We start from the raw sequence: 56,750 nt of genomic DNA on the forward strand, positions 1-56,750 counted from the left end.
ATGTAGGCGTCAGCGCCCTGGATGATGGCGAGTGCTTCTCCGATCACCGGCTCGGACCACTGTGGATTGTTCCGCGCCACGTGGGTGTGCAGGGCGCCGTGTTCGCCGCCCGAGGGGTCGAAAACGAACGGCAGCAGCGTGGCGAGCAGGCCCTGCCGGGTCATGGTGACCAGGTTGGCTGCGGCCGGCCGGGTCAGGAGCTCGCGCACCGAATCGGGTCCGGCGGCGAAGTGGGCTGGAGTGTACATGGCGCTAGTCCTTTGCAGGCTGGAGGGATCTTGCGGCGTGCGGACCGGCGTTCAGGCCGGCGGCCGGGCCGGCGGCCGGCCGGAGCCGGACGGCCGCGCCGGCGCAGAGGATGACGGCGAGGCCGCCAATGATGGTGGTCCAGGTCAGGGCCTCCCCCAGCAGGAGGGCGGCCCAGACGATGCTCAACACAGGCTGGATGAGCTGGATCTGGCTGACCTGGGCCATGGGGCCGATGGCCAGTCCGCGGTACCAGGCGAAGAATCCCAGGAACATGCTCACCAGGCCGAGGTAGGCGAACGACGCCCACTGGGCGGGAGTGGCTGACGGGGGCTGCTCGGCCAGGGACAGCATCGTCAGGAATCCCATCAGCGGCGACGCCAGCACCAGCGCCCAGGACACGGTCTGCCAGGCGCCGAGCTCACGCGCCAACAGGCCGCCCTCCGCGTAGCCGATGGCCGCTGCCACCACTGCGCCAAGGAGGAGCAGGTCAGCCGAGTGCAGCTGTCCGAATCCGCCGGACTGCATGGACGCGAAGGCTATGGCCGCCAGGGCGCCCACGCCGGTGATAATCCAGAACGCTGCGCGTGGGCGTTCGTGCCCCCTCAGGACAGCGGCGGTCGCCGTCGCGGCCGGAAGCAGTGCGATGACCACCGCGCCATGGCTGGCCGGCGTGCTGGTGAGCGCGAAAGACGTCAGCAGGGGAAAACCGATGACGACGCCGGCGGCCACCACCGCGAGGCGCGCCCACTGGACGCCGCGGGGAAGCCGCTGCCGTGCGAGCGCCAAAGCCGAGGCGGCAAAGACCGCGGCAACCACCGCGCGGCCGGACCCGATGAACAGTGGTGAGAGCCCCGCGACGGCGACCTTGGTGAACGGAACCGTGAACGAGAAGGCCGCTACTCCGAGGAGTCCCCACAACAGTCCGGAGGGGGTGCTGGGCGGTATCACTGGGCGAATCACTACAGTAGCGCTATTATTAGGTCTCATGAACAACGATAGCAGTTCGAAGATTGCCACGCGACTGCGCGATTGGATCGCCCAGGCCGCGCCGGGATCAAGGCTGCCGTCCACGCGGTCGCTGGTCGCTGAGTTCCAGGCAAGCCCGGTCACGGTGCAGAAGGCACTGCAGGCCCTCACCGCACAGGGCCTCATTGAAAGCCGGCCCGGCGTCGGGACATTCGTCCGTGCCGTCCGGACCGCGCGCCCGTCGGACTACGGCTGGCAGACGGCCGCCTTGAGGTCACCGCTGGCGCCGCTTCCGTCGGCCTCCACCACCATGCGTGACGTGGCAAATGATGCCATCGCTTTCCATTCCGGCTACCCGGACCGCGAGCTTCTGCCTGAACGGCTGGTGCGGGCAGCCCTTACCCGCGCAGCCCGCGGTGAAGCGGCGTTATCCCGTCCCCCCGCAGCAGGCCTGCCGGAACTTCAATCGTGGTTCGCGCACGAACTCGGCGCATCGACACCGGCCGGGACCACGCCGCCGAACCCGAGCGACGTCGTCGTCCTTCCGGGAAGCCAGAGCGGGCTCAGCTCGATCTTCAGCGCCCTCGCCGGCCGCGGACAGCCGCTGCTGATGGAATCCCCCACCTACTGGGGCGCCATCCTGGCGGCGGCGCAGGCCGGCGTCCGCGTTGTCCCGGTACCCACCGGACCTGACGGTCCGGACCCTACCGAACTGGCGCGGGCGTTCGACGAAACCGGAGCGCGCCTGTTCTACGCGCAACCCAACTACGCGAACCCCACGGGGGCGCAGTGGGCGGCCGGGCGGGGCGAAGAGGTCCTGCAGGTGGTGCGCGACAAGGGCGCGTTCCTGGTGGAGGACGACTGGGCACACGACTTCGGGATCACCACCAATCCTGTGCCCGTCGCCTCCCGCGACGACTCCGGCCATGTGGTGTACCTTCGTTCGCTGACCAAGAGCGTATCCCCGGCCATCCGCATTGCCGCGGTCATCGCACGCGGCCCGGCACGTGAGCGCATCCTGGCGGACCGGGCAGCCGAGTCGATGTATGTCAGCGGGCTACTCCAGGCAGCAGCGCTGGACGTCGTCACGCAGCCGGGATGGCAGACGCACCTGCGGAGCCTCCGCCACCAGCTCCAGTCGCGCCGGGACCTCCTGGTCGCCAGCATGCGCGAGCACGCCCCTCAGGCGCACATCGAGCACGTCCCCAAGGGAGGGCTGAATCTCTGGGCGCGGGTGCCCGACGGGACTGACCTCGAACGGCTGGCCCGCGACTGCGAAAGCGACGGTGTCATCATTGCCGCCGGACGGGAGTGGTTCCCTGCCGAACCTGCCGGCGCGTTCATCCGCCTCAACTACTCGGGGTCCAACCCGGGAGCGTTTCCGCAGGGTGCGCGCGTCATCGGCCGGGCACTGGAACGCGCCAACCCCTAGCATCAGCCCGCCTGGAATCAGCCGGGCTGACAAAGGCCGCGGCTCCTTCCTTGCGGAGGGAGCCACGGCCTTGTCGCGTGGAATCTTGTGGCGTGGAGTGCAGTCCAGGTGCCGCCGACGCTAGCTGGCGTCCTCCGTGAGGACAAGGTCGCGGCCCACGGTCTCCGGAGTGAAGAACGTGGTGGCGAACGAAATCAGGGCAAGAACCAGCGAGTAGATGGCGAGCACCAGCCAGGAGTGATCCGTTGCCGCCAGGAGCGAGGCACCCACGAGGGGAACAAGCCCGCCGGCCAGGACGGCGGAGAGTTCCCGGCTCATGGCCACCCCGGTGAAGCGGTACTGGGAGCCGAACAGTTCAGGCAGGAGCGGGCACTGCGGGCCCAGCATGGACTGGACGCCGATGGCGATGCCTACCACCATGACCACCCAGACGAGGGTCACGTTGCCCAGCGTCACGAGGTAGAACGCCGGGAGGGCGATGACCGCCTGGAAGAGTGCACCATAGCGGTAGACCGGCACGCGGCCGAAACGGTCGGAGAGCGCGCCGAAGGTGACCACCATGACGGCGGCAAAGCCGGCGGCGATGAGCAGGCCCACGGGTCCGATGAACTTATCGCCCGGGAACACGCCGTCCTTGGCCGCCAGGAAGGCGATCAGGAGCGCGGAATAGATCGAGGAATTGCCGTTCTCGCCCATGCGCAGGCCGATGCCCACCAGCACGTTCTTCTTCGAGTGCTTCCACAGCTGGCCGACGGGGTTCTTGACCACGTTCTTGTGCTTTTCGAGCTCCTGGAACACCGGCGTTTCCTTTAGCCGCAGCCGGATGAAGATTGCCACCGCTATCAGGAGGATGCTGGCCAGGAACGGTACGCGCCACAACCACCCCTCCAGCACGGCCTTGTCCGCCATGGCGATCAGCGCAAACGTGCCTGCACCCAGGAGGGTGCCCAGTTGGATGCCGACGAACGGCAGGGAAGCGAAGAAACCACGACGGCGGCGCGGTGCAACTTCGGAAATCAGGGTGGTGGCACCGGCCTGTTCAGCGCCGGCTCCGAGGCCCTGGAGGATGCGGAGCGTGACCAGCAGGACCGCACCCAGCATGCCCGCCTGCTCGAAGGTCGGCAGCAGGCCGATGGCGAAGCTCGCGGTTCCCATCAGGCCGATCGTGAGGATCAGGACCATTTTGCGGCCGAACCTGTCACCGATATAGCCAAAGATGACTCCGCCGAACGGGCGGGCTGCGAACCCGACGCCGTAGGTGGCGAACGATGCGATCAGGGCACCGTCCTCACCGAGGGGCTTGAAAAAAAGCGGCCCGAAGATCAATGCCGATGCCAGGCCGTAAATGTAGAAATCGTAATACTCCAGAGCGGAGCCCACGGAGCTGGCAAGAGTTGCCCTCCGCAGTTGTTCCGGTTCGACGACGGCGCCGTCCGCATCCGCAAGCGGTGATTCAGTACGAGTTGTCACTAGCACTCCCTTAAGAACACTCCAGACCCCCGTTGGTCTGGTGGGATAGCGACGGCACCGGTGGTGTCGATCACTATATTGAACAGCGTACAGCACCTTGAACGGATCGCCAATGATGTAATCCGATTTTTTTCGGTAGTGAGGGATCTCCCGCCCGGTCCCTCGTTAGCCCATGGGGTTGCCGAGTGAACGTGCCAGTTCCTGCAGCTCCTTGACCATCATGGCGCCCTGCTCCTGGGAATAGGTTGCCTTCAGGGCAGTGACGGACAGTCCCAGGCTCGGTCCGTGGGCTCCCCTGGTGGGGACCGCAACCGCAAGGCACACGACGCCGGTGGTGGACTCTTCATCCTCGAAGGCGTAGCCCTGCTCCCGGATGACCGGCAGTTGCTTTTTGAACTCAGCGCCGGTCCGGAGCGATTTGGGAGTAAGTACCGGCAGTTCGGCATCATCAGGAAACATCTCGTCGATGTCGTGATCGTGCAGCCGGGCAATGAGGGCCTTGCCCACGGCGCACAGCGACACCGGCATCTTGTCGCCGATATTGGACGTGAGCCTGACCGCCGGGTGCCCTTCATAACGGGCCAGGTAGATCACATTGGTGCCGTCCAGCATGGCGATGCGGACAGTTTCGCCGGACAGGGTGGGAGCCTGCTCGCAGAAGCGGTAGAACTCCTGGACCTCGTCCAGCCGGCTGAGGTAGGCGGCGCCGAGTTCCACAAGTTTGCGCCCCAGGGTGAAATCGGCACCCTGCCGGTTGATGAGGCGCGCCTCCTCAAGTGCCAACATCAGATTCGATGTCGACGACTTGGGGATGCCCAGTTCCCGCGAAAGGTCGCTCAGCGTAAGCCTGCCTGTCGCGGAGGCAGCCAGTGCCTCCAGCACGGCAGCAGCCCTCGTCACGGCCGGCGCGGGGGACGCACTCCCCAGTCCGTCGGAGGTGCGGGGAGCCCGGGAATCGGCCATGATTCTCCTTCAGTTAAAAGCGCGTCCGTTAATGCGTTGTTCATCCAGTCTGTTCATTCAGCTGAACAGTAACCATCATAATGTGTGGGCACCGTATTATGGCCCCCGGGGGCCGATCTTCGCAGCGGCGTGGTCCCAACACAGGACCTTTGACCCTTGGAGGGCGCGGTTCGTCACTCCTCAAAAATGTTTCACATTTCGAAAAATTCACTGTATATTCAATTGCAAGCCTTCCACCGCGGCATCCCCCAATAGCCGCGGTGGAAGGCTTTTCCAATGTCCGGCGGAGCCCCCTTCCCGGAATCACGCGGCTCCAGGAATCACGCGGCGTCCGCGACTGCCTCCCTCAGGCGCCAGCCTCCACCTAGTCCGTCGCGGATTAATTCCATGGTGGTCAGTGCCGAGTTTTCGTTCGTGCCAAGCCTCGCCTGGACCTGCCACACTTCGATATCCACCCGCCCCAGGCCCTTGGGCATCCTGCGTTCAGCCTCCCACCAGCTGACACGCTCAAACCAGCGGACCGGCTCCGCCCCGATGGTCCATACGCGTCCGCCGCGGAGAACGGCTAGGGGCCGCCCGTCCGGGGCCATCCTCATCATGACGTGTTCCATGCCGCAAGACTATGGAGGGGGTCCGACAGTTTTTGCCTTGGTACCGGTGACAAAAAACCCCGCCGCAACCGGCCTGTTTGGCCTGCTGCGACGGGGTTTCGTTGGTGGGTCCTACCGGGATCGAACCGATGACATCCACGGTGTAAACGTGGCGCTCTACCAGCTGAGCTAAAGACCCAAACAGTGATCTCGGCGCCTCAGCGCTTCAACCAACGAACAGCAACTCTACCGGATGGAACCGGCGGAACGCCAATCGGCAGGGCCTCCCGACCGCAGTGAGGTGAAGCTCACAGATCCGGCAGTTCGCCTGCCAGCCACGTGAGCGATTCACTGACTCCGGCTTCCAGCTTGATCGTGGCCAGGTCGTCCCCCCGCGTGGCTCCCCTGTTGATGATGACCACCGGCTTCTCCTGCTTGGCGGCATGGCGTACGAAGCGAAGGCCGCTCATGACGGTCAGTGAGGATCCGGCAACAACAAGGGCGCGGGCCTCGTCGACCATGGCGTACGAGCGTTCCACCCGGTCCTTGGGAACATTTTCACCGAAGTACACAAAGTCGGGTTTCAGATTGCCCCCGCAGGCCGGACAGTGCGCCACGACGAAACTGCGGATGAGGGCCGAGTCCTCCACGGTGGCGTCGGCATCGGGCGCCATCTCCACCATGCCGTCAGCCAGGGCCCGTTCCAGGAACCCGGGATTCAGTTCCTCCAGGACCCCCGCCAGCAGGGTCCTGCTATACCGGCGCGCACAGGACAGGCAGGCCACCCGGTCGAAGCGGCCGTGGAGGTCAACCACGTTGACACTGCCGGCATCTTCGTGGAGCCGGTCAACGTTTTGGGTAATGAGGCCGGTCAACAGGCCGCGCTGCTCCAGCCGGGCAGCTGCCGCATGGCCGTCATTGGGGTCCGCCCGCCGGAGGTGGGACCAGCCAATGTGGTTGCGCGCCCAGTACCGCTGGCGGTTACCGGCGTGGCCAATGAACTCCTGGTAAGTCATGGGCGCCCGCGGTGCTGCGTCGGGCCCCCGATAGTCCGGAATGCCCGAGTCCGTACTGAGGCCTGCCCCGGTAAGGAGTGCAAAACGGTTGCCCGCCAGGGCATCCCGGATGCCCCGGAGGACGCCAAGTTCGTCAGGGGCGGGCGCGGCAGCCCCCACCGGCGGCAGGCTGGCGAAACCAGTCATGCCAAGTCCGGGGTGCCGCTGCCTCATGCCGTCAGTTCCCGCCGAGCTCCGAAAGGGCTGCGCGATAACCGGCCAGGTCGCGGGCCTGGCCGCGGGGATTCACCACGACATACCGGATGATGCCGTCGGCGTCGATAATGAACGTTCCCCGCAGTGCCATGCCGCTGCCGGGATCAAACACGCCGTATTGGGAAGCCACGTCCCCATGCGGCCAGAAGTCGGCCAGCAGGTCAAACCCGTAGCCCTCCTTCTCCGCATATGCGCGCAGCGTAAACTTGCTGTCCACGGAAAGCGCAAGGACAGTGGCGTTCTCATCCTCGAACAGTGCAAGGTTGTCCCGGATCTCACAGAGTTCGCCGGTACAAATTCCCGAGAAAGCGAACGGATAAAAAACTACGACGACGTTGCGTCCCCGCAGTTCCGACAGCCTCACAGGTTCACCGTACTGATTGACCAGTTCGAAGTCGGGGGCCGTCTCTCCGACCGCAGGAACACCGGCCGCCGCACCGGCATCCTGCACGGGCTGCAGTTGCTGCAGCGTCACTTGTTCTTCCTGGTGACCAGGCGCGTTGCGCTCCAGTCCTTGGAGACACCCGGTGACGTGGTGAGGTGGAGCCCTGCCGTGGGTGCGGCCTCCTGGATCTCCGCCGGGGACACATAGCCGTGCCGCCCTGACTTCGGCGTGAGCACCCAGACAACACCGTTCTCACTCAGGGTGGTCAGCGAATCCATCAGGGTGTCAACCAGGTCTCCGTCGCCGTCCCGCCACCAGAAAATGACGGCGTCCACCACGTCATGGTCGTCCTCATCAAGGAGCTCGGAACCGGTCAGGTCCTCAATATCATCACGTAAGTCGAAGTCGACGTCGTCGTCGTAACCGAACTCCTGAATCAGATCCCCGTTTTTGAAACCCAATTTTTCCGCCACATTTACCGAAGTGGCGGCGTCGGCCTCGCTCACGTGTTCCTCCAATGCTTAGTCATTTGCATAAATCTAGTGATTTCCATTACTACAAGCCAACACCCTTTGTGCCTGCTCTTCAAGCTGTTGGCCCGCGATCCCACTTATTCTGCGTCACACCCGGGCCTGGCGCCGGTCCGGCGGGGCCGGGTTCCGTCACACAACCAGTATGACGTCAAATACGACAGGGACGTCAGGCAGCGGCTACGCATCGGCTAGCTCTCACAGCTAGAGTGGCTGGTGACGACTATGCCAGCGGGGCGATCGCCCTGGATTTTTAAGGCCATAGACGTGATAGGACCCTGCCCGGCGCACATGACCGGGCTGTTGTAACCGATACGTCGCACACGTCGCGTTCATGCCAGGCAGTTACCCTGCCGGACCTGAGTGCGCCGATGCATGCGCGCAAAGAGAGGTTGGACGTGGCTGCAGGAGAAGATACCTCCCATATCCTCAGCGGGTTGACTAACCAGCTGCCTGATCGTGATCCGGAAGAGACCGCCGAATGGATTGAGTCCCTGGATACGCTGATCAGGGAACAGGGCACCGAGCGTGCCCAGTACATCATGCGCAGTCTCCTGCAGCGTGCCGGCGCCCAGAGCGTCGGGGTTCCGATGGTCACCACCACGGACTATGTGAACACCATCCCGGCGGACCAGGAAGCTGAGTTCCCCGGGAACGAAGAATACGAGCGCCGTTACCGGGCCTACATGCGCTGGAACGCCGCGGTGATGGTGCACCGGTCCCAGCGGCCGAACATCGGCGTGGGCGGGCACATCTCCACCTACGCCGGCGCCGCGACCCTGTACGAGGTCGGCTTCAACCACTTCTTCCGCGGCAAGGATGCCCCCGGCGGCGGGGACCAGGTCTTCTTCCAGGGCCACGCCTCCCCCGGCATGTACGCCCGCGCGTTCATGGAAGGCCGGCTGACCGAGGAGGACCTGGACGGGTTCCGGCAGGAAAAGTCCAAGGCCGGGCACGCCCTGTCCTCCTACCCGCACCCGCGGCTGATGCCGGAGTTCTGGGAATTCCCCACCGTGTCCATGGGCATCGGGCCGATGAACGCGATCTACCAGGCCCAGTCCAACCGGTACCTGCACAACCGCGGCCTGAAAGACACCTCGGACCAGCAGGTCTGGGCGTTCCTGGGCGACGGGGAAATGGACGAGCCCGAGTCCCGCGGCCTGCTCCAGCTCGCCGCGAACGAGAACCTGGACAACCTGAACTTCGTGATCAACTGCAACCTCCAGCGCCTGGACGGGCCGGTGCGCGGCAACGGCAAGATCATGCAGGAACTCGAAGCGTTCTTCCGCGGCGCGGGCTGGAACGTCATCAAGGTCGTCTGGGGCCGGGAATGGGACGCGCTGCTCTCCAAGGACTCCGACGGGTCGCTGGTGAAGATCATGAACGAGACCCCGGACGGGGACTACCAGACCTACAAGGCCGAATCCGGCGGGTTCGTCCGCGAACACTTCTTCGGCAAGACCCCGCAGACCAAGGACATGGTCGCGGACCTGACCGATGACCAGATCTGGAACCTCAAGCGCGGCGGCCACGACTACCGCAAGGTCTACGCCGCGTACAAGGCAGCCACCGAATTCAAGGGCAAACCCACCGTCATCCTGGCCAAAACGGTCAAGGGCTACGGACTCGGGCCGCACTTCGAGGGCCGCAACGCCACCCACCAGATGAAGAAACTCACCCTCGACGACCTCAAGTCGTTCCGTGACCACCTGCGCATCCCGATCACGGATGAGCAGCTCGAGGGCGATCCCTACCAGCCGCCGTACTTCCACCCCGGCAACGATGCACCGGAAATCGCGTACATGATGGAACGCCGGGCCGCCCTGGGCGGTTCCGTTCCGGAACGCCGCAGCAAGCATGACTCGATCACCCTGCCGGACGCGAAGTCCTACGAGGTGGCCAAGCGCGGTTCGGGCAAGCAGCAGGCGGCCACCACCATGGCGTTCGTCCGCCTGCTCAAGGACCTCATGCGGGACAAGGAGTTCGGCAAGCACATCGCGCCGATCATCCCCGATGAGGCCCGTACGTTCGGCATGGATGCGTTCTTCCCGACGGCGAAGATCTACAACCCCAAGGGCCAGAACTACCTGTCCGTGGACCGGGACCTGGTCCTGGCCTACAAGGAATCCGCCCAGGGCCAGCTGATCCACCCCGGCATCAACGAAGCCGGCGCCGTGGCAGCCTTCACCGCCGCCGGCACCGCCTACGCCACCCACGGCGTCCCGCTGATCCCGGTCTACGTCTTCTACTCCATGTTCGGCTTCCAGCGCACCGGCGACGCCTTCTGGGCAGCAGCGGACCAAATGACCCGCGGCTTCATCATCGGCGCCACCGCAGGACGGACCACCCTCACCGGCGAAGGACTCCAGCACGCCGACGGACACTCCCCCATCCTCGCCGCCACCAACCCGGCAGTGGTCACCTACGACCCCGCCTACGGCTACGAAATGGGCCACATCGTCCGCGACGGCATCGAGCGCATGTACGGACCGGACTCAACCGACCGTAACCTGATGTACTACATCACCGTCTACAACGAACCCATCACCCAGCCGGCAGAGCCGGAGGAACTGGATGTTGAAGGCGTACTCAAGGGCATCTACCTGCTTGCACCGGCCACGATTGACGGCCCCCGCACGCAGATCCTTGCCTCGGGCGTCTCCGTCCCCTGGGCCCTCGAAGCCCAGCGGATCCTGGCCGAGGACTGGGGCGTCTCCGCGGACGTCTGGTCCGTCACGTCCTGGAACGAACTGCGCCGCGACGCCATGGCAGCGGAAGAGGACGCGTTCCTCAACCCCGGCCAGCCGGCGCGCGTGCCGTTCGTCACGGCTCAGCTCGAAGGTGCCACCGGTCCCATCGTGGCGGTCTCGGACTACATGAAGGCCGTCCCGGACCAGATCCGCCAGTTCCTCCCGAACGAGTTCGCCTCGCTCGGCGCCGACGGCTTCGGCTTCTCCGACACCCGCGCAGCAGCCCGCCGCTTCTTCAAGAACGACACCCACTCCATCGTGGTCCGTTCCCTGGAGATGCTCGCGCGCCGCAGCGAAGTGGATGCCCAGGCTCCGGTCCAGGCAATCGAAAAGTACCGCCTGCACAACGTCAACGCAGGTTCCACAGGCAACGCCGGAGGCGAATCCTGACGCACCACCCCTGACCCCGGGAGTTTTTGTCCAGATAATCGCCTCTGGCGAGGCCTTTGGGCCGGTTATGTGGACAAAAACTCGCAACTGATGATCACGACGGCGGCCCTCACCACAGGTGGGGGCCGCCGTCGTCGTATCCGGACCGCGCCGCAAGGACTTGGCCGGTCTGTGACGCAGCGCAAACCGCGTTGTAGCCTTTGCACAAATGGAGCTTGGACTTCGCGCACCGTATGCTCGATGCATGGCAGAGCCCACCCCCACTCCCGCAAAGCGCAAGCCCGCCTCGCGCGCCCTGACGCCCGAAAAAGCCCAGACGCTGAAGAAACTCCGGGCAAGCGTGGGCCAGCTGTCCACCACCACCATGCGAGAGCTGGAAAAATCGCTGCCTTGGTACGGCCGGCTCAGTTCCGATGAGCGGTCAGCCCTCGGGATGGTGGCGCAGAACGGCATCGCCGCGTTCGTGACCTGGTACGAGCGGCCCAGCTCGCCGTCGTGGATCCTGACCGACGTATTCGGAACCGCGCCCACCGAACTGACCCGCTCCATCAGCCTGCAGAAGGCCCTCCAGCTCATCAGGATCGTGGTGGAAGTGGTGGAGGACCAGGTTCCCGTGATCGCTCCGGAGGCGGACCAGCCCGCCCTCCGCGAAGCCGTGCTCCGCTACTCCCGCGAAGTGGCCTTCGCCGCCGCCGATGTCTACGCCCGCGCCGCCGAATCGAGGGGCTCATGGGACACCAGGCTGGAAGCCCTGATTGTGGACGCGATCCTGCGGGGTGAGAATACGGATGCCTTGCGGTCCCGCATCGCGGCCCTCGGCTGGAAGGCGCAGGAGCGTTTTACCGTCATGGTGGGCAATTCGCCGTCGGAACCCAGCGCCAGCTACGTGAGCGAACTCCGCCGCACGGCCGGCCGGTTTGCCGAGGACGCGCTGGTGGGAATCCAGGGCGACCGCCTCATCCTGATCCTCGGCGGCGTCCAGGACCGGGAGAGCGCGTACCTGAAGCTCAGCGAGCTGTTCGCCCCCGGGCCCGTGGTTTACGGACCGGAAGCGGGTTCCCTCCTCGAGGCGAGCGGTTCGGCGCAATCCGCCTTCGCGGGGCTGACGGCGGCGCGCGCTTGGCCCTCCGCACCGCGCCCGGTGGCTGCTGACGACCTGCTGCCTGAGCGGGTCATTTCGGGGGACGACGCCGCACGGCGGTCCCTCATCAAGAACATCTACCGGCCGCTGATTGCCGCGTCCAATGGGCTGGTGGAGACGCTGGGTACCTACCTCGAGCTGGGACACTCCCTCGAAGCGACGGCCCGCGAGCTCTTCGTGCACGCCAACACCGTCCGTTACCGGCTCAAGCGCGTTTGTGACGTCACGGGCTGGGATCCGCTCCTTCCCCGGGAGGCGTTTGTGCTTCAGGCGGCACTCGTGGTGGGACGGCTTTCCGTTCCGCCGAAGGCCCCCACGGAGCGCCAGCCGTCCCGGAACGGCAACTGAACCGTTGTAGACTTCCTACAAACTGACCCAGTGAGCTTGGTGCATGAATACACCGAGAATCACGCAGTAATTTGGAAAGCTGGATACGTGCTTGCAATCGTCTGCCCTGGACAGGGCTCCCAGACCCCTGGTTTTCTGGCCCCTTGGCTGGAACTGCCTTCCGTCGCCGGCCATTTGGCCTCCCTCAGTGAAATAGCAGGCATCGACCTCACGGCACATGGCACCACGTCGGATGAGGAAACCATCAAGGACACGGCGGTAGCACAGCCGCTGATCGTGGCGGCCGGACTGGTGGCCGCCAAGTCGTTGTTCGACGTCGAACTGAGCACCCTTCCGGTAGTCCTGGCAGGTCACTCCGTCGGCGAGATCACGGCGTCGGCCCTTGCCGGCGTCCTGACCGAGACCGAAGCCATGACGTTCGTCCGGGAGCGCGCCAACAGCATGGCTGCGGCTGCTGCCGTCACCCCCACAGGCATGAGCGCCGTGGTTGGCGGAGATCCGGCCGAGGTCCTCGCGGCCATCGAGGCCGCCGGCGCCACGCCCGCCAACGTCAACGGTGCCGGCCAGACCGTCGCCGCGGGCACGTTCGAACAGCTCAAGGCCCTCGCCGAGAATCCCCCCGCGAAGGCACGCGTGATCCCGCTGAAGGTGGCCGGAGCCTTCCACACCTCGCACATGTCCCCCGCCGTAGCGGCGCTGGAAGCGCTGAAGCCCACCCTGCACCCCCGGAACCCGCAGGTGCCGCTGTTGTCCAACTTTGACGGCAAGGAAGTGACCGACGGCGGCGCAGCAGTCGGCAGCCTCATCGCCCAGGTCTCCCGTCCGGTCCGCTGGGACCTGTGCATGGAGACGCTGGTCCGGCGCGGCGTCACGGGCGTCATTGAACTCGCACCAGCCGGAACCCTGGCCGGACTCGCCAAGCGGGGCATGCCCGGCGTCAAGACGGTTGCCGTCAAGACTCCGGAGGACCTCAGCGCTGCCTTGGCCCTATTCGCAGAACTGGAGGGACAGGCATGAGCGCCCCCGTACTCAAGCAGGCACCGCTGCGGGAACACACCCGCATCCTTGGACTCGGCGCCTACCGGCCCGACGTCATCGTCACCAACGAAGATGTGTGCCAGTGGATCGATTCGTCTGACGAATGGATCCGGCAGCGCACCGGCATCGTGACGCGCCACCGGGCCCCTGCCGACATCAGTGTCATCGACATGGCCGAGGGTGCCGCCCGCGAAGCCCTGGCCAAGGCAGGCATCGAAGCCAGCCAACTGGGCGCGGTGATCGTCTCCACTGTCACCCACCCTTACGCGACGCCCTCCGCTGCTGCGAGCCTGGCGGACCGACTTGGCGCGACGCCTGCCCCGGCATTCGACATCTCAGCTGCGTGCGCCGGCTATTGCTACGGCATCGCCCAGGGTGACGCGCTGGTCCGCTCCGGGGCTGCCGACTACGTGCTGGTGGTCGGTGCCGAGAAGCTGTCGGACGTCATCGACAACACCGAGCGCACCATCTCGTTCCTGCTTGGCGACGGCGCCGGCGCCGTCGTGATCGGCCCCTCGGACACCCCGGGCATCGGCCCGTCGGTCTGGGGCTCGGACGGCAGCAAGTGGGACGCCATCGGGATGACCCATTCCCTGCTCGATGTCCGGGAGCTGGCCCTGGCCGCCAACAAGGGCGGTTCGCTAAGCACCGCGGAGGCCGACGTCACCGACGCCGCCATCTGGCCGACCCTGCGCCAGGACGGCCAGACCGTCTTCCGCTGGGCCGTCTGGGAAATGGCCAAAGTGGCGCAGCAGGCCCTCGACGCCGCCGGCATCGCGCCGGAGGACCTCGTAGCCTTCATCCCCCACCAGGCCAACATGCGGATCATCGACGAGATGGTCAAGAAGCTCAAGCTTCCCGAGACCGTCAAGGTGGCCAGGGACATCGCCGAGGCCGGAAACACGTCAGCAGCTTCCATTCCGCTTGCGACCCACCGCCTGTTGCAGGAAAACCCCGAACTCAGCGGCGGACTCGCCCTGCAAATCGGTTTCGGCGCCGGCCTGGTGTTTGGCGCCCAGGTGATTGTGCTCCCGTAGCCGGACCCTTTACCCACAACTGAATACGTACTGAACAGCACGGATTCGCGAACCAAGCCGTAACCGCGGTTTGAATCATTTCCGGCAGCACTTGCCGGCAACAACAAGAAAAGGAGCCATCAATGGCTAGCAACGAAGAGATCCTGGCCGGCCTGGCTGAAATCGTCAACGAAGAGACCGGCCTCGCCACCGAAGCCGTCGAGCTGGACAAGTCCTTCACCGAGGACCTGGACATCGACTCCATCTCCATGATGACCATCGTGGTCAACGCTGAGGAAAAGTTCGGCGTGCGTATCCCGGACGAAGAGGTCAAGAACCTCAAGACCGTCGGCGACGCTGTCAGCTTCATCTCAAACGCACAGGCCTAGTCCTGGCTCCTGCCGGCAACAGCCGAATCCGGTAGCCGGTCCGGGGCGCTGACCAAGCGTCCCGGACCGTGCACCGCTGAATGACCTCAAGTTTTCCCCACGCATTCCCGGCCAGGCATCCCCCGGACACGGCATGCGCACCGATAGAGAGTGATCCCATGGCACGCAAAGTAGTCATTACCGGTCTGGGTGCCACCACGCCCATTGGCGGCGATGTCCCCACGATGTGGAATAACGCGCTGAAGGGCGTCTCCGGCGCACGCACGCTCGAGGACGACTGGGTGGCCAAGTATGAACTGCCCGTTCACTTCGCAGCCCGCGCCTCCACCCCCGCGCTGGAAGTCCTGAGCCGCGTCGAAGCGAAGCGGATGGACCCGTCCACGCAGTTCGGCGTCGTGGCCGCCCGCGAAGCCTGGGCCGACTCCGGCATTACCGAAGTGGACCACGACCGCCTTGCAGTGGCCTTTGCCACGGGCATCGGCGGCGTCTGGACCCTGCTGGACGCCTGGGACACCCTGCGCGAAAAAGGTCCGCGTCGCGTCCTGCCCATGACCGTGCCGATGCTGATGCCCAATGGCGTGGCAGCAGCGGTGAGCCTGGACCTGGGTGCCCGGGCCGGTGCCCACACCCCGGTATCCGCCTGCGCATCCGGCACCGAGGCCCTCCACCTCGGCCTGGACCTCATTCGCTCCGGCAAGGCTGACGTCGTGGTCTGCGGTGGAGCCGAAGCTGCGATCCACCCGATGCCCATTGCCGCGTTCGCCTCGATGCAGGCCCTTTCGCGCCGCAACGACGATCCCGAGCACGCGTCACGCCCGTACGACACGGGTCGCGACGGTTTCGTCATGGGTGAAGGCGCCGGCGCCCTGGTCATCGAAGCCGAGGAACACGCACTTGCCCGTGGTGCCCGGATCTACGGCGAGCTCGCGGGAACCTCGGTGACTGCCGACGCCTACCACATCACGGCCCCGGACCCCCAGGGCCTGGGTGCCACCCGCGCCCTGAAAGCGGCGATGTTTGACGGCCGCATCCAGGCTGAGGAAGTGGTCCACGTCAACGCGCACGCGACGTCCACTCCCGTCGGCGACAAGCCTGAGTACACCGCGCTTCGCGCTGCCCTGGGATCGCACGTCGATAATGTGGCGGTTTCCGCGACAAAGTCCCAGATGGGCCACCTGCTGGGTGCCTCAGGTGCCGTTGAAGCAGTCCTTACCGTCCTGGCCGTCTACGAGCGCAAGGCACCGGTGACCATCAACCTGGAAAACCAGGATCCGGAGATCCCGCTCGACGTCGTCACCAAGACGGCCCGCGACCTGCCGTCAGGCAGCATCGTGGCACTGAGCAACTCCTTCGGCTTCGGCGGCCACAACGCCGTGATTGCTGTCCGCAGCATCTAGCGTCCGCTCGGTTGATCCAGCTGCATGAGGCCCCTGCCGTCCGGCGGGGGCCTCATGCGTTATGGAGGTTTTGCGATGCGGCCCGGGTTGGCCCGCGGCGTCAGCCCACCTGGTGCAGCCAGCGCACGGGTGCGCCCTCGGCAGCGTGCCGGAACGGCTCCAGCTCTTCGTCCCAGGCCTCGCCGAGCGCCAAGGAGAGCTCGTGGTAAACGGCGGACGGGTCGCCGGCGCCGGACTCGTAGGCGTAGCGGATCCGGTCTTCCGAAACCATGATGTTTCCGTGTACGTCGGTGACGGCGTGGAAAATTCCGAGTTCAGGGGTGTGGGACCATCTGCCGCCGTCCACGCCCTGGCTGGGTTCCTCGGTGACTTCATAGCGCAGGTGCGCCCAGCCCCTCAGGGCGGATGCCAGCAGGGCGCCGGTACCCGGGCTGCCGGTCCAGGACAATTCCGAACGGAACATTCCGGGCGCAGCAGGCTGAGCAGTCCACTCAAGGTCCGTTCGCTTGTCCACGACAGACCCGATGGCCCACTCTACGTGGGGGCACAGGGCGGTCGGGGCCGAGTGAACGAACAAGACACCGCGGGTCATTGCAACAGACATTCCATCCTCCATAGCTGTAGGTACGTCTTCCCCAACGACCTCTGCCTGAATGTGTGTCTGCCGCGCCGGATCCGCATGCTGCCGGTGGTCCCTGCAAGGCTATGAAATTAGTGCCGGCACCGCCTGAAACTGCTTCAGGGCGAGCTTCAAGTCAGACTTGAAACTTGCCGGACATGACTCTTATTGTGCCGTACCCCGCCTAATTACGCCAGTGCAATTCGGCGCGCCGGAAGTGAATAGAAAACTTGCAAGGCCGGCCGGGCGTATACCCGCCGCGGCTGGCAGCGGGCCCCCGGAGACTCTGTCAGGCGCGCGGATGCGCCTGCTGGTAGCTTCGCCGCAGGCGGTCAACCGAGACGTGGGTGTAGATCTGGGTGGTAGCCAGGCTGCTGTGGCCGAGAATTTCCTGCACGGCCCTGAGGTCGGCTCCGCCGTCCAGCAAATGCGTGGCGGCGGAGTGCCGGAGCGCGTGCGGACCCGTGGCAGCCGTGTCCCCCAGCGCGTCGAGCAGGTCCTTCACCACCGCACGGACCTGCCGCTGGTCCACCCGCCGGCCCCGGGCCCCCAGGAAGAGTGCCGGATCGCTTCCGTCGACTGCCAGCAGTAGCCTTCCGCGGCGCAGCCAGTCGTCGACGGCGACCGCGGCGGGAAGCCCGTACGGCACCGTCCGCTCCTTGTTGCCCTTGCCGACAACCCTGAGCGTCCGGCGGTCGGGGTCGAGGTCGTCCACGTCCATGCCCGCCAGCTCTCCGACCCGGACACCGGTGGCGTAGAGCAACTCCACCATGGCCCGGTTTCGGAGCGCCATCGGGCCGCCGTCTTCCGCGGCGGCCTTCAGCCCGTCCAGGACGCGAACAACCTGTTGCTGGTGCAGGACGCCCGGCAGGGATTTTTCCCGCTTCGGTGCCTTCAGGCGCAGCGCCGGATCGGCCTCGAGAAGTTCTTCCCGCACGGCCCACGCGGTGAAGGACCTGGCCGTGGCTGCGCGCCGGGCCAACGTGGACCGGGACATGCCCGCCTCGCTCTGGACGCCGAGCCAGCGCCGCAGCGTGGAGAGTTCAATCCCGTCGAGGCTGGCGGCGCCGTCTGCTGCCGCAGCCGACAACAGGCTGTGGACGTCGGACAGGTAGGCGCGCACGGTGTGAGGTGACCGGGCGCGTTCGCCTTCGAGGTAACGGCCGAAGCCGTGGGCTGCGCCAGCGAGGGCCGGGGGGAGGTCTGGGGTGTCCACGGTCCAACTTTCCCACCATTCAGCCGCCAATCAAGGAACCACGCAGTCAGGCCGTCCAGTTCACGGAGATCGTACGCAGAACTGCCCGCAGGCCCGCCGGCGGCAGCACTCAGCACGCTTTGCGGGACCTTTTCCAGCCGCCGCGTTCGGATTCGGCAAGCCCCAACAGCCCCAGCCGACCCAGTCCCGCCCTGACCGAATCTGCGCTCAGTCCCGCAACAGACGTCAGCTTTTCGACTGAGCTCGTTGACCGCAACGGCAGCGCGTCGAGAAGGATGAGGTCTTCCAAGGTGAGGCCGTCGTGGTCAGCGCGTTTCCCAGCGGCGAGGTCGGCCAACGATTCGCCGCTGGGTGAGGCGAGTTCGGCGATTTCACCGGCGTCCGTAACGCAGACGGCACCCCCTTCGCGGATCAGCCTGTGGCAACCGGCCGAATTTGCGCTGTGCACGGAGCCTGGGACGGCTCCGACGGCCCGGCCCAGGGTCTCAGCGTGGTGTGCCGTGTTCAGCGCCCCGGAGCGCCAGCGTGCTTCCACCACGACGGTGACTGACGACAGGGCGGCGATGAGTCGGTTCCGCTGAAGGAACCGGTACCGCGTGGGGGCTGAACCGGGCGGGACTTCGGCCAGGACCGCACCCTGGTTCGTGACCGTCCTGAGGAGGTCTTCGTTTCCGGACGGATAAAAGCGGTCCACTCCCCCGGCCATGACGGCGACCGTGGGCATGGCCTCTCCGGCGCCCGCCAGCGCGGCCCGGTGGGCATGCGCATCGATACCGTAGGCCCCGCCCGAGACGATAGTGAAGCCCCGTTGGGCCAGGGAGTAGGCGAGGTCGCCTGTGACGGCAGCGCCGTAGCTTGTGCTGTCGCGGGACCCGACAAGGGCAACGGACTTCGCCGCTGCGGGCAGGGGCTGCTCCACACCGCGCCACCACAGGCAAAGGGGTTCATGAAGGTCCAGGTCAGCCAGCTGCCCGGGCCATAATTCGTCGGACGGGATGATCATGCGGCCGCCCATCCGGTGCATCGTGGCCAGGTCCCGTTCCGGAGCCAGGTCCGGGATGCGCGGAGCCCAGCGCTTGAGTGAGGCGTTAATCCCGGGCCAGCTGCCGGTGCCGTTCTCCGCCAATAGTGCCGTGATCTCCTGTTCGAGCTGCGGACCGGACGCCAGCTGACCGGTGGCGATTCGGAGCCCATCCACGGCACCGGCTGCTCTCACCAGCGCCAGGCCCACAGCGTCCTGCGGCTCCATCAGGCGCGACAGGGCGGCCCGCGCTAAGCGTTCATTGTCAGTCATCGCTTTCCTTTCAGGCCGCAGCCGAGGCAGCTTGCCGGAGTCCGAGCGCCTGCCCGATGTCGTTGGGGTCCGGCGTGTCCCGGCAAGCCAGGTCCGCCAGCGTCCACGCGAGGCGCAGGACGCGGTCGTATCCGCGGGCAGTCAGGACGCCGCGTTCAAGCGAGTGGTCCAGGATGCGCGTTGTGGGTGACGCCAGGCGCAGTGCTCCGCGAAGCACACGGCCCGGAACCTGTGAGTTGGTTTCCAGCCCCAACGGACGGAGTCGTTCCAGCTGCCGCATCCGGGCGTCACGGACCCGGGCAGCAACGGTAGGGGTGTCTTCCTCCGCTCCGGTCCGTCCGAAGTCAGCAAGCGAAACCCGTTCCACCTGCAGTTGGATGTCCACCCTGTCCAGAAGCGGCCCGGACATCCGGGCCAGGTAGCGGCGCCTCATCATGGGAGTACATGTGCAATCCAGCCCTTTCCCCGAAGCTTTCCCGCAAGGACAGGGGTTGGCAGCGAGCACCAGTTGGAACCTTGCCGGATAGGCGGCTGTGCCGGCGGACCGGTGGATCACCAGTTCGCCGCTTTCCAGCGGTTGCCTCAGCGCATCGAGGACCCGCCGTTCGTATTCCGGAGCCTCGTCCAGGAAGAGCACGCCACGGTGGGCCCTGGAGGCCGCGCCGGGCCGCGGCAGCCCTGAGCCGCCCCCGATGATGGCCGCGGCGGTGGCACTGTGGTGGGGATTCTCAAACGGCGGCCGGCGCAGGAGCTGCACAGAGGCGGAAGGCAGCGCACACAAGGAGTGAATGGCCGTCACTTCCATGGCCTCGGTGTCAGCAAGGTCCGGGAGGAGTCCCGGGAGCCGCTCGGCAAGCATTGTCTTCCCGGCCCCGGGCGGACCGGACAACAGCAGGTGGTGGGCGCCGGCGGCAGCAACCTCAAGTGCACGCCGGGCCTCCCCCTGCCCCGAAACATCGCACATATCCGGCGCCACCCCGCCCCAGGCCGCAGCATCGCCGGAGGAGTCCTCGTCTTCGGGTTCGAAGTCCAGGGCGAGCTCCTGCGGATCAGCTCCGAAGTCACAGGCGAGGCGGGCGAGGGTCCTGTACCCGCGGACCCTCGCGCCCGGCACCAGCTCAGCCTCCGCAGCATTTGCCTGCGCCACCACAATGTCGGGGTACCCCGCTTGGACGGCGGCCATGACGGCCGGGAGTATCCCGCGCACCGGCCTGAGCCTGCCGTCCAGGCCCAGCTCGGCGATGAAGACTGTCCGCTCCGTGGAGCGGATGTCATTCGCGGCACGCAGGACGGCCATGGTGATGGCAAGGTCGAACCCGGAACCCCGTTTTGGTAGCGAGGCCGGGATGAGGTTCGCGGTGATCTTGCGCCTGCTCAACGGGATGCCTGAGTTTTGCGCGGCGGACCGGATCCGCTCCTTGGCTTCGTTCAGTGAAGCATCCGGCAGGCCGAGGATAACGAAGGCCGGAAGGGTCTGGCCGATGTCAGCCTCGACTTCCACGATGTACCCGTTGAGTCCGACAAGCGCTACGGAATATGTCCTGCCCAGCGCCACTTACCCCACCCCTTTAAGGTGCTCCACCCGCGGCTGGCCGGCGCCGTCGTCCAGCACGGCAACAACGTCGACACGGCGGAAGGGCATGCGGAGCTCGTGGTCGCGGCACCATGCCGATGCGAGCTTATGCAACCGCGCCAGCTTGGCGACGCCGACGGCTTCAAAAGGATGCCCGTAGGCCAGGGATCTACGCGTTTTCACTTCGGCGATGACGAGCGAATCGCCGTCGAGGGCCACGATGTCGATTTCACCTTCGGAACAACGCCAGTTGCGGTCCACGATCCGCATGCCCTGTGATTCAAGGTATCCGGCAGCCAGTTCTTCCCCGCGCCGGCCAAGCAAGTCTTTGGCTCTCATTTCTTACCTCCGCCACCAGCCTGCGCGACGGGCGGAGGCTGGCATACCGACGGAGGGCGCTATGTGGGAAACCCCGGCGAACGGCCGTTGTGGAGGAGAAGTTGCCGCGTGGCGTTAGCCGCTAGGCGCGGGTTCCGCATCTCATGCAGTGGGCGGACTGGTGCGGCCGCTCATCGTAGAAGCCGGCATGGCTGCTCCAGATGTGCCCCAGGAACCAACAGAGTATTTTCATGATGAGATCTTCTCTGATTTCAGCCGGACAGGCGGTGCCAGTAAAGATCCCGCTGCGCTCGGCTCAAGCACCGCGGGTATTTGTCTGCGGACGCGAGGCTCCTCCGCGTCGCGGCAAGCCATCGGAACAGAACTACGAATACTACGAATCAATCCCTTACAGTAGTCTCGCGCCGTGGACGGCAGGGTGCCAGACCCCGGGCAAAAAACAGGTAGTTCAAACGGCCGATCCCGAGGTCGGACCTCCGGACCGGGTGGCAGGTCGGGTGCCTGCGTCAGTTGCCGAGGTCCACGTCCTTGGGAAGGGCCAGTTCCTCGTTACGGGGCAGTTCTTCCACGTTGACGTCTTTGAAGGTGATCACCCGCACGCTTTTAACGAACCGGGCGGAGCGGTAGACATCCCACACCCAGGCGTCCTGGAGCGTGAGGTCGAAGTAAACTTCGCCATCGGCGCTCCGCGCCTGCAGGTCCACGTGGTTGGCAAGGTAGAAACGCCGCTCGGTCTCGACTACGTAGCTGAACAACCCGACGACGTCACGGTATTCGCGGTAGAGCTGCAGCTCCATGTCGGTTTCATAGTTCTCAAGATCCTCGGCACTCATGGTTCCATCTTGCACTATTCAGCGCCGCACCGCGGCCAGGGCAGGGAACACAGGTCAGAGAATCTGCCAGCTGACCCGGTGGTAGGGCGTGGGCCCCGAGGCCTGGAGGGCCTCCTTGTGCGACGCCGTGCCGTAGCCCTTGTTCTCATTCCAGCCGAAGGAGGGGTACTCCTCGTGCAGCGTCCGCATCAGCCGGTCCCGTTCCACCTTGGCAAGAATGCTGGCGGCGGCCACGCTCAGGCACTGCATATCCGCCTTGACGAGGGTGTGCACCGGCGCGTCGCAGCCCGGACCGGCCGGTGCGTCGTCGAAGAGCGATGCCTGTGCCGCCGGTGAGAGCCAGTTATGGCTCCCGTCGAGCAAGACCACGTCCGGCGTCACGCCTGCCGCCAGGATCTGGAGCCAGGCCCGCGTCCCCGCAGTCCGCAGGGCGGCGATGATGCCCATGGAGTCGATTTCGCCGGCGGAGGCGTGCCCAACCGCCGATGCCACGCTCCAGCTCCGTACCAGTGGCTCCAGCCGCTCACGGTCCGCCTCTTTCAGCAGCTTGCTGTCGCGGACGTCGTCAAGCAGCACCGGCCGGCTCAGGTCCACGACGGCGATGCCGACGGTCACGGGCCCCGCGATGGCTCCCCTGCCGACCTCGTCGATGCCGGCCAGCAGCTTGGCACCGGAACCGAGGAACCGGTGCTCGTAGTCGAGGGTTGGTGCAATGGACATCTATTTTCCAGTCGGTGCAGGTACGTCCCGGAACACGTCCGGATAATTGCCGAGCGCTGTCAGCCGGTTGAGCGGCCAGGCGATCACGGCCGCCTTGCCCTCGATGTCCGGCATATCGATGAAGCCGCCGTTGCTGTCCTGATGCGCCCGGGAATCGGCCGAATGGTTCCGGTTGTCCCCCATGACCCAGATCTTTCCGTCCGGGACGACGACGTCGAAATTGCGGATATCGGGGATCTCGGCAGGGTTGACGTAGGTTTCGTCCACTGCCTTGCCGTTGATGGTGAGTTTGCCTCCGGCGTCGCAGCAAACCACATGGTCACCGGGGAGGCCAACCACACGCTTAACCAGGTGCTGCTCCGAGTTGTCCGGAAGGAGTCCAACGAAAGTCAGGCCGTCCTGGACCCAGGTGAACGGTCCATCCGCTTTCTCGGGCGTGGGCACCAGCCACCCCTTGGTGTCTTTGAAGACCACTACATCGCCGCGCTCGAGGGCGAAGGGCTCCGGCACGAGCAAGTTGACGAATATCCGGTCGTTGACGTCCAGCGTGCTGACCATGGATTCGGAAGGTATATAGAACGCCCGGAACAGGAAAGTCTTAATCAGGAAGGACAGCACCACGGCGATCGCCACCACCGTGGCCACTTCCTTGATCCAGAGGTACAGCGGACCATGGGCCTTGCGGTCTCTTGCCCCTTTGGACGGGCCGGCCTTCGAATGGGCGCCCCTCGAACCGGCGGCCCGGCCGTCGGCCGGGTGAACGCCTTCCGTGGCAGTTGCGGCAGGGTCCTGGAGCCCATGGCCGCGTGCCGCGGAGTCTTCTACCGCGGAGTCCCGTCCCGTGTGCTCGCCTCGGTCGGGGGCATGCTTGAGCGGATCAGGAGTCCGGGGGTCGCTCTCGGGCATCTACTGTCCGTCCTTAGTTGTCGTGCTGGTTTCTGCGGGCCGGGGCACGTCCGCAAATCTATCGAGTGGCCAGATGACCTGGACCGGCCTGCCGATCACCCGGTCCAGGGGCACCATGCCGCCCCCCGGTGCGCCCAGCAGGCTCCGGGAGTCGGCGGACATGGACCGATGGTCTCCAAGCAACCATATCCGTCCAGCGGGAACGATCACATTGAACTTCTGCTTGCTCGCAACGTCTCCGTTATAGAGGTATGGTTCCTCAAGCGCCTGACCGTTCACTCTGAGCCGCTGCCGCTCATCGCAGCAGGCAACATGATCGCCGGGCAACCCGATGACCCGCTTTATGTAGGTTGTATCACTGCCTGTGATACCAAGCCAGCGGCCCGCCGCCGCAGCGGCGTCCTGCAGTGGACCGTTGCCGCTGTTAAGCGGCGCGAACGTCCCGCGGCCGTCAAAGACCACCACGTCGCCGCGCCGGACGGGTTCGGACTGGAAGTCGGTCCGCGAGACCAGGATCCTGTCACCTGCCCCGAAGAGCGGCTCCATCGAGGCGGACGGAATGTAATACACATCCATCCAGAGGGCCCGGACAAGTCCGCTGATGAGAAGGGCCAGCGCCACGGCGAGGAACGCAAAACGCCAGCCCAGTTTCCTGGGCTGGCGTTCTGACTGGTCCATGATCCGTATCCTGTGGCGCTGTTGCGGAAAGCTCCGGCGCGGGCCGGATCCGGGTTCTGGACCCGCCGTGGAAGTCCGGAGGACTTACTTGGCGGTGCTGAAGTCGCGCTTTTCCTTGATCTTCGCAGCCTTACCGCGCAGTGCACGCATGTAGTAAAGCTTGGCGCGGCGGACGTCACCCTTGGTGACGACCTCGATCTTGTCGATGATCGGGGAGTGCACGGGGAAGGTACGCTCCACGCCGACACCGAAGGAGACCTTGCGGACCGTGAAGGTTTCGCGGATGCCGTCGCCCTGGCGGCCCAGGACGAAGCCCTGGAATACCTGGATACGGGAGTTCTTGCCTTCGATGATGTTCACGTGAACCTTGAGGGTGTCACCTGCGCGGAACTCCGGAACATCAGTGCGCAGCGAAGCTGCATCTACGGTATCGAGGATATGCATTGATCCACTCCTGGTGAACGCCACAGGTCATCCACTTTGGGTCACGGCGGCCAAGCCCGGAACACGCCCGGAAATCACCGCCGAAAGTTTCTGATCCGGCACCATCACTGATTGAGGGAACCGGGGTGCCGGGCTGTTGGTGGCGCTCCCCCTGTGGCAGGTGCGCACCCAGCAGGCACAAGGACTAATTTTGCCACATCCGGAGGATTCCGGCTAATCCGGACCGTTCGGCGTCAGCCTCCGGACCGCCCGGCGTCAGCCTGCCGCGGGTGCGCCGTTCCCGTCCGCTTCCGGGCGGAGCCGGAGGCGGCCGTCGACGACGTCGTACCCCAGGTCCCCGAGTGCGGTGCGGTCCGCGCGGGGAAGGGTGCCGGCGTCGAAAACCTCAAGGAGGTCGGGGCGGCGTTCGGCCGTGCGGCGGTACTGCTGGTGCCGGCGCCACTGGGCAATCTTGCCGTGGTTTCCGCTCAACAGCACCGGCGGAACTTCGCGGTCGCGCCAGGTGGAGGGCTTGGTGTAGACCGGGTACTCCAGCAGGCCGTCGGAGTGTGATTCCTCCACGAGGGACTCCGGGTTGCCAACGACGCCCGGCAGGAGCCGGACGATGGCTTCCGTCATGGCCAGCACCGCCACTTCGCCGCCGTTGAGGACATAGTCGCCCAGGCTCATGGGCCGGACGGTGAAATGCTCTTCGGCCCACTCGATGACGCGTTCGTCAATGCCTTCGTAGCGGCCGCAGGCGAAGACCAGCTGATCCTCCGCGGCCAGTTCATGCGCCAGCGCCTGGGTGAAGCGCTCCCCCGCCGGGGACGGGACAATCAGTACCGGCTTGCGCGCAGGAGCGTCGCCTCCGGCCGCGGCCACCGCACCCAGCGCCTGCGCCCAGGGTTCCGCCTTCATCACCATGCCGGCTCCGCCGCCGTACGGGGTGTCGTCCACGGTGCGGTGCTTGTCGGTGGTGAACTCACGGAGGTCGTGGACGAACAGGCCCAGGATGCCGTCCTGGCGCGCTTTCCCGATCAGGGAAAGTTCCAGGGGCGCAAGGTACTCCGGGAAGATGCTGACGACGTCGATCCTCATCTAGGCGTTGTCTCCGGCGTCCTCGACGTTGATGTCAAACAGGCCCGGCGGAGGGGTGACCAGGAGGTACTTTTCGCCGACGTTGACTTCAGGGACGATCTCTTCCACGAAGGGGATCAGGATTTCCTTGCCGTCGGTCGCCTCCACCTCGATGAGGTCCTGGACCGGAAGGGTGCGGAGCCCGGTCACCTTGCCGACGACGGCGTCGCCGACGCGGACGTCGAGGCCGACCAGCTCGTGCTCGTACCAGCCCTCGTCGTCGTCCTCGTCGAGCTCTTCGGTTTCGATGAAGAGTTTGGCGCCGCGGAGGGCTTCGGCCTGGTTGCGCGTCTCCACGCCCTCAAAGCCCAGCAGCAGGATGTCCTTGTTCCAGCGGGCACTGTCCACGGTCAGCGCGCCCACAGACGCAGGCTCAACCACAAACTCCGTGCCCGGTACGAACCTGTCCTCCGGCGCATCGGTCAGGACCTGGACGGTCACCTCGCCGCGGATGCCGTGCGGTTTGCCGATTCGTGCCACCTGAAGCTGCATCTGTTCCTCTGTTCGGGATTGTTTGGCGGAATTGCGGGGAAAACAGTCCGGCCCCTCCACCATTATCTGGTGAAGGGGCCGGACCTAAGGCAGGAATTGCGGGAGCGTTACCGGCGGCGGTCGGTGTCGACGACGTCGACCCTGACCTGTTCGCCGCCGGCCAGCGCCGCGACAACAGTGCGCAGTGCGCGTGCAGTGCGGCCCTGACGTCCGATCACCCGTCCGAGGTCGTCCTGGTGAACGCGCACCTCGAGGGTGTCCCCGCGGCGGTTGTTCTTGGCGCTGACCTTGACGTCCTCGGGACTGTCAACGATCCCGCGGACAAGGTGTTCGAGCGCTTCTGCCAGCAATTTACTCAGCCTCGGTGGTCTCTGCTTCAGCTTCGGTGGAAGCTTCGGCCGCCTCGTCCTTCTTGGCCTTCTTGGTGATGGCTTCCGGGATGATCACAGAACCCTTTTCCGGGGTAACGAAGGCTTCCTTCGGAGCTTTGGTCTTCAGGGTGCCTTCCTGGCCCGGCAGGCCCTTGAACTTCTGCCAGTCACCGGTGATCTTGAGGATCGCGGCAACCTGCTCGGACGGCTGTGCGCCGACGCCGAGCCAGTACTGGGCACGGTCCGTGTCGACCTCGATGTACGAGGGCTCTTCGGTGGGGTGGTACTTGCCGATCTCTTCGATCGCACGGCCGTCACGCTTCGAGCGTGCGTCCATGACAACGATGCGGTAGTACGGTGCGCGCATCTTACCGAAGCGCTTAAGGCGAATCTTTACGGCCACTTTTGTGGTCACTCCTGTTTCTGGAACGAGTTCGAACCCGGCGTTCTGCACCCGTGGGGCGGGCCATACTTGGGGGTTCTAAAAGGACAAGATCCGGACGCGGAGAGAGGGGCCACGCAGATCGAGTACCTGTTCATTGTGCCAGATCAGCGCCCGGATTTCGACTTGACACACGCCGGCCCGGTCAGGAGGACCAGACGTACAGGCCCGTCCGGTCGCCCGGGTCCACGCTGCCGGCCATCCGGGCAAGCCGCTGGACATACCCGAGGGCCTCTTCGGAGCCAAAAGGCATGTCCTCCTCGGCCGCCCACCTGGCCGCCACGTCCTCCAGGACGTTGCCTTCGCCTTCGGTCTCATAGCTCAGGAGTTCCGCGAGCGCCCGCACCATGGCCGCGGGCACACCCAGGAGCGAATCGCTCGCCACATCCACCATGGCCAGTTCGTAATCCGCGCCGGATGCGTGCACCGCCGCTCCCACCAGGTCGCCCAGCTGCTCGATCTCGAAATCGCTGATGTCCGGAATCCGCAGGGCGTCCGGGGCCGCAGGCCCGCCGCCGTCGAGGGCACCCGCGCGCTTGAGTGCCTCATCGTGCGTGGCAACAAAGATTTCGGTGAAACCCATGGAAATCGTCCTCATTCCGTCGGCGGTGTGATGGTCCGGCCGGGCAGCTTCGATGCCACCCCCCGGACTTCAGGCTTCAGCCTAACCCAGAAGGACGCGCAGGTCAGCGGACGGCCACGCGGATCCGGTTGCGCCACGGATCCTCAAACCGCAGCTCGGCTCCGGTGTGGTGCGACGCCACGCCGGCAACCCGCAAACGGTCGGCAAGAGCGCCGACGTCGTCCGTTCCCGGCACTTCGATCAGGACTTCGCCCAGCCCGAGCGTGTCCCGGCGGGGACCGGCGCCCCTGCTGTTCCAGACGTTCATCGCCATGTGGTGGTGGTACCCGCCGGCCGAGACGAACAGGGCCTGCCCGTGCCATCCGGCCGTCTTCTCGAAGCCGAGGGTGCCCACGTAGAAGTCATGCGCTGACTGTACGTCGCCCACCTGGAGGTGGACATGGCCGACGCCGGCGCCGGACTCGCGCTGCCCGCTCACCGCCTCCTCGGTCAGGAACTCCTGCAGGAACCGCTGCGGCGGCAGGGCAAGGCTGTCCATGACCACATTGGTACCCTCCCAGGACCAGGCCTCACGCGGGCGGTCCCAGTAGAGTTCAATGCCGTTGCCCTCGGGGTCGTTGAAGTAGAAGGCCTCGCTGACGAGGTGGTCGGCGCTTCCCGTGAACAGCCGCGGTTCATACCGGGCCGCCGAGGCAACCGTGGCTGCGAGCGCGGGGCGGTCCTCGAAGAGCAGCGCCGTGTGGAACAGCCCGGCTTCACCCTTGCCCGGGAGGTTCAGTTCCGGTGCCGGCGCCAGGTGGACCAGGGGTTTGCGCGCCGGCCAAGGTACACGCCGCCGTCCTGCTCGGCCACGACCTCCAGCCCGAGCGCCCGCTGGTAGTAGTCCGTCATCAGCTTGATGTCGCCCACCTTGAGCATCACCGTGCCCATGGCGAGGCCGGCGGGCAGGACGTCCTTGCTGCTGGATTCCATGGTCATGGCAACTCCCAAACTCCCGAAACTTTGCCGCCGGTGCCGGCGACGCTTACATGGAGTTAAATTACTTGAAGCTTCAATTTATTCCTAACGGAGCTGGCTTCCCCGCAGAACGATGTGCCTGAGATTCAGCAGCGTGGCCGGATGGACCCTGGGATCCGTGTCGCACAGGACGACGTCGGCACTGGCACCTTCGGTAATGCCGTCCGCTCCCAGCCAATCCCGGGCGGCCCACGACGCAGCGCCGAGGGCCGCTGTCGCCGGCAGGCCGGCGGTGTGGAGCGCGATGATTTCATCCACGATCCGGCCGTGGCGGATGACGCTGCCCGCATCCGTCCCTGCGTAGATCGGCACGCCGGCGTCGAAAGCTTCCACGATCCGTTCGTTCCGGCGCTCCCACAGTGCGCGCATGTGTGCCGCGTACACCGGAAACTTCTGCTCTGCCCGGGACGCTATGTCCGGGAAGGTCGCAATATTGATGAGCGTGGGCACGATCGGAACCTGCTGGTCGACAAACCGGGGTATGTGCCGCGGCAGGAGTCCGGTTCCGTGTTCGATGCAGTCGATTCCGGCGTCGAGCATGTCATCCAGGGTGTCCTCGGCGAAACAGTGCGCCGTCACCCTGGCCCCTTCATCGTGCGCCGCCCGGACGGCGTCCCGCACCACGGCGGCAGGGAACGACGGCGCGAGGTCGCCGGCGTCGCGGTCTATCCAGTCGCCCACGAGCTTGACCCAGCCATCACCCGCGCGGGCCTGCTTCCGCACTGCCTCGACCAGGCCGTCCGGCTCCACTTCGACGGCAAACCCCCTGAGGTACCGGCCGGTCCGGGCGACATGCCGGCCGGCGCGGATGATCCGGGGCAGCTCCGGGCGCTGCTGGAGCCAGCGTGTGTCGTGGACGGCGCCGGCATCACGGACCAGCAGTGTTCCCGCGTTCCGGTCCGTGGTGGCCTGCTCCTCAGCCAGGGAATCCGGAACGTCACCGGCGGGTCCCAGCCCGATGTGGCAGTGGGCATCCACCAGGCCGGGAAGGACCCAGCCGTCAAGCACCACGTCCGGCGGAGCGGCCGGACGGCTGAATGTCAGCCGGCCGTCCACGGCCCAAAGGCCCCGCCGCTCCTGGTCCGGGGCAGTGAGCACGGTCCCGCTGAATTCAATGACGCCACGCATGCTTCAAGCCTAAACCTGCCCGTCCCGTCACCGCCTCGCACCCTGCGCCCGGTGTCACAGCCGGTGTTGTTGGGGACCCTCGCGATGCCTTGTGGTAGCTTCGTCTACGACCACACGGGTGCCCTTGCAGGGGCTGAGATCGGGCTGATGCAGCCTGCGACCGTTGAACCTGTCCGGGTAATGCCGGCGAAGGAAGTGAGTATTCCGTGAATACACCAGAAACACAGCTCTCCCCTGCCCAAAAAGAAACGCAGTCCCTGAAGTCACATTCGTTGGCATTCATCAACGACGAAGCCACCGGGATCCGCGTGCCGGTGACCGAGATTGCCTTGGAGGACTCGCCGGGCGGGACAGCAAACCCGCCGTTCCGGGTGTACCGGACGGCCGGGCCGGGCAGCGATCCCGTGGTGGGGCTCGAACCGTTCAGGACCCGTTGGGTTGAAGCCCGGGCCGACACCGAGCCGTACAGCGGCCGGGAACGCAACCTGCTCGACGACGGCAGGTCCGCCGTGCGCCGCGGTGCCGCCTCGGCGGAGTGGAAGGGCGCGCAGCCGGTGCCCCGCCGCGCCGTCGACGGCAGGACCGTCACCCAGATGCATTACGCCCGGCAGGGTGTGGTGACTCCCGAGATGCAGTTTGTCGCCCTCCGCGAAAACTGCGACGTGGAGCTTGTCCGCAGCGAAGTGGCTGCCGGCCGCGCCATCATCCCCAATAACATCAACCACCCGGAATCCGAGCCGATGATCATCGGCAAGGCCTTCCTCGTCAAGATCAACGCCAACATCGGCAACTCGGCCGTGACCAGCTCCATCGCCGAAGAAGTGGACAAACTGCAGTGGGCCACCCAATGGGGTGCCGACACGGTGATGGACCTGTCCACTGGTGACGACATCCACACCACCCGGGAATGGATCATCCGCAACTCCCCCGTGCCGATTGGCACCGTGCCCATCTACCAGGCGCTGGAGAAGGTCAACGGCGAAGCCAACAAACTCACCTGGGAGATCTTCCGCGACACGGTGATCGAACAGTGTGAGCAGGGTGTGGACTACATGACCATCCACGCCGGAGTGCTGCTGCGCTATGTGCCGCTGACGGCCAACCGTGTGACTGGCATCGTCTCGCGCGGCGGATCCATCATGGCCGGCTGGTGCCTGGCGCACCACCAGGAGAACTTCCTTTACACGCACTTCGACGAGCTGTGCGAAATTTTCGCCAAGTACGACGTCGCGTTCTCCCTGGGTGACGGTCTGCGCCCGGGAGCGACGGCGGACGCGAACGACGCGGCCCAGTTCGCCGAACTGGATACCCTGGCGGAACTGACCCAGCGCGCCTGGGAGTTCGACGTGCAGGTGATGGTGGAGGGACCGGGGCACGTGCCGTTCCATCTGGTCCGCGAAAACGTGGAACGCCAGCAGGAACTCTGCAAGGGCGCACCGTTCTACACCCTGGGGCCCCTGGTCACGGACATCGCCCCGGGCTACGACCACATCACGTCCGCGATCGGCGCCACGGAAATCGCCCGCTACGGCACGGCCATGCTCTGCTACGTCACGCCGAAGGAACACCTGGGCCTGCCGAACAAGGACGACGTGAAGACCGGTGTGATCACCTACAAGATCGCCGCCCACGCGGCGGACCTCGCCAAGGGCCACCCGGGCGCGCATGAACGTGACGACGCATTGTCCAAGGCCCGGTTCGAATTCCGCTGGCGGGACCAGTTTGCACTCTCGCTGGACCCTGTCACTGCGGAAGCCTTCCACGACGAGACGCTGCCTGCAGAACCGGCCAAGACAGCGCATTTCTGTTCCATGTGCGGGCCCAAGTTCTGCTCCATGCGCATCAGCCAGGACATCAGGGACGAATACGGTTCAGCCGAGGCCCAGGCCGCCCTCGCCGAGATGGCGGCAGGCATGCGGGAAAAGAGCGACGAATTCCTGGCAGCCGGCGGAAAAGTCTATCTCCCGGAGCTGCAGCTACGACGCCCGTGAGTGCTGGCGGCGGCTGACTTCTGCGATGAACGACCGGATGAACCGGTCGCCCTCCATCGAGTCCTGGGGCCGGTGTCCGCCCGCGGCAACGCGGTGCTGGGCACCGGTTTCGCGCAGGTAGCCGGCGATCTCCTCGTAGAGCGGCTCCCAGCCGCCGGTGAGGACCAGTGTGGGGACACCCGGAACGATGTCCAGCGGCGCCTCCCACGGAGGGGCCTGCAGCCGGAGCCGGCGTGCGGCGTTGAGCGCCTCCGGCGTGGACGGCCCATCGCTGTGCACGGAAAACGCGCGCCGGACGAATTCCCGCTGGAAGTCGTCGTCGCCAAGCTGGTGCCGCACGTCGAACAGCGGCTGCATCAGGGCACGGTGCGCGGCACTCGCAGGCAGTTCAGCGGTCAGGGAGAGGCAGGCAGGCTCCACAAGGACGAGGGACTGCACCAGGTCCGGACGCTCCACGGCGGCCATCATGGCCGCGATGGCACCCTGGGCGTGCGCCACCACATGGCCGCCGGAGGCACCACGGCCCCCGTCCGCCAAAGCACCCAGCACGATCCGGGCATCGGCATGGAAGTCCGAGTCGAGGGGTTCCGCCGACGCGTCAAAGCCGTGGCGGCGCAGGAACAGAGCGTCGTAGGCCAGGGCCATGCCGTGCTGCTTGGGCCACGCGGCGGACCCGAAGGCCCCCGAACCGTGGACGAACACTACGCGCTGCTTAAACATGCCCCAACCCTATGGCAAAGTACGCCGCCAGGAGCTACTTGCTCCCGCCGAGGAACTTGTCGAAGCCCTTGGGCAGGTTGAGCTGGGACGGATCAAAGTCCGCGCCCTGCTGCCCGAAGGCGGCACCGGTGGGAAGTGCCTTGCTGGCGTTCGCGCGCCTGGCCTCGGCATCACGGAGCTCCTGGGCGGCCTTGGCCGGGTTTCCGGACTTGGCCTTTTTCTTGGGTGCGTTCTTGGCCCCGCCCTTGCGGGCTCCGCCGCCGCCTCCCATTCCCGGCATTCCCGGCATGCCGGGCATTCCGCCGCCCGCCGCCATTTTCTTCATCATCTTCTGCGCCTGGGCAAACCGCTCCAGCAGGCCGTTGACGTCGGACACGTGCATGCCCGAGCCCTTGGCGATGCGCGCCCGGCGTGATCCGTTGATGATTTTGGGGGCAACGCGCTCGTGCGGGGTCATGGAACGGACAATCGCTTCCACCCGGTCGATTTCGCGTTCGTCGAACTGTTCCAGCTGCTGGCGGATGTTCTGCGCCCCGGGCATCATCATGAGCATCTTCTTCATGGAGCCCATGTTGCGGATCTGCTGCATCTGGGCCAGGAAGTCATCAAGGGTGAAGTCCTCCTGGTCGGCGAACTTCTTCGCCATCCGGGCCGCTTCGTCCTTGTCCCACGACTTCTCGGCCTGCTCGATCAGGGTGAGGACGTCACCCATGTCGAGGATGCGGGACGCCATGCGGTCGGGGTGGAACAGCTCAAAGTCGTCGACGCCTTCGCCCGTGGAGGCGAACATGACGGGCTTGCCGGTGACCGATGCGACGGACAGCGCGGCACCACCGCGGGCGTCGCCGTCGAGCTTGGAAAGGACGATGCCGGTGAAGTTGACACCCTCATCGAACGCCAGCGCCGTGTTCACGGCATCCTGGCCGATCATCGAGTCAATGACGAAGAGCACTTCGTTCGGGACGATCGCCCGGCGGATCTGGCGCGCCTGTTCCATCATGTCGGCGTCCACGCCGAGGCGTCCGGCGGTGTCCACGATGACGACGTCGTGAAGCTTCTGGCGCGCTTCCTCGACACCGGCACGGGCTACGGCAACGGGATCCCCGGCCGGGTGCTCCAGTTCAGTGGACGTGGCCCCCGGGTGCGGGGCGAAAACGGGCACTCCGGCGCGCTGGCCCACCACCTGGAGCTGCGTTACGGCGTTGGGCCGCTGGAGGTCGCAGGCTACCAGCATGGGGCTGTGGCCCTGGGACTTCAGCCATTTGGAGAGCTTGCCCGCAAGGGTGGTCTTGCCGGCGCCCTGGAGGCCCGCGAGCATGATGATCGTGGGCCCGGTCTTGGCGAGGCGGATGCGCCGGGTCTCGCCGCCGAGGATCTCAACGAGCTCCTCGTTGACGATTTTGACGATCTGCTGGCTGGGGTTCAAGGCACCGGAAACTTCGGCGCCGAGGGCGCGTTCGCGCACCCGGCCGGTGAATTCGCGCACGACGGGCACGGCAACGTCAGCGTCCAGGAGGGCCCGACGGATCTCGCGGACCGTGGCGTCAACGTCCGCCTCGGTGAGGCGGCCTTTGCCGCGGAGATTCTTGAAGGTTGCTGTCAACCGGTCAGAGAGTGAATTGAACACGCGCCGTGCACTTCTTTCAGTGGATGATCGGGACTCGACTATCTAGGGTACCAAGTCAGCCCTTCAAGATGGCATGCTGGCAGGATGGCCACCCGAACAACTGTAAAAACCCTGCTTATCCTTGGTGCCTCCGGGGACCTGACCGGCCGGCTGCTCCTGCCGGGACTCGCCCGGCTCGCGGCGAAAGGGCGTGCCGACGGGCTCACGCTCGTGGGTGCGGGATCGGATCCCTGGTCCCAGGAACAATGGCTGGAGCGCGTTGAGACGTCCTTTGCCGACTCCAATTCGCAGGCGGACACCGCCGGCAGGCGCGAGCTCAAGCGGATCGCGGAAACAACCCGCTACCACCAGCTTGACGTGACAGCAGGCGGAGGGCTGGCCTCCCTGTTGGCCGGCCTCGAAGCGCCGGTGGCCGTGTACTTCGCCCTTCCGCCCCACGTCAGCCAGAAGGCCTGTGAGGTGCTGGCCCCGGAGGAGGTGCCCGCCGGCACGCGGCTGGTGATGGAGAAGCCGTTCGGCTCCAGTGAAGAGTCCGCCCGGCACCTCAATGAAACCCTGGCAGCGCTGGTCCCGGAAGACCACATCCACCGGGTGGACCACTTCCTCGGCAAGGCGACTGTCCTGAACATCCTGGGCCTTCGCTTTGCCAACACTTTCCTGGAACCGATCTGGAACCGCGGTCACATCGAAAAGGTGGAGGTCATCTTTGACGAGGACCTGGCGCTGGAGGGCCGCGCCCGCTACTACGACTCCGCCGGCGCGCTCCGGGACATGATCCAGAGCCACTTGCTGCAGATCATGGCGCTGATGGCGATTGAGCCGCCGGCGTCCGTGGACGAACGTGACCTCCGGGACGCCGTAGCCACACTCCTGCGAGCCAGCAGCATCAAGGCGCCCTACCGGGCGAGCACGCGGCGTGCACGGTATACGGCAGGGTCCATCGACGGGCGGAAGGTGCCGGACTATGCCAAGGAAGCAGGGGTGGACGCGGCCAGGAACACGGAGACCCTGGCCGAGGTGCAGGTGGACATCGACAACTGGCGCTGGCAGGGCGTCCCCTTCATCCTCCGTTCCGGCAAGGCCCTCGGGGCAAAACGCAAGGAAGCAGTGGTCACCTTCAAGCCGGTGCCGCACCTGCCCAAGGGTTTCACGGGCGTCGACTCGCCGAATCAGCTCCGCATCGGGTTCGGTCCGGACACACTGCAGTTCGACGTCGACGTCAACGGCCCGGGCAACGTCCTGAGCCTGGACCGGGCCACCCTGAACGCCGAGCTGAGCGCTTCCGACCTGCTGCCGTACGGGGAAGTCCTCGAGGGTGTCCTGACCGGTGATCCGCTGCTGTCCGTGCGGGCAGACACGGCGGAGGACTGCTGGCGGATCATCGAGCCGGTGATCAAGGCGTGGGGCCGCGGCAGCGTTCCGCTGGAGGAGTATGCGGCCGGATCATCTGGCCCCGACGGCTGGCCCGCCTAGTCACGGCAGGCACAACTCACTGCACGCAAAAGCGGGCCGGCACCTTCCAGGTGCCGGCCCGCTCCGCGTTCGCGTGGGTTAGATGGCGGCCGAGCCGCGTTCCCCCGTGCGTACCCTTACAGCTTCGAAAACATCCACCGTCCAGACCTTGCCGTCTCCGGCACGCCCGGTGTTGGAGCTGGCGATGATGACATCCAGGATGTCATCCGCCTGTTCGTCCGTGGCCAGGACCTCAACGCGGATCTTGGGAAGCAGATCCACGTTGTACTCAGCCCCGCGGTACACCTCGGTGTAGCCCCGCTGCCTGCCGTATCCGCTGGCTGCGCTGACCGTCAGGCCCTGCACGCCGTAGGATTCGAGCCCCTCCCGGATGGAGTCGAGCTTTTCCGGCCGGACGATTGCTGTGATCAGTTTCATGCCCCCACACTTTCCTTACCTGTTGCTGCGTCAGTCTTCTTGCCGGCTTCGGTTGCCGCGGCGGATTCGTCGCCCTGCTTGCCGGTGATCAGTTCATGCAGGGGCTGGAAGCTCCCGCCGTGGCCGCCGACGCCGAATTCGTAGGCAGTCTCTGCGTGCAGGCTGAGGTCCACGCCCACAACTTCCTGCTCCTGGGAGACCCGGAAGCCCATCGTCTTGTGGATGGCCAGTGCGATCACGGTGGTCAGGATGGCCGAGTACGCGATGGCGATGCCTGCTGCTGCGAGCTGGGCCCACAGCTGGGTGAGTCCGCCGCCGTAGAACAGGCCGCCGCCGACGCCTTCAACCGGGAGGGCAATGAAACCAAGTGCCACGGTGCCGATGATGCCCGACACCAGGTGGACGCCGACAACATCGAGTGAGTCATCGAAGCCCCAGCGGAACTTCAGTCCGACTGCCAGGGCCGAAGCCACACCGGCGACCAGGCCCAGGCCGAGCGCGCCGACCGGGCTGACGTTTGCACATGCCGGGGTGATGGCAACCAGGCCGGCGACAACACCGGAGGCAGCGCCCAGGGACGTGGGGTGGCCGTCACGCACACGTTCGGTGATGAGCCAGCCGAGCATGGCAGCTGCGGGAGCGGCGAGGGTGTTGACCCAGATCAGGCCGCCCTGTTCCGCCGTGGTGGCGGCGCCGCCGTTGAAGCCGAACCAGCCGAACCAGAGAATGGCTGCGCCGAGCATCACGAAAGGGACGTTGTGCGGGCGGTGGTTCGGGTCCTTGCCGAAGCCCTTGCGGTTGCCGATGATCAGAACGAGGATGAGTGCGGCCACACCGGCGTTGATGTGAACCACGGTACCGCCGGCGAAGTCGATGGCCGGGCCGAGGGCCTGGCCCACAGCACCTTCAGGGCCGAAGAGCCCTCCGCCCCAGACCATGTAGGCGATGGGGCAGTAGACCAGCGTGACCCAGACGGGAACGAACACGGTCCATGCACCAAACTTTGCGCGGTCAGCGATGGCGCCGCTGATCAGTGCCACTGTGATGATGGCGAACGTGGCTGCGTAGCCCACCTTGATGAGACCGTCCGGAGTGGTGATGCCTTCGAGTCCGAACGTTGCGAACGGGTTCCCGACGATCTGCATGAATCCTTCGCCGGAACTCATGGATGCGCCCCAGAGTACCCAGACCACACCGACCATACCGATGGAGATGAAGCTCATCATCATCATGTTCAGCGCGGCCTTTGCACGCGTCATGCCGCCGTAGAAAAATGCCAGCCCTGGTGTCATGAACAGCACAAGTGCCGCCGCAACCATGAGCCATACGTGACCTGCGGTAAGTTCCATGGTGCACGTCCTCCCTTGCCTAGATGCTTAGTTGATCCCGCGGAATCTTCCGCTTGCCCAACGCCTTTTTGCGTTCTAAGACGATTTTTGCCGGGCCGTGTTTCGCCGGCGGAGGAATTAGATGTCCGGGTTGTTACAAGAACCTCCCGGAAGTAAATGGTGCATATCCTGCTTGTTACGGTTATGTTTCACCAGTCCCAAACCGCACTTCCACAGCACCCTGCAAGGACACCGGCACCATGACCGACCGTTTCCGCCCCGGCAAGGCCCTGCCCCGCCGGAATGGCGGCCAATCCGACCACACCGACGCGGCCGGGCAGCCTTCCACGACCCGGCTGCCGCGCGACATCAAGGTGATGCTGGCCGCTGCGTTCCTGATCGCGCTGGGTTTCGGGCTCGTAGCGCCGGTATTGCCCCAGTTCGCCACTACGTTCGACGTCGGGGCCACAGCTGCCGCTGTGATCGTGAGCATCTTTGCGTTCATGCGGCTGCTGTTCGCACCTGCCGGCGGAGCCCTGATCGTGAAGCTGGGCGAACGCCCCGTCTACGTGGCCGGCCTGCTGATCGTCGCCGCCTCAACGGCGGCGTGCGCCTTCGCCCAGGACTACTGGCAGCTGCTGATTTTCCGGGGCCTGGGCGGCGCGGGCTCGGTGATGTTCACAGTCGCGTCCATGGCGCTCGTCGTCCGGCTTGCCCCGCCGGAGAGCCGCGGGCGGGTTTCCGGCGCCTACGCCTCGGCCTTCCTCATCGGCAATGTCTGCGGGCCGATTGTGGGCGGCATGCTTGCCGGCTTCGGCCTCCGCATCCCGTTCCTGGCGTACGCTGCAGCGCTGGTCCTGGCGGCGCTCGTGGTTCAGACCCAGCTGAGCCACGTCCCGGGTAAGTCGCGGAAGGACGGAAGCCTGGAGCCTCCGATGGGCCTGGGCGAGGCATTGCGTGACAGCGCGTACCGGGCCGGCCTGTTCTCCAGCTTCGCCAACGGCTGGGCGACTTTCGGTGTGCGCATGGCCACCGTTCCACTTTTCGCCGTGGCGGCGCTGGGAGCAGGACCGGCTGCCGCCGGCTGGGCGCTGGCTGTCTTTGCCGGCGGCAACGCCGCGGCGTTGACGGTCTCCGGGAAACTGGCCGACACCCTGGGCCGCAAGCCGCTGTTGATCGCCGGCCTGGTGCTGACCGGTGTGGCGACAGCGGGCATCGGGCTCACCGGTGACATGCCCTGGTTCCTGGCGGCGTCCGCCGTCGCCGGAATAGGTTCCGGCCTGCTGGGGCCGGCCCAGCAGGCCGCCATTGCGGATGTGATCGGCAACGGACGCTCCGGCGGCCGGGTGCTGGCGGTCTTCCAGATGATGTCCGACGCCGGCGCCATCGTCGGGCCGGTCCTTGCGGGGCTCCTCGCGGACCGGCTCGGGTACGGGTGGGCCTTCGGCGTGACCGGGGGCGTCCTGATCGTGGCTGCAGCCGCCTGGCTTTTCGCGCGGGAGACGTTCCAGCGGCCTGCAGCCCGGCAAGCTGCCTAGCTCTGGAAGCTGCCTAGTTCAGCAGCGCGTCGACAAAGCCCTCTGCGTCGAACGGAGCAAGGTCGTCCGCGCCTTCGCCCAGCCCGATCAGCTTGACCGGAACCCCCAGCGTCTTCTGGATGGCGACCACGATGCCGCCCTTGGCCGTGCCGTCCAGTTTGGTGAGCACGATGCCGGTGATGTTGACCACCTCGGAGAACACGCGGGCCTGGTTCAGGCCGTTCTGTCCGGTGGTGGCGTCCAGCACCAGCAGGACCTCGTCCACTTCGGCCAGCTTCTCGATGACACGCTTGACCTTGCCGAGCTCGTCCATCAGGCCAACTTTGTTCTGGAGCCGGCCGGCGGTATCGATCATCACGACGTCGACTTCCTGGTCGATGCCTGCCTTGACCGCCTCATAGGCGACTGAAGCAGGATCGGCGCCGTCGACGTCGGACTTCACAGTGGGAACGCCGACGCGCTGGCCCCACGTGGCGAGCTGCTCGGCCGCGGCCGCGCGGAACGTGTCCGCTGCGCCCAGCAGGACGTCCTTGTCTTCGGCCACGAGGACGCGCGCGAGCTTGCCCACCGTGGTGGTCTTGCCCACGCCGTTGACACCCACCACCATCATGACCGAAGGCTTGTCGGCGTGGCGTTCGGTGCGGAGGCTGCGGTCCATGGTCGGGTCCACAAGCTTGATCAGTTCCTCGCGCAGCAGGGCCTTCACCTGCTCGGGGGTGCGTGTCCCCAGCACCTTGACCCGCTCCCGGAGGGCATCGACCAGCTGCATGGTCGGCTCCGTGCCAAGGTCCGCCAGCAGGAGGGTCTCTTCGACCTCGTCCCAGACGTCTTCATCAATCTTGTCGCTGGACAGGAGCGCGAGCAGGCCCTTGCCGAGGATGTTGTTGGATCTCACCAGGCGTTCGCGGAGCCTGGTCAGACGTCCGGCAACGGGAAGCGGTGTCTCCACGGCAATGGTTTCGAGGCCCGCCGCGTCATCGGGTACCTCGGCTGTCTCCAGTCCTTCAAGGCCGGCTTCGCCGGGCGCCTGGCGCCCGGGTATCACCGCCGGACGGTCCTCCACCAGCGTTCCGCCCCCGCCGGGGACCGGCTCGACGGGATCGTTGGCGTCGCGGGTGCCCGGGTACTTGGTGATGTTCCGGCGGGTCTTCAGCAGGACCGGGATCAGTCCGCCAATGACCACCAGGGCAGCGAGGATGGCAAGAATTATGGGGAGGATGTCATTCACTCCCCTAGCTTCTCACAATCGCACGGGACCCTGTCCGAGCCCCGGCCGGGAGCCGGCGCGGGCTAAACGTCGGCGCCGAGGCGCTGGCTGATGACCGTTGACACGCCGTCGCCGCGCATGGTGACGCCGTACAGGGCGTCGGCAACTTCCATGGTGCGCTTCTGGTGCGTGATGACAATCAGCTGGCTGGACTCGCGGAGTTCCTCGAAGACCGTGATGAGCCTGCCCAGGTTGGTGTCGTCCAGGGCGGCCTCCACTTCGTCCATCACGTAGAAGGGCGAAGGCCTGGCCTTGAAGATGGCCACGAGCAGGGCCACCGCGGTCAGCGAGCGCTCGCCCCCGGACAGCAGGGACAGCCGTTTGATCTTCTTGCCGGCCGGACGCGCCTCCACCTCAATGCCCGTGGTGAGCATGTCCGAAGGGTCGGTCAGGACGAGCCGTCCTTCGCCGCCGGGAAAAAGGCGGGCGAAAACCCGGACAAACTGGGAAGATGTGTCCGCAAAGGCTTCGGCAAAGACTTTTTGGACGCGTTCATCCACTTCCTTGATGATGTCCAGCAGGTCCTTTCGGCTGGACTTAAGATCCTCAAGCTGGCTGCTGAGGAACTGGTGGCGTTCCTCCAGGGCGGCGAATTCCTCCAGTGCCAGCGGATTGACCCGTCCCAGCGAGGAAAGGTCCCGCTCAGCTTTGCGGAGCCGCTTTTCCTGCTCGGCGCGGACGAAGGGCTTGCCTTCCGGGATGGGCGTTCCGTCCTCGTCCACCGGCATCCGGAGGGCCGCCCACTTGTCAGCGGCCTCCCCCGCGGCCACGGGTACCGGCTGGTCCGGCCCGTAGTCCGCCACGAGCTGGTCCGGGGACAATCCGAGTTCCTCGACCGAACGCAGTTCCAGGGCTTCGATCCGGAGCCGCTGCTGCGCGCGGGCAAGTTCATCGCGGTGCACTGAATCCGTCAGCTCCGCCAGCTCACGGCTGAGGGCATCGTTCTCCGACCGTGCCGCTGCAAGTTCGCGGTCCCTGAGCTCCCGTTCTTCCTCTGCAAGGTCACGCGCGCGGAGCGCATGCTCCACGGAGACGTCCATGCAAGCAACGATCTGCTCCACCGCAGCCGACACGGCGGCCGCCCGGCCGGCCTGGCGCTGGCGGCGGCGGGCACGTTGCGCAGCTTCTTCCCGTGCCCGGCGCTCGGCCACGGCAGCCCGCTCCAACGAAAGGGCGCGGTTGCGGGTGGCCGTCAGTTGCTCCTCGGCACTCCGCAGCGAAAGCCTGGCCTCCATTTCGGCCGCCCTCGCCACGGATGCCGCCCGGGCGAGTTCGTCACGGAGCTCTGCTGAGGGTTCCTCGTCCGCGGGGGCCTGCCGGGCCGCGTCAAGGCGCGCTGCCGCTACCTGCAGGGCCTCCTGCTCGGTCACAATGTGCGCCTCGGCCCGTGCAAGCGAGGCGTTCAGCCTGTCGCTCTCTCCCACCGCGCTCCGCAGCACCGAGTTGAGGTGCCCCAGCCGTTCGGCGACTGCCGCCAGCCGGGCATCGGACTCGTGGAGCCGCTCCAGGGCGGCATCCGCACGTTCCTGGGCATCCGTCTTCCGCGCCCGGGCGGAGGCCAGCGCGAACCGGGTCCGTTCAAGTCCGGCGCTGACCGCGGCCAGCCTCGTTTCGGCATCATCGACGGCGGCCTGCACCTCCAGCAGCGAGGGTGCATTCGCCGAGCCGCCCCGGACGGCAAAAGCCGTGAAGACATCGCCCGCCCGTGTCACGGCAGTCAGCCCGGGCTGCGCGCGGATAAGCTCCGCTGCCGCCGCGAGGTCCTCGACAATTGCTTTATTCTCCAGCAACGTGCCCAGAAGGGTGTCCAGCAGCGTGCCCGCCGCAGAGTCTTCCAAATCCGGAAGGGAGTGGAACCCTTTCAGCCCGGCTGCAGAGGGGGTCACGAGCTCCGTGGCCCAGCGGGCGCCGGCAGGAAGTGGACCTTGAGCCGGCGCTGCTCCAGCCGGGGATTGGAGACCGCCGGCCGGCGGCCGGGTCGTTGCCGCCAGCAGCAGCGAGGCAAGCCCGGCGTCGTCGTCCTTAAGTAGCTGCAGCACGTCGACGGCGGTGCCGGCGTCCCGGACCACGACGGCGTCCGAGGAGTTTCCCAGGGCGGCGGCGACTGCCGCTTCATACCCGGATTCGACGGAGAGCATCGACGCGAGGGGCCCGATGACCCCGGGCAACCCCGAACCGGCCACACGTCCCGACCCGTCTTTGCGGTTGAGCCCGAGCTGCAGTGCGTCACGCCGGGCAAGCAGCGCGTCGCGCTCCCGCTCCCCCTCGCGTTCGGCTGACTTCAGTGCCTCCATGTCCCTGAGGGTTGCGTCCAGGTCGGCGCTGGCGTCTTCGTACTCAGCATCAAGGGACTCCTCACCGTCTTCGACGCCCGCGACCTGCGATTCCAGGGCTGTGAACTCGCGTTGGGCGCGGCGCCGGCGTTCCTCGCCGGCTGCCTGGGATTCCCGAAGCCGGCCGAGTTCCGATTGTGCGGCTTCAACACGCGACCGTGCGGCACCCACCTGACCGGCCAGTTTGGCCAGTCCCTCGCGGCGGTCGGCCGCAGCGCGGAGCACCGCGGCCAACCGTTTGTCTTCGGCACTCGCGGCGCTTTCGGCGTCCTGCCTGGCTGCCGTGGCGGCTTCCAGCACAGCGCGTTTCTGCAGGATCCCGTCTTCCAGGGCCGCCTGTTCTTCGCGGACCCTGGCGGCGTTCCGCTCAAGCTGGTCCGGGTCCCGGCCGGAATCCGGGAGCTCGTCCGCAGCACCCAGCAACCGGCGCCGTTCCTCGGCAAGCGAGCCGAGGGAGCGCAGCCTTTCCCGCCCCGCCGAGAGCTGGTACCAGGTGTCCCGGGCGGCATTGAGCTTTGGTGTGGCCGCCGCGGCAAGCTGTTCCAGTCCCGCCTGGCGCTGACGCCCTTGGTCCAGGCCTTGCTCCACAACCACCCTGCGCGCCTTCAGGGCGGATTCGTCGGCCACGTCCTGGGCCAGGGCGGACTGCAACTGCACGAGGTCGTCCGCCAGCAGCCGGGCCCGGGCATCCCGGACTTCGAACTGGACGCTCTGGGCCCGGCGGGCCACTTCCGCCTGCTTGCCCAGCGGCGTTAGCTGGCGCCGGATTTCGCTGGTGAGGTCGCTCAGTCTCTGCAGGTTGGCCTGCATCGCTTCCAGCTTCCGGACAGTCTTTTCCTTGCGCCGGCGGTGTTTGAGGATGCCTGCTGCCTCTTCGATGAAGCCGCGCCGGTCCTCCGGAGTGGCGTGCAAAACCTTGTCCAGCTGTCCCTGCCCCACGATCACGTGCATCTCGCGGCCGAGGCCTGAATCAGAGAGCAGTTCCTGGATGTCCAGGAGGCGGCAGCCGGCACCGTTGATGGCGTACTCGGATCCGCCCGTGCGGAAAAGCGTCCGTGAGATGGTCACTTCGCTGTACTCAATAGGCAGTGCACCGTCGGTGTTGTCGATAGTCAACGAAACGTGGGCCCGGCCCAGCGGCGGGCGGCCGGAGGTGCCCGCGAAGATCACGTCTTCCATCTTGCCGCCGCGCAGTGTCTTTGCACCCTGTTCGCCCATGACCCAGGCCAGGGCATCCACAACATTCGATTTACCGGAGCCGTTCGGACCGACTACTGCAGTAACGCCCGGCTCAAAGTCGAACGTCGTGGCTGAGGCGAACGACTTGAATCCGCGGACGGTCAGGCTCTTGAGGTGCAAGGTGGTTCGGATCTCCTGAGTGGCTTAAGTTCTACGTCGCTTAAAAGCTGAGTCGCCAAATTCCGGCGGCTGAAGCGGCTGGTCCTGCCCTAAATCTACTGCGTGGGGACGACAAAGCCCGGATTTAGGGCCCCGCTCACCACCGGCCGTTGCGGGGACGCGGCTGGCAGACGGGGCAGGTGTACGAGGACCGGTTCATGAACTGTTCGCGCTTCATAAGGCTCACTAGCCCTGCAGCAGCGCACCTTTTGCACTCCTGCTTTTCCCGGCCATAGGCGTTGAGGGACCGGTCAAAGTACCCGGAGGCGCCGTTGACGTTGACGTAGAGGGAATCGAAGCTGGTTCCGCCGGCGGCAAGGGCGTCCAGCATGACCTCACGGGCTGCGTCCAGAACCCTGAGCGCTTCGGCGCGGCGGAGCGTGTCGGTAGGCCGTGCGTAGTGCAGGCGTGCCCGCCACAGGGCCTCGTCGGCGTAGATGTTGCCGATGCCGGAGACCAGCCCCTGGTCCAGGAGCGCCCGTTTGAGCCCCGTGCGCCGGAGCCGGAGCCGGCGGTAGAAAGTGTCAAAGGAAAAATTCGGGTCCAGGGGATCCCGCGCGATGTGGGCGGCCTCTTCGGCGATGACCGGTGAAGGAAGCTCCCCGAGGCCGCCGGGTCCGCCGTCGGAAGTCGGCACCAGCGACGTGACGAACAGCCCGCCGAAGATGCGCTGGTCCACGAACCTGAGCTGTTCGGGCATGCCGTCAGCCGGGCTGAGCCGCAGCCGGATCTTCAGGTGCTTTTCGTCCGGAACGCCGGAATCCTGCATCAGGAGCTGGCCGCTCATGCCCAGGTGTGCCATGAGGGCAACCGCCGGCCGCCGGGACCCCTCTGTCCCGGTCCCGTCTGTCCCCGCGCGGACACGGCCTGTTCCTTCTGCTGCGGCCTCCTCGAGCGGAAGCCAGAGGAACTTCCCGCGGCGCACCACGTCCAGGACCCGGGCGCCTTCGAGGTTGCCGGCAAAGTCTTCGGCGCCGAGCGCGTGCCGGCGGATGGAGCGCGGATCCAGGACGTCAACGGAGGTGATTGTCCTGCCGCGGACCCAGCTCACCAGGCCGCGGCGGACAACTTCGACTTCCGGCAGTTCAGGCACGGAAAACCTAGAGGCCGGCTTCGGATTCCGCCGGAAGGCTCGCCGTAACGGCAGCCGATAGCTTCCGCCAGGCGTCAGCGGCAGCTTCCTGCTCGGCTTCCTTCTTGGAGCGTCCGGCACCCTGCCCGTAGTCGGTTCCGCCGATGCGGAGCACGGCCACGAAGGTGCGCGCGTGGTCCGGGCCTGAGCCCTCCACGGCGTAGTAGATACTGCCCAGCTGGCGGCTGGCCGCCAGCTCCTGGATGCTGGTTTTCCAGTCGGTGCCTGCACCCAGGGCGGCAGCGTCCTGAAGCAGCGGACCGATCAGCCGCATGACGAGCTGACGTGCCGTCTCGATGTCGTTCGACACGTAGGTGGCACCAATGAGCGCTTCCATGGTGTCGGCGAGGATTGATGCCTTGTTCTTACCGTCGGTGAGCTTTTCGCCCTGTCCCAGGTAAATGTAGTCACCAATGCCCAGGCTGCGGCCGATTCCGGCAAGTGCCCTGGTACTCACCACGGCTGAACGCCGCTTCGCGAGGTCACCCTCAGGCAAGGCGGGGTTGTCGCGGTACAGGGCATCTGTCACGGAGAAGCCCAGGATGGAATCACCCAGGAACTCAAGGCGCTCGTTGGTGGGTATGCCGCCGTTTTCGTAGGCATACGAACGATGTGTCAGAGCAAGACGAAGCGTCCCGGCGTCAATTGAGACACCGAGACGCTTCAAAAGCTCTTCAGTTGAAGACGTCATGTTCAGCCAGTGGGCCGATTAGACGTCCGCGACCTTGCGGCCCTTGTACTCAAGGAACAGCGCAGTGCCAGCCGAGTCGGTAACGACCTTTGCCTGGTGCGGCAGGCTGTAGGTGACCTGGCCGTTCTCAACGGTCTTCACCAGGTGGGGGGCAGTTGCCTTCCACTGGGAGCGGCGGGCGCGGGTATTCGAGCGAGACATTTTCCGCTTCGGGACAGCCACGGCTAACTCATTTCTCTCTAGAAAAACACTTACAAATCAATTTTGCCGGTCAGGCTTAGCCAAGTCAGCTAGGGCGGCCCAGCGAGGATCTACGACCTCGTGGTGATGCCCCGGCTCGTCTTCCAGGCGTATTCCGCATTCGGAACAAAGGCCCTGGCAGTCTTCCCGGCACACCGGCTGGAACGGCAGTATGGTTACAACTGCGTCCCGCAACACCGGCTCAAGATCGATTAAATCGTGCTCGATTCGATATTGCTCTTCTTCGTCTTCTCCGGCGGAGAACTGGGAGTCCTCGTAGAAGAAAAGTTCTTGCACATTGACCTCAAGGTCATACGCAAGGGGATCCAGGCATCGGCCGCACTCGCCGGTTACTTCGACGTGGGCGGTTCCTGATACCAGAATTCCTTCGTGTACGGCCTCCAGCCGCAGATCCAGCTCGACATCCGAGCCTTCCTGCACGCCAATGAGTGCCACACCAAGGTCACCTGGTGCGGGTACATGTTCCGTCAGCGTCCGCATGCTCCCCGGACTGCGTCCGAGGTCCTTGACGTCGAACGCCAAGGGCGAACTAGCATCTCGTTTAATGAGAACTCCTGTTGAACATATGACCGACGTACTATCTTAGCCTGATCTTCCGGATGGACTCAAACCGGCTGCAAGGCGCACGGTTCACCACCGCGGGACAAACAGGGAATGGGCCGCAAAACCGGCATGGCCGTCGCGTACCGGTCAAGCCTACCCTCTGCCGGGCTAATCCGACGACGACTCGCCCGCCAGCAGGCGTTTCAGTACCGACCGGGGCACATAATCCGACACGTTGCCGCCCAGGGTAAAGACTTCCTTGATAAGCGTTGACGACAGGTGGAGGTAGTGGCCCTCAGTGGGAAGGAAGACCGTTTCCACACCGCTGAGCTGCCGGTTCATGGTTGCCATCGGCAGCTCATAGTCAAAGTCCGACGAGGAGCGGAGGCCCTTCACGATGGCGGACACGCCCCGCTGCCTGCAGTATTCGGCCAGCAGCCCCTCCCCCACCGGCTCCACCACGATTCCGCGCAGCGACGCCAGGGTCTCACGCGCCATGTCGATGCGCTCTTCCAACGTGAAGCGGTATTTCTTGTTGTAGTTCGTGGACACCGCCACAATGACCTCGTCAAACAGCCCGGCAGCCCTGGCGATGACTTCCAGGTGGCCATTGTGGATGGGGTCGAAGGAGCCTGGGCATACGGCACGTCTCATGTTCCGAACCTACCGCATCCGCGGAGCGGGATAACATGACTGGATGCCCGAGTCGAACATTCCCTTCACCGTTGCAGGGGGCGTGGTTCTTGTGACCGGCGCGGCCATGGGCATGGGCCGGCTGCACGCCCTACGCGCCGCCCGGGAGGGCGCCGCAGTGGTGATCCTGTGGGATGTGGACGGCGGCGGACTGGAGGGCGTTGCGCGCGAAGTCACTGCGCTCGGCGCCCGTGCCGTTGCCCGCCAGGTGGATCTTGCGGACCGGGCAGCCATCGCCGAGGCCGCGCGGGAGTGCAGAGCGGAAGGCGCACTCGCGCTCCTTATTAACAATGCGGGAATCGTGCGCGGCGCCCTGTTTTGGGACCACCGGCCAGGACCTGACATCGCATTGACCATGGACGTCAACGCGTTGGCGCCGATGTATGTCACCCTGGCGTTCCTTCCGGACATGATGGCCGACGGCGGGCGTCCCCGCCGCATCCTGAACATCGCCTCTGCGGCCGGCACAGTGTCAAACCCGAGGATGAGTGTTTACGCGGCATCCAAATGGGCCGTGCTGGGCTGGAGCGACTCCCTGCGGATCGAACTGGAGCAGGAGGGCTACCGGCATCTCCGGGTCACAACGTTCTGCCCGAGCTACATTTCCACCGGGATGTTCGCCGGTGCCCGCGGCCCGTTGCTCACTCCCCTCATGACTCCCGATGACGCCGTCCGGCGGGCCTGGCGGGCGATGGCGGCGGGCCGCCCTCTGCTGATCGCTCCGGCGACGGCCAACCTTGGCAAAGTCCTGCGGGGAATCCTCCCGGTGCGGGCATGGGATTTCATCGGCGGACGGATTTTCCGGATCTACGCGGGCATGGAAAGATTCACCGGTCGGGCTGAAAACCCCGTAACCAAGCGACAGGCAGGCAAACAGTGAGCACAACAGTTCCGGCACCGTGGCAGCGGGCAGCGTCGGGAGCCAACCTGCTGGCACCCAACGGCACCCTGGGCGTCACCATCTTCGAGGAGATGACCACCCTCGCGGTCCGAACCGGCGCCATCAACCTTGGCCAGGGCTTCCCCGACGAGGACGGCCCCGCGGAGATCAAAGCGGCGGCACAGGCCGCAATCGCCGCCGGCGCTAACCAGTACGCCCCGGGCAAGGGCATCCTTCCCCTCAGGGAAGCCATCTCGGCACACCAGCAGCGGTTCTACGGACTGGCGCCGGACCCGGAGACAGAGATCATCGTGACCACCGGCGCCACCGAAGCCATCGCGGCGTCGTTGCTGGCCTTGGTGGAGCACGGTGACGAGGTGCTCACCTTCGAACCGTTCTACGACTCCTACGGCGCCATGATCGGGCTGGCCGGCGGCACGCATGTGACCGCTCCGCTGCTCGCCCCGGATTTCATGCCGGACATGGCGGCCCTGGAGGCGGCCTTCAGCAGCCGCACCAAAGTGGTGCTCATCAACAACCCGCACAACCCCACCGGCGCGGTTTTTCCGCGTGAGGTGCTTCAGCGCGTCGTCGAACTCGCCGCGAAGCACCACGCCGTGATCATCACCGATGAGGTATACGAGCACCTGACGTTCGGGGAACGGCACATCCCCGTGGCCAGCCTCCCGGGGGCTGCCGGGCGGACCGTCACCATATCCTCCGCAGGCAAGACGTTCTCCTTCACCGGGTGGAAGATCGGCTGGCTCAGCGGGCCGGAACACCTCGTGTCCGCCATCAGGACGGTCAAGCAGTTCCTGAGCTACAGCTCCGGCACGCCGTTCCAGGGCGCCATCGCCGTGGGGCTCGCCCTGCCCGACGACTTCTATACGGGAATCTCCGAAACCCTGCGGCGCAAGCGGGACATCCTCAGCGAGGGGCTCAAGGCCGCCGGCCTGGACGTCTTCACACCGCAGGGAACCTATTTTGTGAATGTGGACACGGCGCCCCTGGGGATCTCCGATTCAGTGGACCTGGCACGGCGGCTTCCGGAGCTGGTGGGAGTCGCCGCCATTCCGGTGCCCGTCTTCTGCCACCCCGAGGGGGCCGAGCGGACCCGCAGCCTGCTCCGCTTCGCCTTCTGCAAGAAGACATCGGTCCTCGAAGAGGCGGCATCGCGGCTCGCGACGCTCCGGGACAGGCTGTGACGGTGCCCGCACGGCCAGCGGCAGGGTCCCGGTTCCTCCGGACCACCGGCCAGCACGCAACGATTGAAGCGGATGCCTTCACCGAGGGGGCGTACGTACTGAGCATCGGCGGGGCTGAGCAGTCCCATGTGAACCTCGCCGAACCGGGCGAAATATTTTACGAGTACCTCCGCCGGATCGGCCATGTGGTGGATCTGGCCGCCCCCGCCGGAGAGCCCGTCAGCGCACTTCATCTTGGCGCCGGAGCCCTAACGCTCGCCCGTTACGTCCAGGCGACCCGGCCAGGGTCCGTACAGTACGCCGTCGAGCTCGAGCGCGAACTGCTGGACTTCGTCCTGCAGCAGCTGCCGCTGCCCGAAGGAACGGTGCTGCACACGCTGATCGGCGACGCCCGTGACGCTTTGGCGGAACTCCCTGCGGACCTGCGTTTCGACGTCGTGATCCTGGATATCTTTTCCGGGCCGGAGGCGCCGGAGCACATCGCCTGCACCGGGTTCTACGAGGAGGCAGCGGCAAAGCTGACACCGCGCGGAGTTCTGGTGGTCAACGTGGGCGATGAACCGGGTCTCACGCTGGTCCGGAGCCAGGTGGCAGCGCTGCGGCAAGCCATGCACGGCGTTGCGGCGTTCGCGGAATCCGGCATGTTCGCCGGCCGGTATCCCGGCAACATCATCCTCACCGGCACGCAGGGACCGTGGCCTGCGGAATGGACCACAGCGCTGACCGCCCGCGGCCCGCACCCCGCCACGGTACTGGCGGGCGTGGACCTCGACGCGCTCTCAGGCTAGTCAGCTGCCCCCGCCCACGGGTTCGGCGAACCATAGCTTGGTTTCGCCGTATTTCTTCTCGGCGAACCGTTCCAGCGACGCCGGCCACGACGGCTCCGGGCTGCGGGACGACCGCTCCACGACCACGACGGCGCCCTCCGCCAGATAGGGCGACAGCTCTTCCAGCACCCCGCCCATGGCGGGCTCATCCAACGGATACGGCGGGTCCAGGAATGCGAGGTCCCACAGGGTGCCGGGCACGGTTCTTTCGAGGAAGGACTCCACCCGTGAACGGTGGACAGACACCACTTTACGGCCGACTGCCCCGTTCACGAGATCCGCATTGCGCTGGCAGACCTCACTGGCTTTGCCATCGAACTCCACGAGGTCAACGGTCTCCGCCCCGCGGCTGGCACTTTCCACGCCCAGCGCACCGGAGCCCGCATAGAGGTCAAGGACACGGGCGCCCGCCACCACATTGAACGCCTCAAGCCGTGAAAAGAGTGCTTCCTTGACGCGGTCAGTGGTGGGGCGGGTCATGGAACCTGGCACGCTGGCCAGCGGCATGCCGCCGCCTGCACCCGCGATAATGCGAGTCATCGGAGCGCCTTCCTGCCGCTTACAGCCCTGCGCCAACTACTAGCCACGCTCAAGGAATGCCTCCTTTTCGGGGTTCAAATACTCTTCAATTGCTTTCGCGAGCGCGGAGTGCTCCGCCAGGCCCGGATCCCGGGCCACAATCTGCTGGGCATCCTGACGGGCCTTCGCAATGACGGCCTCATGTTCCAGGACGCGCAACAGCTTGAGCGCTGACCGCCCGCCGGACTGCGAGGCACCGAGGATGTCGCCCTCGCGCCGCAGTTTCAGGTCCTCCTGCGACAGCTCGAAGCCGTCCGTGGTGGCCGCCACGGCGTCGAGCCGGCGCCGGCTGGGGTGGCCGGGTTCCAGGGTGGTCACCAGGAGGCAGGTGCCGGGCAGCCCGCCCCGGCCCACCCGTCCGCGAAGCTGGTGCAGCTGGGATATTCCGAACCTGTCGGCGTCAAGGATGACCATTAGCGTGGCGTTATGGACGTCGACGCCCACCTCGATCACGGTGGTGGACACCAGCAGCTTCGTCTCATTCGCCGTAAACGATGCCATGGTTGCGGACTTCAGGACAGGATCCTGCCTGCCGTGCAGCGGTGCCAGGGCAACGCCGGCCAGGGCCGGTTCGTCCTGGAGATATTCGACGACGGCTGTGACGGACGCCAGCTCCCGGGCCGGTCCGTCGCCTTCCAGGTCCGCGGCTGACGGCTCCGCTTCCCCGGGGCTGAAGTCGCCGTCGTCGTCCTCTCCGATTTTGGGGCACACCACGTAGACCTGGTGGCCGGCATCGATCTCTTCCCTGGACCGGGACCAGATGCGGCCTGCCCAGCCCGGATTTTCGGCGAGTCCCACCACATGCGTGGAGATCGGGGCCCGGCCGGCGGGGAGTTCGTCCAGCACCGATGTTTCAAGGTCGCCGAACACAGTCATGGCCACCGTCCTCGGAATGGGCGTGGCGGTCATGACCAGCAGGTGCGGCGGTTTGCTGGCCTTCGCCCGGAGTGCGTCGCGCTGCTCCACTCCGAAGCGGTGCTGTTCATCGACAACGATCAGCCCGAGGTCGTAAAACGAGACATTGTCGCTCAGCAGCGCGTGCGTCCCGATCACGATCCCGGCGGTGCCTGACGCCGCGTCCAGCATGGCCTGCTTGCGGGCAGCGGTGGGCATGGAACCGGTGAGCAGCGTGACCTGGACGGCGTCGGGACCTGATCCGCCCAGGAGTCCGTCGCGCGACAGCGGACCGAGCGTCCGGCGGATGGATTCGTAGTGCTGCGCAGCCAAAACCTCCGTGGGAGCCAGCAGGGCGGCCTGTCCGCCGGCGTCAACCACCTGAAGCATGGCGCGCAAGGCAACGATGGTTTTGCCGGAACCCACCTCGCCCTGGAGGAGCCGATTCATGGGGCTGTCCTGCGAAAGTTCCTCCGCGAGGGTCTTTCCGACGGCGCCCTGCCCGGCCGTGAGGGTAAAGGGCAGCTGGCGGTCGAACGCCGTCAGCAGTCCGCCGGTGACCGGCTGGCGGGCGGTGGCTTCCTCGGCCGCCAGCTGGGCCCGGCGCCGCGCGAGCGCAGACTGCAGGACCAGGGCCTCCTGGTACCTGAAGCGGTCCCGGGCCCGTTGCCAGTCGCCGGGCACCTGCGGGGCGTGGATGAGGCGGTAGGCCTCGGCGGCCGGCAGGAACTTCTCCCGCGCCGAAACCTCGGCCGGCAGGGGGTCGTCCAGTTGTTCGAGGTCAACGGTGTCCAGCAGGGTGGAGATGACTTTCTGGATGGACCAGCTGGTGAGCTTGGCTGTGGCCGGGTAGACCGGGATGGGCATGGCGGCCAGCTTCTGCGGATCCATCCCCGGGATGTCCGGGTCCTCGTCCAGAAGCTGGAAGTCAGGATTGGTAAGGCTCAGGCTGCCGGCGTACCGTGTGACTTTGCCGGAGAAAATGGCCCGGCGCCCCGGGAGCAGTTCCGCCTTGGCCCGGAATCCGTTGAAAAAGCTGACTTTCAGGGTACCTGCGTCATCGGTGATGACGACGTCGGTCAGGGTGCCCCGGCGTGCACGCATGGCCCGCGTGCTGCTGGACACGACACGCGCAATCAGGGTGACGTCCTCATCCAGCGGCACCTCGCTGATGGGCGTCAGCTCACCGCGGTTGAGGTACCGGCGCGGAAAGTAGTTGAGGAGGTCGCCGACGGTGGTGATGCCCAGGTGTTTTTCAATGACGGCCGCGGACCTTTTGCCGATACGGCGTTCCAGGCCCAGATCCAGCTCAGCGTTCATGTCCGCCGGGGTCCCGGGGCAGGGCAAGCTGGCTGACCGAAATTTCGGTGGGCTCTCCGAGGGAACCGATCAGTTCGACGGCCGGTTCAGGCGCCGGGACATGGACGTGCACGCGCCAGCGGTACTTTCCGTCGGCGTCCGTTACACCTCCCACCTGGCTCATGATCACCGAGTCGCCCATCTCATCCAGCCGCTGGCGCAGCGTGGCCGCATCCAGTGGCGAGAGGCTGATGGTGCACATGACCTCCACGCCGTCGTCGTCGGGCATGTCTGTGTGGATGTGGGGATCCTGGACGTCGTAGCCGTGCAGGCCGTCCAGCATTTCGCTTTGAAGTTCTTCGCCGAGCACCGCAGAACGCAGGCAGTCCAGGATGAGGAGCATCCCCACCCCGCCGGCATCAACGACGTGGGCCTCGTGCAGGGCTGCGAGCTGGTCCTCGGTCCGGACCACGGCCTCGAGGGCAGCCTCGACCGCTGCATCCAGGGCAAGTCCCAGCACATGGTTGCTGTCGTCGCCGTTCTGGTCTGCGTCCACTCCCGCAGCGGCCCGCGCTGCCGCCTCCATGACCGAGAGCATGGTCCCCGGAACGGGATCGCTCAGGGCGGACCAGGCCCGGATCTGCGCCCGGTTGAGCGCGGCCGCCAGCAATGGTGAGCTGAGGCGGGTGTGACCGGCCAACGGCTCCGCAGCGGCGCACAGGAACACTGAGAACAACGTTCCCGAGTTCCCGCGGGCCTGCTCCATTGCGGCCTGCCCGGCCAAGGCGAGCACGGCGCCGACGTCCTGCTGGCCGGGCATCCCGCCGGACTGCTGCGCGGAGCCGGCGCCGGATGGACTGTTGAGGGCCTGCGCCGCGGCGCGGACCGTCAGGTAAAGGTTGGTGCCGGTGTCGCCGTCAGCCACCGGAAAAATGTTGATGGCGTTGAGGCGGTCGCTGTGGTTCCCGAGCGCTGTTTCGGCCTTGCCCAACCACCGCTTCATCGCTTGCGCGTTGGCGGCAATCTTAGTCTGCAAAGTGATCCCATCCCACAGTGTCCGCGGGCCGGCCCGCTATCTTCACGCCCGTGCCTTCCGTTGGTGCAGGGGCTTCTACTGAGCCTATCGCAGCGAAACCCCGGGGCAGCTGAACGTCCGCCGGGAATGTGGCCAGGAGTCCATGGTCTTCCCCGCCCCCGAGCACCCAGTCCATGGGGTCCCCGCCCACGGCGTCGGCGGCTGCGGCCAGCGGCTCTGTGAGTTGCTTCAACGCAGCGGGATCGAGGTCCAGGACGACGCCGCTGGCGGCGGCCAGGCGTCCGCCGTCGCGGACCAGTCCATCCGATATGTCCAGCATCGACGAGGCCCCGGCGGCGAGTGCCGCCGGCCCGGCAGCCAGCGGCGGCAGCGGCCTGCATTGCCTGTCCATGATGGTTCGCAGCTCCGGCGTCAAAAGTTCAACGCCAACCCCCGACTCAAGCAGCGCAAGACCGGCCGCGGCATGCCCCGCCGTTCCGGCCAGGGCGACGGTGTGTCCAGGGCGGGCACCCGAGCGCAGCACAGGCTCCCGGCCATCCAAGGTGCCCAGAATGGCCACCGTCACGGCCAATTCGCGGCCCCGGCCCAGGTCCCCGCCGGCCACGGAACACCCGGCGGCGCCAAGGTCGCGGATGGCACGCGAGAGTCCGTCCGCGAAATCCTCCACCCAGGAAACCGGCGTGTCCGGCGGCAGCGTCAGGCTCACCACCATGGAGGTGGACCGCGCGCCCATGGCGTTGATGTCGCTGAGGTTCTGCGCCGCGGCTTTCCAGCCGACGTCGAATCCTGTGGTCCGGTATCCGTTGCGCCACAGCAGCCGGAAATCCTGGTCCACCACCTGGGTGTCAATGCTGATCAGCGTCCGGCCGTCCGGGGCTGCCACGATGGCGGCGTCGTCCCCGGGCCCAAGCAGAAGCGCCGTACCCTCCGCGGGTCCGTTGTTCAGGCGGGGGAAAATCCTGGCCAGGAGTTGGGATTCGGAAAGTCCGGCGACGGTGAGGTGAGATTCAGGCACACCACTACGCTACAGTCCGGGACAGACATCCAGCCGGGATAGGCTTAAACAATGCACCAGCCCCGCACTCCGCTTCCCCTCCGTTCGCTTCTCCTGCCGGCGGCAGCAGCGGTGCTGGCCCTCAGCGGATGCGCCCCGGTGGTGGATGTGGCACCGGCCAAGGATGCGGCCAACCCTGCCTGCGCCCCCATGATGGTGGCCCTTCCGGACACGATGGGTGATGCGGGGCTGCGGAAGACCAACAGCCAGGCAACCGCTGCCTGGGGCGATCCGTCCAAGGTGATCCTGCGCTGCGGCGTCAATGTTCCCGGCCCCACCACCGACCGTTGCGTCAGCGTCAACGGCATCGACTGGGTCATCAAGGAAGGCGACCCGGTATGGACTCTGACCACCTTCGGCCGCGAACCGGCGACGGAGATCCTGATGGACCCGGACCAGATCAGTTCCGCCACCGTTCTGGCTGAACTCTCCGCGGCGGCCGGGAAGATCAAGGCCACCAGGAACTGCGTGGGCCAGGAAGAGCTGCAGAACCTGCCCACCGGGCAATAGCCGCGACGCGACGTCGGCGGCTGGCCGCGACGCGACGGCGGCTAGCGGAGCCCGGTCTTCCGGTTCAGCGCCAGGTAGATCAGTTCATCGATGAGTTCCGCGTAGCCCAGCCCGGAGGCGGCCCACATCTGCGGGTACATGCTTTTCGGCGTGAAGCCGGGCATGGTGTTGATCTCGTTGATGATCAGTTCGCCGTCCGGAGTGTAAAAGAAGTCCACCCGGCTCAGGCCCTCGGCCCCGACAGCGTCGAACGCGGCGGCGGCCAGCTCGCGGACCCGGGCAATTGCCTCATCGGGGATGTCGGCCGGGCAGCTCAGCGAGGCGGCGTCGTCCTCCACGTACTTTGCATTGAAGTCATAGAACTCGTGCTCCCCCGGCGCCACCGCGATCTCTCCCGGCATGGAGGTCCGCGGCGGCTCCGTGCCGCGTCCTTCGAGCACGGCGCATTCAATTTCGCGGCCGACTATTCCGGCTTCGATCACCAGTTTGAGGTCGTGCTCGCGGGCGGCTTCAATGGCCGAGTCCAGGCCGTCCAGTGAGTCCACCTTGGAGATTCCCATGGAGGATCCTGCCCGGGCAGGTTTGACGAACACGGGGTACCCCAGCAGGTCAACGCGTTTGCGGACCGATTCGGGGTCCGTGACCCACTGGCGGTCCGTCACCGCGATGTAGGGTCCCACCTGCAGGCCGGCAGCTTCGAAAACAACCTTCATGTAGTGCTTGTCCATACCCACGGCGGAGGCCAGGACACCGGCTCCGACGTAGCGGGTGTCCGACAGTTCAAGCAGCCCCTGGATGGTGCCGTCCTCCCCGAACGGGCCGTGGAGCAGCGGGAAGACAACGTCCACGCTGCCGAGTTCCTGAGGAACCTCGTTCGGGGAAGCCACGATCAGCTGGTGCGCTCCGCCGATTTCGGCAAGCGTTACCGTACGGTCCGACGGCGCCACCTCAGGAA

54 protein-coding genes, 1 tRNA gene, 1 pseudogene and 1 riboswitch (2 of these 57 cut by a window edge) are annotated in these 56,750 nt (G+C 66.0%); of the genes and pseudogenes, 14 read left to right on the plus strand and 42 right to left on the minus strand.

What is annotated here, in order from left to right; translation table 11 throughout:
* Positions 1-248: the start of an FMN-binding negative transcriptional regulator gene (locus Q8Z05_RS20435; RefSeq protein ID WP_305941349.1), read on the minus strand. The gene continues 376 nt to the left of window position 1, outside the view; only the first 248 of its 624 coding nucleotides appear in the window; the start codon lies at positions 246-248; its stop codon lies off the left edge, out of view.
* A 4-nt stretch (positions 249-252) separates the two neighbouring features.
* A complete protein-coding gene (locus Q8Z05_RS20440) occupies positions 253-1,236 on the minus strand; it encodes a DMT family transporter (protein ID WP_305941350.1) in 984 nt (327 codons plus the stop codon).
* Here Q8Z05_RS20440 and Q8Z05_RS20445 point away from each other — a divergent pair.
* Positions 1,235-2,647, plus strand: a complete 1,413-nt coding sequence (locus Q8Z05_RS20445; protein ID WP_305941351.1) for an aminotransferase-like domain-containing protein — start codon at positions 1,235-1,237, stop codon at positions 2,645-2,647. The genes Q8Z05_RS20440 and Q8Z05_RS20445 overlap by 2 nt on opposite strands.
* Before the next feature lie 120 nt (positions 2,648-2,767).
* On the opposite strand, the gene Q8Z05_RS20450 is transcribed toward Q8Z05_RS20445, so the two are convergent.
* From Q8Z05_RS20450 to Q8Z05_RS20480, 7 genes are all read right to left on the minus strand, one after another.
* Complete coding sequence (locus tag Q8Z05_RS20450; RefSeq protein ID WP_305941352.1) at positions 2,768-4,117, minus strand: MFS transporter; 1,350 nt, start codon at positions 4,115-4,117, stop codon at positions 2,768-2,770.
* Between the two features lie 165 nt (positions 4,118-4,282).
* The gene (locus Q8Z05_RS20455; RefSeq protein WP_305941353.1) at positions 4,283-5,080 is read right to left on the minus strand and encodes an IclR family transcriptional regulator; all 798 of its coding nucleotides are present in this window, start codon (positions 5,078-5,080) and stop codon (positions 4,283-4,285) included.
* Positions 5,081-5,400: 320 nt separating this feature from the next.
* The gene (locus Q8Z05_RS20460) at positions 5,401-5,691 is read right to left on the minus strand and encodes a hypothetical protein (RefSeq protein ID WP_305941354.1); all 291 of its coding nucleotides are present in this window, start codon (positions 5,689-5,691) and stop codon (positions 5,401-5,403) included.
* Positions 5,692-5,793: 102 nt separating this feature from the next.
* Positions 5,794-5,869, minus strand: a tRNA-Val gene (locus tag Q8Z05_RS20465).
* A 109-nt stretch (positions 5,870-5,978) separates the two neighbouring features.
* A complete protein-coding gene (locus Q8Z05_RS20470) occupies positions 5,979-6,899 on the minus strand; it encodes an NAD-dependent protein deacetylase (protein ID WP_305941355.1) in 921 nt (306 codons plus the stop codon).
* A 4-nt stretch (positions 6,900-6,903) separates the two neighbouring features.
* Entirely contained in the window at positions 6,904-7,401 is a 498-nt protein-coding gene (locus Q8Z05_RS20475) for a peroxiredoxin (protein ID WP_371745989.1), read from the minus strand.
* 11 nt (positions 7,402-7,412) lie between these two features.
* Positions 7,413-7,832, minus strand: a complete 420-nt coding sequence (locus Q8Z05_RS20480; protein ID WP_011692305.1) for a DUF3052 domain-containing protein — start codon at positions 7,830-7,832, stop codon at positions 7,413-7,415.
* A 395-nt stretch (positions 7,833-8,227) separates the two neighbouring features.
* On the opposite strand from Q8Z05_RS20480, the gene aceE reads away from it, so the two are divergent.
* The 6 genes from aceE (at position 8,228) to fabF (ending at position 16,325) form a co-directional block, all read left to right on the plus strand.
* A complete protein-coding gene (gene aceE, locus Q8Z05_RS20485) occupies positions 8,228-10,996 on the plus strand; it encodes a pyruvate dehydrogenase (acetyl-transferring), homodimeric type (RefSeq protein WP_305941356.1) in 2,769 nt (922 codons plus the stop codon).
* Positions 10,997-11,240: 244 nt separating this feature from the next.
* A complete protein-coding gene (locus Q8Z05_RS20490) occupies positions 11,241-12,485 on the plus strand; it encodes a PucR family transcriptional regulator (RefSeq protein ID WP_305941357.1) in 1,245 nt (414 codons plus the stop codon).
* A gap of 87 nt (positions 12,486-12,572) precedes the next feature.
* A complete protein-coding gene (locus tag Q8Z05_RS20495; RefSeq protein WP_305941358.1) occupies positions 12,573-13,502 on the plus strand; it encodes an ACP S-malonyltransferase in 930 nt (309 codons plus the stop codon).
* Positions 13,499-14,560, plus strand: a complete 1,062-nt coding sequence (locus Q8Z05_RS20500) for a beta-ketoacyl-ACP synthase III (RefSeq protein ID WP_305941359.1) — start codon at positions 13,499-13,501, stop codon at positions 14,558-14,560. Before Q8Z05_RS20495 ends, Q8Z05_RS20500 begins: the two co-directional genes overlap by 4 nt.
* Positions 14,561-14,682: 122 nt before the next feature.
* Complete coding sequence (locus Q8Z05_RS20505; protein ID WP_214840220.1) at positions 14,683-14,928, plus strand: acyl carrier protein; 246 nt, start codon at positions 14,683-14,685, stop codon at positions 14,926-14,928.
* Positions 14,929-15,086: 158 nt separating this feature from the next.
* Positions 15,087-16,325, plus strand: a complete 1,239-nt coding sequence (fabF, locus tag Q8Z05_RS20510) for a beta-ketoacyl-ACP synthase II (RefSeq protein WP_305941360.1) — start codon at positions 15,087-15,089, stop codon at positions 16,323-16,325.
* 100 nt (positions 16,326-16,425) lie between these two features.
* On the opposite strand, the gene Q8Z05_RS20515 is transcribed toward fabF, so the two are convergent.
* From Q8Z05_RS20515 to Q8Z05_RS20595, 17 genes and pseudogenes are all read right to left on the minus strand, one after another.
* Complete coding sequence (locus Q8Z05_RS20515) at positions 16,426-16,929, minus strand: DUF3145 domain-containing protein (protein WP_011692312.1); 504 nt, start codon at positions 16,927-16,929, stop codon at positions 16,426-16,428.
* A gap of 304 nt (positions 16,930-17,233) precedes the next feature.
* Complete coding sequence (locus Q8Z05_RS20520; RefSeq protein WP_305941361.1) at positions 17,234-18,160, minus strand: tyrosine recombinase XerC; 927 nt, start codon at positions 18,158-18,160, stop codon at positions 17,234-17,236.
* A 109-nt stretch (positions 18,161-18,269) separates the two neighbouring features.
* Complete coding sequence (gene dprA / locus Q8Z05_RS20525; protein ID WP_305941362.1) at positions 18,270-19,454, minus strand: DNA-processing protein DprA; 1,185 nt, start codon at positions 19,452-19,454, stop codon at positions 18,270-18,272.
* A gap of 10 nt (positions 19,455-19,464) precedes the next feature.
* Positions 19,465-21,009, minus strand: coding sequence for a YifB family Mg chelatase-like AAA ATPase (locus tag Q8Z05_RS20530; RefSeq protein ID WP_305941363.1), 1,545 nt, complete (start codon positions 21,007-21,009; stop codon positions 19,465-19,467).
* Positions 21,010-21,366: a YraN family protein gene (locus Q8Z05_RS20535; protein ID WP_305941364.1), complete on the minus strand. Its 357-nt coding sequence runs from the start codon at positions 21,364-21,366 to the stop codon at positions 21,010-21,012.
* A 506-nt stretch (positions 21,367-21,872) separates the two neighbouring features.
* On the minus strand, positions 21,873-22,199 hold the full coding sequence (locus tag Q8Z05_RS20540; protein WP_003806068.1) for a DUF2469 domain-containing protein: 327 nt from the start codon (positions 22,197-22,199) through the stop codon (positions 21,873-21,875).
* 54 nt (positions 22,200-22,253) lie between these two features.
* A complete protein-coding gene (locus Q8Z05_RS20545) occupies positions 22,254-22,919 on the minus strand; it encodes a ribonuclease HII (protein WP_305941365.1) in 666 nt (221 codons plus the stop codon).
* On the minus strand, positions 22,920-23,825 hold the full coding sequence (lepB, locus tag Q8Z05_RS20550; RefSeq protein ID WP_305941366.1) for a signal peptidase I: 906 nt from the start codon (positions 23,823-23,825) through the stop codon (positions 22,920-22,922).
* Positions 23,826-24,503, minus strand: coding sequence for a signal peptidase I (gene lepB / locus Q8Z05_RS20555; RefSeq protein ID WP_305941367.1), 678 nt, complete (start codon positions 24,501-24,503; stop codon positions 23,826-23,828).
* 84 nt (positions 24,504-24,587) lie between these two features.
* On the minus strand, positions 24,588-24,947 hold the full coding sequence (gene rplS, locus Q8Z05_RS20560; RefSeq protein ID WP_305941368.1) for a 50S ribosomal protein L19: 360 nt from the start codon (positions 24,945-24,947) through the stop codon (positions 24,588-24,590).
* 255 nt (positions 24,948-25,202) lie between these two features.
* The gene (gene trmD / locus Q8Z05_RS20565; protein WP_305941369.1) at positions 25,203-26,027 is read right to left on the minus strand and encodes a tRNA (guanosine(37)-N1)-methyltransferase TrmD; all 825 of its coding nucleotides are present in this window, start codon (positions 26,025-26,027) and stop codon (positions 25,203-25,205) included.
* Positions 26,028-26,558, minus strand: a complete 531-nt coding sequence (gene rimM, locus Q8Z05_RS20570) for a ribosome maturation factor RimM (protein WP_305941370.1) — start codon at positions 26,556-26,558, stop codon at positions 26,028-26,030.
* 107 nt (positions 26,559-26,665) lie between these two features.
* Positions 26,666-26,908, minus strand: a complete 243-nt coding sequence (locus Q8Z05_RS20575; RefSeq protein ID WP_011692324.1) for an RNA-binding protein — start codon at positions 26,906-26,908, stop codon at positions 26,666-26,668.
* Between the two features lies 1 nt (position 26,909).
* A complete protein-coding gene (rpsP, locus tag Q8Z05_RS20580) occupies positions 26,910-27,332 on the minus strand; it encodes a 30S ribosomal protein S16 (protein ID WP_305941371.1) in 423 nt (140 codons plus the stop codon).
* 184 nt (positions 27,333-27,516) lie between these two features.
* Positions 27,517-27,954, minus strand: coding sequence for a hypothetical protein (locus Q8Z05_RS20585; protein WP_305941372.1), 438 nt, complete (start codon positions 27,952-27,954; stop codon positions 27,517-27,519).
* Between the two features lie 103 nt (positions 27,955-28,057).
* Positions 28,058-28,932: pseudogene (locus Q8Z05_RS20590) on the minus strand (VOC family protein).
* A gap of 84 nt (positions 28,933-29,016) precedes the next feature.
* The gene (locus Q8Z05_RS20595; RefSeq protein WP_305941373.1) at positions 29,017-30,099 is read right to left on the minus strand and encodes an amidohydrolase family protein; all 1,083 of its coding nucleotides are present in this window, start codon (positions 30,097-30,099) and stop codon (positions 29,017-29,019) included.
* A gap of 104 nt (positions 30,100-30,203) precedes the next feature.
* Positions 30,204-30,311, plus strand: a riboswitch (TPP riboswitch).
* On the opposite strand from Q8Z05_RS20595, the gene thiC reads away from it, so the two are divergent.
* On the plus strand, positions 30,306-32,090 hold the full coding sequence (gene thiC / locus Q8Z05_RS20600) for a phosphomethylpyrimidine synthase ThiC (protein ID WP_305941374.1): 1,785 nt from the start codon (positions 30,306-30,308) through the stop codon (positions 32,088-32,090). It overlaps the preceding riboswitch by 6 nt.
* Here thiC and Q8Z05_RS20605 read toward each other — a convergent pair.
* On the minus strand, positions 32,076-32,810 hold the full coding sequence (locus Q8Z05_RS20605; protein WP_305941375.1) for an alpha/beta fold hydrolase: 735 nt from the start codon (positions 32,808-32,810) through the stop codon (positions 32,076-32,078). The two genes, thiC and Q8Z05_RS20605, sit on opposite strands and share 15 nt — an antisense overlap.
* Before the next feature lie 34 nt (positions 32,811-32,844).
* Complete coding sequence (gene ffh, locus Q8Z05_RS20610; protein ID WP_305941376.1) at positions 32,845-34,437, minus strand: signal recognition particle protein; 1,593 nt, start codon at positions 34,435-34,437, stop codon at positions 32,845-32,847.
* 84 nt (positions 34,438-34,521) lie between these two features.
* Between ffh and Q8Z05_RS20615 the strand changes: the two genes are divergently transcribed.
* The gene (locus Q8Z05_RS20615; RefSeq protein ID WP_305941377.1) at positions 34,522-35,910 is read left to right on the plus strand and encodes a glucose-6-phosphate dehydrogenase; all 1,389 of its coding nucleotides are present in this window, start codon (positions 34,522-34,524) and stop codon (positions 35,908-35,910) included.
* A gap of 78 nt (positions 35,911-35,988) precedes the next feature.
* On the opposite strand, the gene Q8Z05_RS20620 is transcribed toward Q8Z05_RS20615, so the two are convergent.
* Positions 35,989-36,327 carry a P-II family nitrogen regulator gene (locus Q8Z05_RS20620; RefSeq protein WP_011692333.1) on the minus strand — a complete coding sequence of 113 codons (339 nt, stop codon included), beginning with the start codon at positions 36,325-36,327 and terminating at the stop codon, positions 35,989-35,991.
* Complete coding sequence (locus Q8Z05_RS20625) at positions 36,324-37,676, minus strand: ammonium transporter (RefSeq protein WP_305941378.1); 1,353 nt, start codon at positions 37,674-37,676, stop codon at positions 36,324-36,326. Before Q8Z05_RS20625 ends, Q8Z05_RS20620 begins: the two co-directional genes overlap by 4 nt.
* A 356-nt stretch (positions 37,677-38,032) precedes the next feature.
* Here Q8Z05_RS20625 and Q8Z05_RS20630 point away from each other — a divergent pair, with 356 nt between their 5' ends.
* Positions 38,033-39,193: an MFS transporter gene (locus tag Q8Z05_RS20630; protein WP_371745990.1), complete on the plus strand. Its 1,161-nt coding sequence runs from the start codon at positions 38,033-38,035 to the stop codon at positions 39,191-39,193.
* 13 nt (positions 39,194-39,206) lie between these two features.
* Here the strand turns inward: Q8Z05_RS20630 and ftsY are convergent, their stop codons facing one another.
* The 7 genes from ftsY to coaD all read right to left on the minus strand — a co-directional run bounded on the left by ftsY (position 39,207) and on the right by coaD (position 47,472).
* Positions 39,207-40,421 carry a signal recognition particle-docking protein FtsY gene (ftsY, locus tag Q8Z05_RS20635; RefSeq protein WP_305941380.1) on the minus strand — a complete coding sequence of 405 codons (1,215 nt, stop codon included), beginning with the start codon at positions 40,419-40,421 and terminating at the stop codon, positions 39,207-39,209.
* 62 nt (positions 40,422-40,483) lie between these two features.
* Positions 40,484-44,152, minus strand: coding sequence for a chromosome segregation protein SMC (smc, locus tag Q8Z05_RS20640; protein WP_305941381.1), 3,669 nt, complete (start codon positions 44,150-44,152; stop codon positions 40,484-40,486).
* A 136-nt stretch (positions 44,153-44,288) separates the two neighbouring features.
* On the minus strand, positions 44,289-45,284 hold the full coding sequence (gene mutM / locus Q8Z05_RS20645) for a bifunctional DNA-formamidopyrimidine glycosylase/DNA-(apurinic or apyrimidinic site) lyase (RefSeq protein ID WP_305941382.1): 996 nt from the start codon (positions 45,282-45,284) through the stop codon (positions 44,289-44,291).
* Between the two features lie 7 nt (positions 45,285-45,291).
* Positions 45,292-46,014, minus strand: a complete 723-nt coding sequence (gene rnc / locus Q8Z05_RS20650) for a ribonuclease III (RefSeq protein ID WP_305941383.1) — start codon at positions 46,012-46,014, stop codon at positions 45,292-45,294.
* An 18-nt stretch (positions 46,015-46,032) separates the two neighbouring features.
* Positions 46,033-46,236, minus strand: coding sequence for a 50S ribosomal protein L32 (gene rpmF, locus Q8Z05_RS20655; RefSeq protein ID WP_009356569.1), 204 nt, complete (start codon positions 46,234-46,236; stop codon positions 46,033-46,035).
* A 36-nt stretch (positions 46,237-46,272) separates the two neighbouring features.
* On the minus strand, positions 46,273-46,797 hold the full coding sequence (locus Q8Z05_RS20660; protein ID WP_305941384.1) for a YceD family protein: 525 nt from the start codon (positions 46,795-46,797) through the stop codon (positions 46,273-46,275).
* Positions 46,798-46,986: 189 nt separating this feature from the next.
* A complete protein-coding gene (gene coaD / locus Q8Z05_RS20665) occupies positions 46,987-47,472 on the minus strand; it encodes a pantetheine-phosphate adenylyltransferase (RefSeq protein ID WP_305941385.1) in 486 nt (161 codons plus the stop codon).
* Between the two features lie 43 nt (positions 47,473-47,515).
* On the opposite strand from coaD, the gene Q8Z05_RS20670 reads away from it, so the two are divergent.
* Genes Q8Z05_RS20670 through Q8Z05_RS20680 form a run of 3 tightly spaced genes read left to right on the plus strand, consistent with a single transcriptional unit; the run spans position 47,516 to position 50,384 of the window.
* A complete protein-coding gene (locus Q8Z05_RS20670; protein ID WP_305941386.1) occupies positions 47,516-48,391 on the plus strand; it encodes an SDR family NAD(P)-dependent oxidoreductase in 876 nt (291 codons plus the stop codon).
* Entirely contained in the window at positions 48,388-49,596 is a 1,209-nt protein-coding gene (locus Q8Z05_RS20675) for an aminotransferase class I/II-fold pyridoxal phosphate-dependent enzyme (protein WP_305941387.1), read from the plus strand. The genes Q8Z05_RS20670 and Q8Z05_RS20675 overlap by 4 nt, the downstream gene beginning before the upstream one ends.
* 2 nt (positions 49,597-49,598) lie before the next feature.
* Complete coding sequence (locus Q8Z05_RS20680) at positions 49,599-50,384, plus strand: spermidine synthase (RefSeq protein WP_305941388.1); 786 nt, start codon at positions 49,599-49,601, stop codon at positions 50,382-50,384.
* Here Q8Z05_RS20680 and rsmD read toward each other — a convergent pair whose 3' ends face one another.
* The 4 genes from rsmD to thiL are packed head-to-tail and all read right to left on the minus strand — an operon-like array spanning position 50,385 to position 55,246.
* Positions 50,385-50,963, minus strand: coding sequence for a 16S rRNA (guanine(966)-N(2))-methyltransferase RsmD (gene rsmD, locus Q8Z05_RS20685; RefSeq protein WP_305941389.1), 579 nt, complete (start codon positions 50,961-50,963; stop codon positions 50,385-50,387).
* 39 nt (positions 50,964-51,002) lie between these two features.
* Positions 51,003-53,216 (minus strand): ATP-dependent DNA helicase RecG, encoded by a 2,214-nt coding sequence (locus Q8Z05_RS20690; RefSeq protein WP_305941390.1) that lies wholly within the window; start codon positions 53,214-53,216, stop codon positions 51,003-51,005.
* Positions 53,206-54,198 (minus strand): DAK2 domain-containing protein, encoded by a 993-nt coding sequence (locus tag Q8Z05_RS20695; protein ID WP_305943651.1) that lies wholly within the window; start codon positions 54,196-54,198, stop codon positions 53,206-53,208. Before Q8Z05_RS20695 ends, Q8Z05_RS20690 begins: the two co-directional genes overlap by 11 nt.
* Positions 54,199-54,220: 22 nt before the next feature.
* Positions 54,221-55,246 carry a thiamine-phosphate kinase gene (thiL, locus tag Q8Z05_RS20700; RefSeq protein WP_305941391.1) on the minus strand — a complete coding sequence of 342 codons (1,026 nt, stop codon included), beginning with the start codon at positions 55,244-55,246 and terminating at the stop codon, positions 54,221-54,223.
* Between the two features lie 51 nt (positions 55,247-55,297).
* Between thiL and Q8Z05_RS20705 the strand changes: the two genes are divergently transcribed.
* A complete protein-coding gene (locus tag Q8Z05_RS20705) occupies positions 55,298-55,795 on the plus strand; it encodes a DUF3515 domain-containing protein (protein WP_305941392.1) in 498 nt (165 codons plus the stop codon).
* A gap of 41 nt (positions 55,796-55,836) precedes the next feature.
* Here the strand turns inward: Q8Z05_RS20705 and Q8Z05_RS20710 are convergent, their stop codons facing one another.
* Positions 55,837-56,750 carry the 3' portion of a D-alanine--D-alanine ligase family protein gene (locus Q8Z05_RS20710; protein ID WP_305941393.1) on the minus strand. The gene runs 235 nt beyond the window's last position, so 914 of the gene's 1,149 nt are visible here — the last part of the coding sequence; its start codon lies off the right edge, out of view; its stop codon occupies positions 55,837-55,839.

Source organism: Arthrobacter oryzae (assembly GCF_030718995.1).
Lineage (GTDB): Bacteria > Actinomycetota > Actinomycetes > Actinomycetales > Micrococcaceae > Arthrobacter > Arthrobacter oryzae_C.

Excerpts from the sequence above, each read along its gene's own strand:
- Q8Z05_RS20445 (WP_305941351.1), top strand. The coding sequence starts at position 1,235 with ATGAACAACGATAGCAGTTCGAAGATTGCCACGCGACTGCGCGATTGG.
- Q8Z05_RS20615 (WP_305941377.1), top strand. The coding sequence starts at position 34,522 with ATGGCCACCCGAACAACTGTAAAAACCCTGCTTATCCTTGGTGCCTCC.
- Q8Z05_RS20625 (WP_305941378.1), bottom strand. The coding sequence starts at position 37,676 with ATGGAACTTACCGCAGGTCACGTATGGCTCATGGTTGCGGCGGCACTT.
- rnc (WP_305941383.1), bottom strand. The coding sequence starts at position 46,014 with ATGACGTCTTCAACTGAAGAGCTTTTGAAGCGTCTCGGTGTCTCAATT.
- trmD (WP_305941369.1), bottom strand. The coding sequence starts at position 26,027 with ATGAGGATCGACGTCGTCAGCATCTTCCCGGAGTACCTTGCGCCCCTG.
- Q8Z05_RS20585 (WP_305941372.1), bottom strand. The coding sequence starts at position 27,954 with ATGGGTTTCACCGAAATCTTTGTTGCCACGCACGATGAGGCACTCAAG.
- rplS (WP_305941368.1), bottom strand. The coding sequence starts at position 24,947 with ATGCATATCCTCGATACCGTAGATGCAGCTTCGCTGCGCACTGATGTT.
- Q8Z05_RS20670 (WP_305941386.1), top strand. The coding sequence starts at position 47,516 with ATGCCCGAGTCGAACATTCCCTTCACCGTTGCAGGGGGCGTGGTTCTT.
- dprA (WP_305941362.1), bottom strand. The coding sequence starts at position 19,454 with ATGACTGACAATGAACGCTTAGCGCGGGCCGCCCTGTCGCGCCTGATG.
- Q8Z05_RS20535 (WP_305941364.1), bottom strand. The coding sequence starts at position 21,366 with ATGAGAGCCAAAGACTTGCTTGGCCGGCGCGGGGAAGAACTGGCTGCC.
- Q8Z05_RS20540 (WP_003806068.1), bottom strand. The coding sequence starts at position 22,199 with ATGAGTGCCGAGGATCTTGAGAACTATGAAACCGACATGGAGCTGCAG.
- Q8Z05_RS20490 (WP_305941357.1), top strand. The coding sequence starts at position 11,241 with ATGGCAGAGCCCACCCCCACTCCCGCAAAGCGCAAGCCCGCCTCGCGC.
- Q8Z05_RS20690 (WP_305941390.1), bottom strand. The coding sequence starts at position 53,216 with ATGAACGCTGAGCTGGATCTGGGCCTGGAACGCCGTATCGGCAAAAGG.
- lepB (WP_305941367.1), bottom strand. The coding sequence starts at position 24,503 with ATGGACCAGTCAGAACGCCAGCCCAGGAAACTGGGCTGGCGTTTTGCG.
- Q8Z05_RS20545 (WP_305941365.1), bottom strand. The coding sequence starts at position 22,919 with ATGTCCATTGCACCAACCCTCGACTACGAGCACCGGTTCCTCGGTTCC.
- lepB (WP_305941366.1), bottom strand. The coding sequence starts at position 23,825 with ATGCCCGAGAGCGACCCCCGGACTCCTGATCCGCTCAAGCATGCCCCC.
- Q8Z05_RS20505 (WP_214840220.1), top strand. The coding sequence starts at position 14,683 with ATGGCTAGCAACGAAGAGATCCTGGCCGGCCTGGCTGAAATCGTCAAC.
- Q8Z05_RS20460 (WP_305941354.1), bottom strand. The coding sequence starts at position 5,691 with ATGGAACACGTCATGATGAGGATGGCCCCGGACGGGCGGCCCCTAGCC.
- Q8Z05_RS20705 (WP_305941392.1), top strand. The coding sequence starts at position 55,298 with ATGCACCAGCCCCGCACTCCGCTTCCCCTCCGTTCGCTTCTCCTGCCG.
- fabF (WP_305941360.1), top strand. The coding sequence starts at position 15,087 with ATGGCACGCAAAGTAGTCATTACCGGTCTGGGTGCCACCACGCCCATT.
- Q8Z05_RS20605 (WP_305941375.1), bottom strand. The coding sequence starts at position 32,810 with ATGTTTAAGCAGCGCGTAGTGTTCGTCCACGGTTCGGGGGCCTTCGGG.
- Q8Z05_RS20440 (WP_305941350.1), bottom strand. The coding sequence starts at position 1,236 with ATGAGACCTAATAATAGCGCTACTGTAGTGATTCGCCCAGTGATACCG.
- Q8Z05_RS20620 (WP_011692333.1), bottom strand. The coding sequence starts at position 36,327 with ATGAAACTGATCACAGCAATCGTCCGGCCGGAAAAGCTCGACTCCATC.
- Q8Z05_RS20595 (WP_305941373.1), bottom strand. The coding sequence starts at position 30,099 with ATGCGTGGCGTCATTGAATTCAGCGGGACCGTGCTCACTGCCCCGGAC.
- coaD (WP_305941385.1), bottom strand. The coding sequence starts at position 47,472 with ATGAGACGTGCCGTATGCCCAGGCTCCTTCGACCCCATCCACAATGGC.
- aceE (WP_305941356.1), top strand. The coding sequence starts at position 8,228 with ATGCATGCGCGCAAAGAGAGGTTGGACGTGGCTGCAGGAGAAGATACC.
- Q8Z05_RS20455 (WP_305941353.1), bottom strand. The coding sequence starts at position 5,080 with ATGGCCGATTCCCGGGCTCCCCGCACCTCCGACGGACTGGGGAGTGCG.
- Q8Z05_RS20470 (WP_305941355.1), bottom strand. The coding sequence starts at position 6,899 with ATGAGGCAGCGGCACCCCGGACTTGGCATGACTGGTTTCGCCAGCCTG.
- rsmD (WP_305941389.1), bottom strand. The coding sequence starts at position 50,963 with ATGACTCGCATTATCGCGGGTGCAGGCGGCGGCATGCCGCTGGCCAGC.
- Q8Z05_RS20515 (WP_011692312.1), bottom strand. The coding sequence starts at position 16,929 with ATGTCTGTTGCAATGACCCGCGGTGTCTTGTTCGTTCACTCGGCCCCG.
- rimM (WP_305941370.1), bottom strand. The coding sequence starts at position 26,558 with ATGCAGCTTCAGGTGGCACGAATCGGCAAACCGCACGGCATCCGCGGC.
- Q8Z05_RS20695 (WP_305943651.1), bottom strand. The coding sequence starts at position 54,198 with ATGAAGCGGTGGTTGGGCAAGGCCGAAACAGCGCTCGGGAACCACAGC.
- Q8Z05_RS20500 (WP_305941359.1), top strand. The coding sequence starts at position 13,499 with ATGAGCGCCCCCGTACTCAAGCAGGCACCGCTGCGGGAACACACCCGC.
- Q8Z05_RS20630 (WP_371745990.1), top strand. The coding sequence starts at position 38,033 with ATGCTGGCCGCTGCGTTCCTGATCGCGCTGGGTTTCGGGCTCGTAGCG.